This window comes from Maridesulfovibrio zosterae DSM 11974, from assembly GCF_000425265.1.
GTDB classification, from domain to species: Bacteria; Desulfobacterota; Desulfovibrionia; order Desulfovibrionales; family Desulfovibrionaceae; genus Maridesulfovibrio; species Maridesulfovibrio zosterae.
On record NZ_AUDC01000010.1, the window covers coordinates 692,059 to 749,729 of the forward strand.

The following is a 57,671-nucleotide window of genomic DNA, read 5'->3' on the forward strand; positions in this document are numbered from 1 at the left end:
GAAATGCGGCCTGCATCTCATCAAGTCGGCTGTTGAATCCAAGTGAATCGTGCTCATATTTAACTGTGGCTCCGTAGTTGGCTATCTTGCGCACGTTTTCAGCTATGGTATCATCCATTGTAGTTACTGCACCACCGTCACCGAAGGCTCCAAGGTTTTTACCTGGGTAGAAGCTGAAAGCCGCCGCATGTCCGAGTGTGCCGGACATCTTGCCTTTGTACACAGCTCCGTGAGCCTGAGCAGCATCTGTCAGGACAAACAATGAATGTTTTTCAGCGAACTCCATGATTGGGTCCATATCTGCGGGCTGGCCGTAAAGATGGACCGGAATAATCGCTTTAGTCTTTGGAGTCAGGGCTGCTTCAAGTTTATCGGGGTCCATTGTGTAAGTGGACTCAACTGGTTCTACCGGGATAATGTTTGCACCGGTCCGAGTTACCGCAAGCCATGTGGCAATAAAGGTATTTGATGGGACAAGAACATCATCTCCATGACCGACCCCTGCAGCACGTAGTACAAGCTCAAGAGAATCAAGGCCGTTTCCTGTTCCGATGCAGTGCTTTGCCCCTGTGTATAGTGCAAATTCTTTTTCAAAAGCTTCAACTTCTTTACCATGAATAAACCAGCCTGATTCAAGAACGCGTTTAGCTGCTGCGTCCATTTTAGGAGCTAGTGTTTGGTAAGTCCAGCCGACATCAAGAAATCTGATTTGCTTCATTTTCGTTAACCGCCTTCATGAAATCTTCATAGGTATAATAGTAGTCAGTCGGATCGTAGTATTCCGAAGCCAGCACCAGACACACGGAACCGGAGGAGAAATTTTCAAGCTCACGCCAAGTCATAGTAGGAATATAAAGACCGTAATATGAACGGTTTAAAGAGAATTTTGTTCTGGTCTTTCCATCATCTAAAACTACGTCAAAGCTACCTGATGCGGCAATAATATACTGCCTCAAATGTTTATGGGCATGGCCTCCACGGGTCTCTCCGCCGGGAACGTCATATAGATAATACACTCTTTTTATATCAAAAGGAATATGGCGGCTGTTTTCAATAAAAGTAAGGTTGCCGCGATTGTCGTGTATTTTGGGAAGTTCTATCAAATGCGGTTTATCTTCATGCATTATTTTTGTCCTTCATTTCGAGCTCTACCAACCTGATGTATTTTTGAAAGGTGTAGAAAAAGCCATGTACTGCAACAATAAATCCTGCTTTACCGTCGAGGAAACCTGCTTTAATCACGTATTGTTTTAAGAATTTACCTATAGCGTGTCCGATAGCAGACCCAAGTGATCCTCGTTTGCCGCGCGAATAAAGATCAAGAGCAGCATCTTGGGTATATTCATTAATTTTATCCATGTGCTGGAAGAAATTTTCATATGGATAATGAATGATGTCGCCGTCCAGTTCATCTGCTTTATTGACTGGTCGCAGTTCTTCATGAGGTCTGATACCGCCGATAGTAATCCCTCCGTGCCTGAATACACGGAAAAGTTTATCTGGATACCAGCCGCTATGCATAATAAAACGGTCCAGATACCATGATCTTCGGGCGCAGTAATATCCATCAAAATCGTTGCTCGGATTCTCAAGCATTTGAATGATGCTCTTTTTTAATTCCGGTGAAATCAACTCGTCCTGATCAATAGTAATTACCCACGAAGTTTCGATAAGGGACTGGGCAAATTTATGCTGCTCAATAGCTCCGTTCCATGCATTATAAACAACACGGGCGTTATGTTTGCGGGCAATATCAAGGGTTGAATCAGTTGAACCCGAATCAATAATCAGAATTTCTGAACAAAAGGAAAGGCTTTCAAGCGCTTCATCAAGCAGCCTTTCTCCATTATATGTAAGGATCAGCCCTGTAATGCGATTCATTGGGACCTTTTATTTACAATTCAAATGAAAAATATGCACTAAACCAACCTATTGATTGTAGGCAGCCCTCAGGCGGGAGTCAAGAGTGTTCCAAATTGTAAGGTAGGCAAAACTTGGAACGCAACCTCGCTGAGTTTTGTTTCTGGAAACATAAGAAAAAGGGAAAAGGTCGGCTATGTCAGTTTAGGTTCAATAGCCTGAGTGATCTGGAAAGCCCGGTTGGCCTTTACCCTGCCTGGAGTCCCATAATACTTAAGGACACCACCGACTTCACATTCAAGGGTATCTTCTTCATCTGTATTTAGCAGAAGTAGATCACCCTGTTCGAGATTAAGAAGCTGGCGACCGGTGATTTTAGTTTTGCCAAGCCGAACAAGCAGTTCGATAGGAGTTTCAAGGAGCCTTTCCTTAAAACGGCTGACCCAGACATGGTCAATCTCAAGTCTCTCAGACTGGAATGACGCGTGGAGTTTGGAACGTATCGGCTCAAGTGTGGAGTATGGAAGGCATACAATCAGTGAGCCAATAGCATTTTCAAGCTCAACTTCAAAAGTTATAACGACTACGACATCAGAGGGTGGAACAATGGCAGCAAACTGTGGGTTAACTTCAGAACGGACAAGCTCAAGGTGAACTTCATGAACAGGGCGCCATGAATCTTCAAGGTTGGAAAGGGCAATTTTCACGACTCGATCAACAATGGCCTGCTCAATAGGCGTAAAATCACGTCCTTCTACCTTTGGCTGTGAACCTGAACCACCAAAAAAACTCTCTACCAGCGCAAAAACAAGTCTGGAGTCAACCACAAGAATTGCATTTCCGCGCAGAGGGTCCATTTTAAAAATTGAAAGAGAGGTAGGAACGGGCAGAGAGCGCATGAAATCACCGAATTTGGACATGTCTATGGATATAGGGTTGATATCAACCCTTTTGCGCATGGTGTTTGCCAGATTGTTAGTCGCCAGACGTGCGAAACGGTCGTTAACAATTTCAAGAACAGGCATACGACCGCGTATAATGCGGTCCTGATTGGCAAGGTCAAAAGAGACAACTCCGGAATCATCATCCGGTATATCCTGTTCCGCTTCAACCTCTCCACCGGAAAGGCCTCTTAGCAGAGCATCAACCTCATCCTGCTGAAGAATCTTACTCATTCTTTATTCATTCCGTTTTTTTACGTTTTCCCACCTTACCAACAACATCATAGTTATCTATTTTCTACAACAAAGTAAATATTGCCTTTTTATGGGTGCTCATTAGTAGGTAGCTTTCAGCAATTCATGCTGTAATTATGTGCATTCAATATAAGTATATATCTTATCGCATTTTTTTATAAAAAACTTTAGCTATACTTTAATATGCCATGGCTCAAATCTGACGCCAAGCAGGTTGTTTTCAGGATAGCGTAGTTTTAAGTAGCCAAGTTCGCGTAGTCTTTTGCATGTGTTGCTTTCAGCAAATCTGGAACTGAAATTGGCTGCGCCCAGTCCTTTTTCGCCTACATCAAAGTCGCCGACGGCGTGATAAGAATATCCGGGGGGAGCAAGGGATCGTGAAGCCAATGAAAGATTACCATTATTTAATGCGGCCTTGGAAAGGAAAAGTATGAATTGTTTCATTACTCCTCGAACTCCGGATGTGAGGTATACTTCGTCGCCCAGTTCTTTTTTTATAGACAGGTATTTTTTGTATGGCGCACCGCGATACAGATAATTGCCAGTTCGAGGTATTTTAATAAGTTCTTTTCGGGGAATACTTTCGGTCAGCTTGGTCACAGGTTTTTCCCCCATAAAACCGTATTCTGCAGCATTGTGCTGGAATATTTTATCAAGAAATTCTATTTCATCTTTGGTGAACCTGCCAATGGATGAGTATTGTCGGGAAAATTTGATGGCATTATCAAAACTCAAAATACAGTAGTTTCCAAAACCTACTGTCCTTTGAATTTTGCGTAATTTTTTTAAGGTTGTTTTGAGGAGAACAAAATCTTTTTTATCCAGAATAATATCACTTAACTGTGGCTTATCGAAATCGGCCATAATATGCAGATAATCCTTCAAATCCTTCTCACTTACATCTCGCTCTTTTCCAGACGCATAAGATAGGCCGGGAAGAGTTGTAAGTATGGAGGCAGCCGTCATGCTGCATAGGCCAGTCAGGAATTTTCTTCTATCCATAGATGTATTTTTTTGGGTTAGGGATTATGTGCCAATATTATTATCTTATAATTTTAAATGTGAACAGTAGTGGCAGGCTCCTTTGTTACAAAAAAAGGCCGCCTGAGAAGGCGGCCTTGATAAAGCTATGACAGAAATTTACTATTGACCGCGTTTGGTCCAGAGTTTCATTTCTTTCATTTTTTTGCGACGCTCACGCTGCAAGGATTTACAGACCAGAGGTGTTTTCTTTTTGAGATTATGTTTCTCGCGGTATTCATCAGGTGTCAGGCCATGGGAAGCAAGGTGCTTCTTAGTGATAATCTTAAATGATTTTCCGCACTCGCAACATACGATTGTTTTTTCCTTGATGGATTTTTTGGGATCGCATGCAGGTGCCTCCTCTTGAGCAGGGAGTGCATTTTCGGCGATTGCCTGAATACCGGCGGAAAGTTTGCGTACCATGGAAGTCATTTCTTCTTCGTTCATGGTTCTTACACTTGCCTGAGCTTTGACTATTTCCAAAGCTTCTTTCAAATAATCTTCCACGTGATATCTCCTTTAGGGAATTATTTCTATACTAACTTATAGTAGGAAGAGATATGGATAAGGTAGTTTGTTATAGCTGTCAAACACATTAAATATTTTTCAACTTTTTTATCTGTTATTGATATGTACAAACGTAGAAATAATGCTGAAGTTATAAAGTGTTTTTCAGAATACTTTTCAGTAATGCATTTTTTTGATGTCAGATTGTGCAAAATATGAACTTTTTACACAGAAAATGTATTTAATTTGTACTGAAAAGTGTTAAGCACTCAATCTAATTAATTTTAATGTAAATACTAGTGCTCAAGTAGTTGCATTGAAAATAATCATATTTGTTTAAATATTTAATCATAATGCAGGGAGTGAGTGCTTCATGACTGATTTATACCTAATTCAAGGTGTTGAACACCAATAACTCTTTTTTTAATCAATTTTTCTTGTAAAAAATAGTCAAATTTTTCTAGTACTTCAAGAATAACAGCTTAATTATGGATAGTATGATAGCGTGCTAGGATAGAGCATATGGTGTTTTATAAAAAGGGCTTTAACGCCGTTTGCGGTGTTAAGTTTCCGCGTGTATAAATTCGTTTCATGATTTTGGTGTTTTTCAGGGCGATATTTGTTTATTATTATCGTAAGGCAAGGTTTATAAATGATGCATATAATTTATTTTCAGATCTTTTCTATATAGAGCAATACACATGAGATATATTTTTTCAGTTTTGTGTGTTATATTTATAACCTGTTTTTTATCAGGATGTATCTGGGGAACAGTTGCAGTTGTGAGTGTTGCAGTTGTCAGTGCCAATGTTGATGAGTATCAGGAATCATCAAAGGTAAGAAATTCAACAGAAGCCCTTGATGAACATCTTGCTCATGAGAAAAAAGTTGATGAAGCAATGAAGTGTAAGAATGAAGACCAGTTAGAGCCTATTAATTCTGATGAAGTGATTGAGACTTATGGTGGGAAGATTCTTACGGATTAAGTTTAGATTAAAAACTTTTGAATCGTAGGTTTGTCTTATCTATTTTGACTAGATATAAAGATTCTTCGAAAGAATATTATCCGATATTTAACATTTATCGTATCAGCTGATATAAGGAGGGCAATATGTCCGGAGATACAGTTAAAAATACCGTACTTGTAGTTGAGAACAGTAATACTCAGGCCAGAATTATTACTGAGCATATTGAGTCTGTCACGCCATTTGATTCTGTTGTTGTCAACTCTATGGATGAGCTTGAAGAAAAGTTTGCTGATGACGATAATGATTTCTTTATTGCAGTACTGAATTTAAATATCAAAGGAGCCCCGGATGGTGAAGCCGTAGATTATGTGCTTGCCCGCAAAATTCCTTGTATCGTTTTAACTTCAACTTTTGACGAAAATATCCGTAACAGGTTTATTGAAAAGAATGTTTTAGATTATTTTAATAAATCAAGCCATGTTGACCTTGATGAAATGGTTGATTTAATACGGCGTATTTATTCAAACCATGAGGTTAAAGTCGTTGTAGCTGAAGATAGTTCAACTGCCCGCAATATTATGCGTAATCTTCTGGAGCGTCTTAATTTTACGGTTCTGACTGGCAAAGACGGGGCAGAGGCTCTTGAACTTATTAAAGATAATCCAGATGTTAAGATGCTTCTCACTGACTATGAAATGCCTAACCTTGATGGCTTTGAACTGGTTGGAGAAGTCCGCAAAATGTTCAGCCGTGATCAGTTGGCAATTCTTGGAGTTTCATCGCATAACGCCGGAGCCATCACTGCAAAATTTTTGAAGCGCGGAGCTAACGATTTTCTTAAAAAGCCTTTTGAAGTGGAAGAATTTTCGTGGCGTGTCACAAATAACCTTAATGAACTTGAACGTATCAGGTCAATTAAGGATGCATACAGCCGTGATCCGTTGACCGGGGTTGCCAATCTTTCCAGTTTTATTGAGCAAGGCCGCGATCTTTTTAAGGAAATGATCCGTCAGGGTAAGAAACCAGTTCTGGCCGCTTTCAATGTTGATGATGTTTTTCAAATCAACGAACAATATGGCTGGAATGCCGGGTTTGCAAGTATCAAGAAAGCTGCATCCTTACTGGATCAACATTCCATCGGTTGGGATCTGGTTGGCCGTTCAGATTATGGTTTTTTTATACTCTCAGACGATAGTGATATTTTGAAGAAAGATCTTGCTGCCGTCAAAGCTGCGCTTGCAAGTGCACAGATTGTCAGCGGTTCAGATCGATTTATGGTTTCGGCATCATTTACCGTAAGTAAAGACTCTGGAAGCAGCTTTGACTCAGCTTTATCTAAGGTCACTGGATCACTTCATATTAACCAGAGTAAGGGGATTAATTCCGGGGGCTTTGTGTAGGTTGAATTTTGTAAAAATTTCTGGAGGGGGAACTGAACTGTTCCCCACTACATATCAACAATTGTTATGTTTTTATTCTTTAAGTGCGGCTGTGTAGAATAGTAATTAATGATTTTTGCACCTCTATCAATCTTAGTTACAATTTCGCTGACGAGTTTTTTACGGGAGCAAGTTGTTACGGGAGGGGTAAAAACCATGCCGTTCGTACAATGAAGTGTGATGTCAAATTCGAGCTTTGAATTATTTTTGTCTTTTGAGTGCTGGTCTTGAATGGTGTCAGCAACTGTCAGGACAGCTTTTTTAACCACTTTTCTGTGCTGCTTAAACGATTTGTTAAGCTTTCTGATTTCATTGTCACTGAAATTGAGACTGTCAGCAGAAAGGCCTTTATAAAAGTTGAATTCGCCAATGAGATTAGGCCGTGCTGGTTTGCCTAAATCAGCAGCATAAAAGACACCTGTCCCAAACAGAGCAAAAAAAGCAAGTCCGACGATAAGTAAAATAATATTTTTACTACTTTTATTCAAATGTACACCATCTCAAATTATAGGAATATAGTGGTTTAGAAATAGAGGTGTACTTATAATCTGAATAGTTGGTTTGTTCAAGTATAATATATTATAAATTTAACTGCCGCGGTTACACCGGACTATCTTAGCATCAGCCTGCTCTTTTCGTTCATATTCTGCAGAAGCTTCTACAGCATCTGCCCATGAATCGAATTCACCAAATCGGACGCAATACCATTTGCGTTTATTTGCCGAAGCTACTTCAACAACATAGGCTTCGTAACCTTGTCCTGTGAGTTTCTTGCGTACTCTGATAGCTGAATCTTTTTTACGGTTTGAACTTACTTGTACAGAGTAACGGACGGGTTTTATTAACGCTTTAATTTTAGGTGTTTTTTTATTAAATTTTTCGGTGAGCTTTAGTTCTGAATTTCCTTTCTTTTGTACATTAAAAAACTGCCAGGCAAGTGGGCCGTCCAGCGGTCTGGAATATATCAGGTAGCTTCCTTCTCCATCTGCTGAAAAATTGAAAATATCATCTTCCTGTACCTTCATCGACGAAACTCTTTTGCCACTTAAACGGTCAATAATTGTTAACTCTACAGCAGGGTATACTCCCCCTTCTTCCATAGCAAAAGAGATAGTAGAATTAATAGGAAAAACGGCCACTCCATAAGGATTTTTCGGTTTTGTGATAGTTGTTAGCCCGTTATAAGCCGGTGATTCAGTACGGACAGGAAGTGGAAGCGACATAACCGGATCACCGTAAAAAATGGAATCGTATATTGGGGAAATGTCTTCTCCGGTTCTAATATTTGCGGCAAACTGGGCTCTGGCTTCACGAATAGCCTCTGCAATGCGGTGTTTTCCACTGAAATACGCTTTATGGAATTCTATTAGAAGGCGCGCAGTGCCACTTGTATCAACTCTGTAAACTCGACCGCTGTCCAGCTCTGCTGTAATTCTTCCGGAAGAATTGCAGCCAGTCATAACTGCTAGTCCTCCTCCTTTAGAAAGGACAAGGGCCTGTGCAGGAGTCGGTAATGTTGAATTAAAAACCTTCGGTTCGCAAGAAGGATTCAAGACTACGGGGAGTCCCGGTTTGTATTCAAGTTCCAATATTTTTGAAACTCCCAATACTCCTTTTCCTATTGTAAATCCTTCTGGACAAGTATCAAGAGCCAGCCATTGTACGGAAGCATCGTCCTCCGCCAGGCTTTGCAGCAAGCGTCTTGGCTCACAGCCTCCGGCTGCTCCAAGATAGCGGATAGCTTCCGGGCCGGCGATTCCCTCTTGTTGCAGGCTGAAGAAAAGAAGCTCTGGATCGGATATTTGATCTGCAGTAAAACCTTTTCCGCCAATAAATGAAACGGGCCATGCCGGACGGAAACGAAGGTCTTCATACCAGCGCTCATACTTTGCCGCGACAGCTTCTGCCTCTTCTGAACTGATAGCGGGAATTCGGCCTACAGGTAACATGTTTTCTGGAGAGTCTGATGATCCTCCGTAGCAGTAATCAGATGTATGTAGATTGGTGCCGTTTTCTGTACTGAATTCAGCTAAAGGAACAACAGATTTGTCCCCCAGTATGAGAACAGACATTATCGATCCATCTTTGTTTTGAGCTCTTATATGATCTTTAATTTCGGAAATAATTTTTGTCCGTGATTCGGTGGTTCCATTCGTATGAGGTGTTTTAATAATGATAGATTTAACACCTTCATATTCACGGTGTAAAAATGAAAAATATTTTGCAGCACGCATAAAATCAGCCGTACATACAATAATACTTTTCTTTGTCTCAGTTAATGGAGCGGTAGAAACCTTAACTGGTACAGGAGCTGAGGCAGCGGGCTTCTGGATTTCAGTGAAGCTATGCATTTTGCAGCCTGATATGCTCAGGGCAATTAAAAAGGCCCAAAGGAGCAGTATTGTTTTGTTGCATGCACGCATTATAGAATTACCTTTTGTTTTTCCACTTTCTCTATGATCTCTTCCCAAACCATTTCAACCGTAATATTTGTCATGCATTTATGATGTTTTTCAGGGCAGCTTTTACCGCCGTGAAGCCCGCATGGCCTGCAACTGAGATTTTCACTGCTTTCAAGAATTGTTGAATTTTTACCGCGTGGAAAGAATCCGAATTTTTTTACTGTCGGGCCGAACATCGCAACAAGAGGTACATTTTGAATCCATGCAATATGCATTGGCCCGGAATCATTTGTCAGGTAGAGATTCAATTGCCGAATATAGGCTGCGAGTTGTTGAAGATTCAGCTTACCTGCAATGTTGGTGACATCGGTCTTATGTTCTGCCTGCTGTAAAATAACATTACATAAGTCCATTTCATCAGGCCCACCGAATAAGAGTACTTTATATCCAGCTTTCACACATTTGCTTATAATCTGCGCAAAATTATTTTCAGGCCATTTTTTAGTCTGCCACGTTGATCCTGGATGTATGCCGATGACAGGTCTGCCACTGAACTGTGAAAAAAAAGATTTGGATTCTGCAAGAATATCAGACGGTATATTAAGCTCTACCTGCGGAGTCGACTCAGAAATGCCCAGCGGTTTACCTAGAGCTAAAAGACGTTCAACTTCTTCCAGCTCTGTGAATTTTCGGTTAACTGTTTTGGTATAGACCAGACGGTTATACCATGGAGCAGTGTAGCCGATACGGTCAGGAATTTTTGAGGCCATGCTTACAACAGCCGATCTCATGCTGGTATGGGCTGAGATCCAGAGGTCATAGTCCTGCTTTGCTATTTCAGCTCCATACTTGAAGGCTGCTTTCATGCTTTTTTGTGCACCGCGTTTATCAAATCCATAAACTCCGGCAAGCTCTTTCTGTGCAGCAAAAAGAGGTTCTACTCCTTTACGTACAAAAAGATGTATTTCAGCTTCAGGAAATCGTAAAGAAAGTGCTTTTATGAGTGGAAGAGTTAAAACAGAGTCTCCCAGAAAAGCTGTCTGCCATAAGGCTATTTTTTTATAATTATCTTTCATTAATAAATTGTTAGCTGCGTTAATATTTAAAACATCATTTTTCCGGCAAGAGCACTGACAATTAATACCAATGCTACAGCCAGAGTTACCAGAATTTCAGGATAAGGCTTTGCCCATTTAACTTTGGCGCCGACTTTTCTTTCAAAAGAGAAAAAACGGATCGCAGCACCAAGCAGAATTACTACTCCTGAAACCAGTGTAAAAATACTTAGCAGGGTCATTTCATGAATGATTTCACGAGGGGTGTCTTGCAGAAATTTGTCCATGTACCAGCTGATTTTTTCAATTACAAAACCAAAACCCAGCAGTCCAAGAGAGGTCCTGCACCATGCCAGAAATGTTCTCTCATTTGCCAGCAGTGTTCTCATTAAGGCCAGACTGTCATTGTCCAGCAAAATCTGCTCCTTGCTCTCATCCGCCATTTGCCAACTCCGGAATTTCTGTTCTACAATTCTTGATCTGGAATATCTGAGTCTATAATCTGTAATCAGATTGCGGGCAACATGTGCCTTTGTGTATTATCCTGAAACACAATATGAAACAGCAGAAAAATTTAATACAGTCACAAACCAAAACATAAGGAAGAAATAATGAAATATATCATGTTTGAAGACTTCTCCGGTGATCCGCTACCTATACTTTTTCCTAATCGCATTGGATATCTCGAATTCAGAGAGCAAATCCCGTATACTAATGTTCTATCTGCCGGATACGTACAAATGAGACCCAATGGGATTTCCTGTCACGGAGAATGCAAAGAACTTTCAACTCAGCCACGTACAGAAGATGCACAGATTATAGCTGCAAAACTTGAGGCACCGGAATACTAGTTGTAAAAGTACTCAAAAATAAATGCCTTAGTATAAGTTAGCCTTTTCTGATTATATGCTCTGATTGAAGATAGAGTTGAGATGTATCGGGCTGCTTTTTTATAAAGAAAAAGGCTAACCGGAAGTTTCCGGTTAGCCTGCATGAAAGACAATAATCTAACCTATTAGTCGTACTTAACAGCACTAATTTTCATGAGCTTGTCCCAGGTATGTACTGCTTCAATCAGGCGAACTGTTCCTGTCTTTCCGCGCATAACCAAGGATGTCGTTTCTGCGCCGTAGCCGAGGTAGCGTACACCACGCAGGAAAGTTCCGCCGGAAATACCTGTGGCGGAGAAGAAAATATCATCACTTTGAACGAGATCATTAACAGTCATAATATTTCGCAGATCGTAGCCCTGCTCTTCAAGAGCATTTTTTTCATTTTCAGACTGGGGGTCAAATCTGGCATACATTTCACCACCCATGATGCGGATAGCGCAGGCTGAAAGCACTCCTTCCGGTGTGCCTCCTGTACCCATCATTACGTCAACAGGGCAGCGAGGATCAACGACCATAAGTGCTCCGGCAACATCACCGTCAGTATGAAGCTGGATGCGCGCACCGGCATCACGGATTTCTTGAATAAGACCGTGATGTCTGGGTTTTTCAAGAACAAAAACAACAAGGTCATCAATATCTTTATTGAGAGCTTTGGCAATTTTGTTCAGGTTGTCTTTAACCGGGGCATTGATGTCAACCATATTTCTAGCAGCAGTTGGAACGACCAGCTTTTGCATGTAGTAGCTCGGACCCGGATCAAGCATCATGCCTGTGGGGGCAACTCCGACTACTGAGATAGCGTTGGGACGACCGTATGCAAGAAGGTTTGTACCTTCAACAGGGTCAACCGCAACGTCCATTCCTGGGCCTTCACCTACGCCAAGCTTTTCGCCGTTGTATAGCATAGGGGCATGGTCTTTTTCACCTTCACCGATAACAACTGTACCGCTGATGGCAAGGCTGTTAAAACTCAAACGCATGGCATCGACCGCAGCCTGATCACCGGAGTTTTTGTCACCCCGGCCCAGCCATCTGGCAGAAGCCAGAGCAGCCGCTTCGGTTACCCTTACAAGGTCAAGAGCCAAATTTCTCTGGGGAGCTTCCATTATCTGTCTCCAAATGATTGATTTGAATTGTTCAAAATTCTTATAGCAATGCACATGGCAATTACACAAAAAGTGATGTCAGTCCAGTATTCATGAACAGTGACCATGCCACAGAAAATGGGGCTTCTGCAAAAGGAAAAACAAACGCATAATATATCTGAGGTTGATTTTTAGACCATGCAAGCTTATTAAGAGAACATCTAAACTTTCTTTAGATCAAATTTTAGATAGCAGTATATTCGTTTATCCATATTAAAATTAAATAAAAACAAAGACTTAAGTTGTAATAAAATGCGCAAAATTTTTATTCAGAATCTTTTCATGGCCTTTTTGCTAGCCGGATTATTTGTATCGGTTACTCCTGCAAGTGCGTTTGGGGGCAGTGTTAAAGATGATTTTACCATTGCCTGGAAGCAATTTCATGCACTTTCTAAAGATAAAAAGAAGTCTCAATATAGAAGTGAATGGGAAAAGGTTGCTAAAAGATTTCGTAATGTTTTTAAGAAATCAACACGTGGAGCTTATGCTCCGAAGTCCCTTTACTATCTTGGCAGAACATACGAGGAGTTAGGTAATCGGAGTGGATTGAAGAAAGATTTCCGCAGCGCTGTTGATTACTTTGGGCGTATGATCTCAAATTTTCCTTCGCATTCGTGGACAGATGACAGTATCTTTAGACGTGCGGAAATACGGTTGCATAAACTGAATGAAAAAGATTTAGCTTATTCAGATTATTTAACTATTGTTCATCGCTACTCCAAGTCAGACATGTACTCTAAGGCTAGAGGCAGACTTGATAAAATGGACCGCAGTAGTGTTCGCGGTAAAGAAGAAGGCCGCAAGAAACCTTCCGGCACGATTGTCCCCTCATCAACTGGAAAAAATAAATCTGGCAGTAAATCAACAAAGCGGGCAAAATTACTTGCAGTCCGTTATACCAGCAGCGAGTCTTACACTCGTGTTGTCTTTGATCTTGATGGAGAGGTTCGTTATCGGTATCAGATTTTAAATCCTAACCAGAGTGTTAACCGCCCGCATAGACTTTATGTAGATCTTGAGGATACTCTTCTTAGCAAAGGTGTGCATAAGGATACTCAGGTTGCAGACGGTATCTTAAAGGATATTCGTTCAGCGCAGAAAGATCCTAGAACGACTCGTGTTGTTTTGGATTTTAATTCTATGCAGGATTATAAAATTTTCCCGCTAGAAAATCCATTCCGGTTGGTAATTGATGTTCAGGCTCCTGAAGAGGGGAAGGTTGCAGTCAGCAGGAAGCCTACAAAAAAAACTTTCAAAAAATCTAAGCCCCAAAAGTATGTTCCCCCAAAAAACAGCAAGAAAATGGCTGGCGAACTGCTTGAACAGCTTGGATTGACTTTTAAAACTATCATGCTTGATCCCGGTCATGGTGGAAAGGACCCGGGGGCATCAGCTAACGGCATTAAAGAGAAAAATATAAACTTGCGTTTTACTAAAATACTTGCTGCAAAGCTCAAAAAAGCAGGTTTCTCAGTTCTCTACACAAGAAGTACCGATGTATTTATACCGCTTGAAGAGCGCACTGCCATGGCTAATATTAAAAAGGCGGATATGTTTATTTCCGTTCATTGCAACGCTCATCGCAGTTCAAAGATCAACGGTATAGAAACATATACTTTGAACCTTGCACGTAACCGTAATGCTGTGCGAGTTGCCGCTCGTGAGAACGCAATTTCTGCTAAGCGTATCAGTGATTTACAAGTTATTCTTACTGATTTGATGCTTAATTCGAAGATGAAAGAAAGCAAGGATCTTGCTAAAAATATTCACACTAAGTCATTGGCTAATGTGCGCAGGAATTGGTCTGTTAAAGATCAGGGAGTTCGTGAGGCTCCGTTTTACGTTCTCATGGGAGCCAAAATGCCTTCCGTGCTTATCGAACTTGGATATCTGACAAACAGGACTGAAGCGAAAAGGTTGAACTCTGATAAGTATCTTTCTTATATTGCCGATGGTATCGTAAAAGGTGTATTGGAGTACAAGAAGCAGATTGAAAGATATGCAAGTCTTTAATGCATCTGAGTGTTGCAGTATTCTATGAGGATTAAGCTATGATCAGTCTTGATATTCCCGGTTTCGGAAAGCTTGATATTGAGCACCTTGTTCTCGATTATAACGGTACTTTAGCTTTGGACGGTAATCTGTTACCGGGGCTGGGGAAGCTTATCAAAGAGCTGGCGGAAGACGTACAGGTTCATGTTCTTACTGCAGACACCTTAGGGCAGTGCGAAGAAGAACTTGCTGAACTTCCGGTGACAATCCACATAATAGACGGAGACACAGAAGATCAAGCCAAGCTCAACTATGTGAATACGCTTGGAACGGAAATTTGTGCCTGTATTGGAAATGGTCGAAATGATTTGCTTATGCTGCGTGAATCTGCTTTGGGCATAATCATTTCAGGAGCTGAATGTATGTCTATGAAATCGGCGCGTGTTGCCGATATCGGAGCAACAGATATTACGAATGCCCTAGGGCTTTTTACCCATCCTGTAAGGCTGCTCACGACCCTTCGTAACTAATTTTACCCATACTTAAATCAGTTATTGGTTTTTGTTCCCGAGTACGTGAAGGCTTTTTTGTCCATAGTCCAGTAAGAGTTACGATCAATACCGAAGGCTTTTCCGCAGGGACAGTAAACTTTACCGTCCCTTTCCTCTGCATTCCATATTTTCTTGATGCGATCCTTATGGCAACGGTGAACTTCGCCATTTCCTATTTTATAATATTTCCAGAGCTTACGCCTGCAAGCTGAACATTTCAGTACTAACATACTTAAGTTGCTACCATAATTGTCGTTGCACAGGTTATTTTATCAAAGTGACAAGGTCATAATCTGTAACATTGTCAACTTCTGCCTCAACAATCATTCCCGGTCTCAGTTCAATTGAGTCTTCCGGGGCACTTATGTAGGTTATTCCGTCTACTTCCGGTGCTTGAAACCAGACTCTTCCGTTAAAAAGTCCATCCCATTCTTCATTAGGTTCTTCGATGAGTACATCGATGGTTTCACCTATTTTTTCTTCAAGAATTTCGCGGCTTATTACAGACTGTAATTCCATCAGTCTCAGGCGGCGTTCTTCCCTCAGCTCTGCGGGCAGCTGTTCCATTTCTCCGGCAGGAGTTCCTTCTTCAGGCTGATATGAGAATACGCCGAGGTGCTGAAATCTTGTTTCTTTTACAAAATCCATAAGAATATTGAAATGTTCTTCAGTTTCTCCAGGGTATCCTACGATTATGCTGGTACGTAGCACTGCATGTGGAATGTGTTTGCGGACTCTGTCAATAACCCTGCGTGGGTCACGGGCAAAAGGGCGGCCCATGGATGACAGAATTTCAGAGTGTGCGTGCTGAACAGGTATGTCAAAATAAGGCAATAAAGGTCTTCCTGCATTAGCAAGGAATGTTAACATCTCGTCGGTCAGCCCTGCTGGATATAGATACATGAGGCGCAGCCATTCTAGCCCGTCCAGTGGAAGCAGTTTTTCAATTAGATTGCGTAGGTTGGTTGTCTGGTCACTTAAGTCCGAGCCGTAGGCGGTGCTGTCTTGACCTACAATAATGATTTCAGGAACACCCTGATCAAGAATATATTTTGCTTCTTCTACCAAACCGGTCAGCTCGCGGCTTACTTGCGGGCCTCGAATAGATGGTATGGTGCAGAATCTACAGGAATGGGAGCACCCTTCACTTATCTTTAAGTAAGCGTATGCCGGAGCTGTACTTATAGCTCTGGTCTGCTCAGCAACGAATTCTTTAGTGAGAGCTTTTGCTGCCATGTCAGGCCATTTATCCAGATCATGGGTGGAGAGCCAGAGGTCTACTTCAGGGATTTGCTCAGACAGAGCTCCGTAACGGCTGACCAGACATCCTGCTACTGCAAGAATAGGTTTAGGGCTGATCTCTTTGATTATTTCGGAAGTTTCAAGAATTGAGTCAATAGATTCTTCTGTTGCAGGGCCGATAAAGCCACAGGTATTAATCAAGACAAGGTCTGATTCTTCGGGGGTTGGTACGGGGATCATGCTGCTGCCAAATGTACCAAGCATTTTTTCTGTATCGACTCGGTTCTTTGGACAGCCGAGGCTTATAGTATAAATTTTAATTTTTTGATTTGTCATTATTAATAATTCCATTTGCTGTATGATTACTGAAGAAATATTTTATAGGTAAGTATTCCTTGCGCTGCAATGGATATCTCATTCCCTTGCAACTGCAAAGCAGTAAATTAAGCTTAATGATGATTGCCCATTTAAAGGAAAGTAGTTTAGTCTAATGCGTACCTTCTGATGTTCTAAATGAAGTGGAGACAATATGCTGGAAAATTTTGAATATGAAAAACAGAAAGATTGTATCGGAGTTGTTGGATATTCTTATGCTCTTTCATCTCTTTCAAAGCTTCTTAAGGAAAGCAGTCGTGAAGGCGCGGGAATTGATCTCCAAGCCGGTGTTCTGCTTGATGAGGTTGGCAATCCACTTTCTTCTGGGTTTAAATTTCCTCTGTATAAAAATTTAAGCGAAATGCTTACTGCTCATCCCCAAATTAATATGGTTTTTGAGCTTTCAGGACAAAAAGCAATGGTCGCTGAGTTACGTTCATGTCTTCCTGCTGACATAACTTTGGTTGAGCTTCCTGCTGCTCGTTTTTTCTTGCGTCTGCATGCGACTGATCGTTTATGGATTGCTTGTAAAGCTGACCTGATGCAGACGCAGGGACTGTTTAAATCTGTAGTGGATCAAATGCCGGAGGATATAATTGTAATTGGTTCAAGTGGCATGATTGTAGATTGTAATAAGACTTTTTGTATTAAGGCTGGAGAAAATCTTGAGGATTTAAGGGGTCAGAATCCACTTCACTTTTATGATTGCTTAAGTTCGGTTTGTCCCGTTGAAAAGGGTGTGATCCGTTTAGATAAAATGACTGGAGACAAACCTGATGAGTTGATGATGCCTGAAACGGATAGTGATGGTAAAATGAATTTCTTCAGGCTTTATATTTATCCGATTGTTGAGGAAGAGACTGGAAAGGTTGTACAGTTGGTTGTTATTCGCAGAAACATTACCGAGCGAACTTTGATGGAGCATCGTTTTCAGCAATCGGAACGAATGGCAATTGTGGGCGAGCTTTCCGCATACATCGCGCATGAAATTCGTAATCCGCTTATGGCTATGGGTGGTTTTGCTAAGGTTTTGCTCAAAAACAAAACTATTGATGAGTCTGGGCATGAAAAAATAAAGATCATTTATAATGAATCAAAGCGGTTGGACAAACTGTTGAAAAGTATTTTGAGTTTTGTCCGTGCAAAGGATGTTGAAAAGAATAATATTGATGTGAACAGGGTTGCGGCGGATGCAATGCAGCTTCTTTCATTGGGATGTCAGTTACAGGGCATAAAAGTAGAGCTGGACCTTGATAAGAATATACCTTTGGGAGTAGGCGGGGCCGAGCAGGTCAGACAATGCCTTATTAATCTTGTGAAAAATTCTATGGAAGCCATGCCTGATGGTGGCATAATAAAGATTTCTACAGGTGTGTCAGCGGCCTTTGTCTGGCTTGAAGTTCGCGATGACGGACCAGGTATACCGGACGAAATCCGTTCAGAGGTCTTTGAGCCGTTTTATTCCAGCAAGGTAAATGGTAATGGGCTGGGTCTTCCCCTTGTAAAAAAAATAATGGAAGAATTTGGCGGTGATGTTGAACTAGCCAGCAGGGAAGACAGTGGAACTAGTGTGGCTTTGCTCTTGCCTATAGCTAATCCGGTTGCGTAAACAGCATCTACAGCGTAATAGTCTCTCATCATTTTTTTATGGATTTAAAGGCGCAGGTGTGCAGCATCTGTGAATCTTATTATATTTCGAACAGGAGATAGATTTGCAAACCGTAGTTCTTGCCTCTCATAATAAAGGTAAAATTGCTGAATTCAATGAGCTTTTTAAAGATTTTGGATTAAATGTGAAAGGACTTGATCAATTTCCGGAGATTGGGGATATTCCCGAGCCTGGCGAAACATTTCTGGAAAATGCAATAATTAAAGCTCAGACTGTTGCTAACATTACCGGACTTCTTGCTGTTGCGGATGATTCCGGTCTGGTAGTGGATGCTTTGGATGGTGCGCCCGGTGTTTATTCTGCCCGTTATAGCGGAGAAGGGGCTACTCCTGAAAAGAATAACATTAAGTTACTCAAAGAGCTGGACGGGATAGAAGAAGAGAAGCGGACTGCTCGTTTTGTCTGTGTAATGGTTGCTGCAACACCTGATAATATTCGTATTCAGAGTCGCGGAGAATGGGAAGGACAAATTACTTTTGAGCTGTCCGGTGAGCAGGGTTTTGGTTATGATCCATTGTTTTTTGACCCTGAATTAAAATGTGTGGCAGCGAAGATGACCCGCGAAACAAAAAATGCCCGCTCTCACAGGGGGAAGGCATTACGTGCCCTTATGGCACAATGGTCTGACTTTCAGAAAAAAATCAGCAAATAATTTTTTAAAGAATCAGCCGGTCAGTAAAATAATCAGGAGACATGATATATGTGTGGAATTATAGGATATGCCGGATATCGTCCCGCTGTGCCTCTTATTGTAGAGGGGCTTAGGAGACTTGAATACAGAGGTTATGACTCTGCAGGAGTCGCAACCATTCAGAACAAAGAAATTGAGCTTGTGCGTGCTGAGGGGAAACTTGCAGCCCTTGATGAAAAGCTTGCTAAAAAAAATGTAGTCAATTCCACTTTTGGGGTTGGCCATACCCGCTGGGCAACTCATGGGGTGCCTGTTGAGCGCAATGCTCATCCTCATCTGGATTATGAAAAAAAGATCGCAATGATCCATAATGGCATCATTGAGAATTATCAGGAAATTAAGAATGATCTGGTCAAAAAAGGCTATGAATTCCGTTCAGATACTGATTCTGAGGTGCTAGTCAACCTAATAGCCGAGGGCCGTAAGTGTAATGAGTCAATGCTTGAGTCTATTTCCTGGGCTCTTAAACAGGTTGATGGGGCTTATGCTATTGCTGTAGTTTCTGTTGATGAACCGGGAACTGTGTACGCTGCACGTGTAGCCAGCCCTATGGTTATGGGTGTTGGAGTCGGTGAAAATTTTGTAGCTTCTGATATTCCTGCTTTCCTGCCATATACCCGTGAAGTTGTTTTCATTGAAGATGGCGAGCTCGTGAAAATCACTTCATCCTCATGGGAAGTATTCCGGGCAGACTCTCTTGAACCTGTCGAGAAAGAAGTTAAAACCATTAATTGGGATGTTCAGGCTGCTCAGAAGGGCGGTCATAAACATTTTATGATCAAAGAAATTTTTGAGCAGCCCAAGGTTATTTCCGATTGTCTTGCAGGGCGTATCGACCAGACCAAAGGCGAGGTTGTTCTTTCTGAGATTGAGGATATGGAAGTCCCCGAAAGGCTGCATATTATCGCTTGCGGTACATCTTATCATGCTGGGCTTTGGGGTAAATATCTCATTGAACAATGGGCAAAGATTCCGGTTGAAGTCGAAATTGCCTCAGAGTTTCGTTATCGTGACCCTTTGCTTTCAAAAGACGGTGTCGCTCTTGCTATCAGTCAATCCGGTGAGACTGCGGATACACTGGCTGGTATCAAACTCGCAAAAGATAAAGGGCTTTCTATTATTGGCCTTTGTAATGTGGTTGGCTCCAGTGTTGCCCGTGAGGCTGATTATGTTGTTTACACTCAGGCCGGTCCTGAAATCAGCGTGGCATCAACCAAGGCCATGTGCAGCCAGCTTACCGCACTTCTGCTGCTTGCTTTGTACTGGGGTAAGAAGAAAGGTGTGATTGATAATGCTACATACAGCCGTGCAACAGCTGATTTGCGAAATATTCCATCAATTCTTGAAGCAGAACTTCCGGCTATGCGCAGCAGAGCACAGCAACTCAGCCGTATTTTTTCTGAAGCGGACAGCTTTTTCTTTCTCGGCAGAGGGCTTTATTTTCCATTGGCACTAGAGGGAGCACTTAAGCTTAAGGAAATCTCTTACATTCATGCCGAAGGTTATGCTTCCGGAGAGATGAAACATGGTCCAATTGCGCTTATTGATCCCAAGTTCCCTACTTTTGCTATGGCTTTAAATGATGACCTTTTTCCCAAGGTCAAATCGAATCTAGTAGAGGTTCAGGCTCGTGGCGGAGAAATTATTGCCCTGACAAACCCCGGAGTAGAACTGGATGTTGAACATCGCTGGACTATACCAGAAGTCTGGGGTCCTCTTAATACATTCATAGCTCTTCCTGCTTTGCAGTTGTTTGCATATGAAACAGCAGACTACCTCGGTAAGGATGTGGATCAGCCTCGCAATTTGGCAAAATCCGTAACTGTTGAATAAATTAAGGTGGTTATGAGTTTGTTTGTGTAGGTAAACAATAAAGATGTATACCAAACAATAAAGAAGTATACCAGACAATAAAGTTGTATACTAAAGCCGTTCCTGTTAGACTATAACTATGGTCAAAAATAGGAGCGGCTTTCTTATGTCAAAAAGAAATAGTGGCTTAACAGAGGGAAAGATTAAAAGGTGGATCAAAGAAGGACGTGGGGCTGGGCGTGGTCCGGCCTATTCTCCTTGGTTGCGAGTCCGTGATATCCCTTCCAAAGGCAGGTCTCATCGAGTTTTTGGGCATAAATCACGGCGAACACATCATCTATTCTCCGATCTTGAGTTGGCTGTTTTTTTGACTCTTGATTGGTGTTCTAAAACAATTGAAATTCGAGAGCAGTTCCCTTTGCAGCAGGGTGTCACCCTTGAGTTGGCAAAAGAGGCCAGCATCAGACATCCTCAAATTTCAGGAATTCTCCAAGTCATGTCTTCAGACTTTCTGGTCAACTCTTCCGATCCGAATCTCCCGAAATTCGCACTACAGGTAAAATACACTAAAGACTTGAGCGATCCAAGAACTGTTGAAAAGCTTGAGTTGGAACGACGCTACTGGGCATATAAAGATGTTCCATGGTTTCTGGTTACTGAGAAAGACATTTCTAGCACTGCTTTTCAGAATATTGAATGGTTATATCCTGATCAGCAAAGAACTTACGAACTAAGTGAGTTGACTGAACAGTTGAAGTTTTATTCCCATCATTTTACGAAGAATCCTTCTACAACCATAATTAAAATTTCTAAGTCATTGGACGTTAAATACGACCATGAAGCTGGAGAGTCGCTGGCTGAAATCAGAGCTCTTTTAGCCAGTCGGTTGCTATCTTTTGACGTGAACATTCCATTCAGAAAGTTAACCCCTGTGAATATAGGCTACGTGGAGGATATTTCTGCTCTGGAGGTGATAAATGTTTAGAGTCAATGAAGTCCTTAAATACGAAGAAAATTTATTTCGTGTTTTACAGATTTTTCCAGAGCAGTTGGTTTGGATTGATATTGATGATCCTAAAGTTTTCCCTGTAATTATGCTTATTAGAGAATTGCATGCTGCTTTAGAGGAGGGCGTGCTTCTTCGTACCGAAGATCCTTTTGCCCAGTTAGCTTTTGAAAATCCTGAGTCAGGCTCCTCCGCTCAGAAAAGACGAGACAAAAGTTATGACCTGATCAAAGAAATTGTTACTAACTCTAACAGCTATCTCCCTAAAGTACGATCTGAATATATTAATAAAATTGTCGCTGATGGTCGGGCCACAAAGCGCACTATATATTTGAATCTTCGTAAGTATTGGCAGCGCGGGCAAACCCCCAATGCGCTTCTTCCCGATTACAAAAAATCAGGGGGCAAAGGGAAAAAACGTAAGGCGAACGGTAAAAAGCTTGGAAGACCTCGGAAATACGCCCCGGGTATTGGCGTGGTGGTTGATGAACAAGTTGAACGTTTTTTCAGGATGGCGGTTGATAGGTATCTCTTGAAAGATAAGGGGATAAGCCTAGCCTATGCTTACAGAAGATGCTTAAAGTTATATAAAAATTATTTTCCTGATATTCCTGAATCAGAAGTTCCAACAAAGCGGCAGTTACAGCATTTTTACTCTCGCGAATATAGTCAGGTCCAGAAATTAAAAAAACGTACAACTGCCATTGAATACATTAAAGATGTTCGTCCTCTTAAAGGAACAGCCAATAGCAATGTTTTAGGGCCGGGATCTCGTTTTGAGATCGATGCCACAATTGCAGACATCTATCTTGTTTCCGATAGCGATCGGGGAAATATTGTCGGCCGGCCTGTAATTTACATGGTTATTGATGTGTTCAGCAGAATGGTTGCTGGTTTTTATGTCGGTTTCGAATCTCCGTCTTATGCAGCCGCTATGCAGGCTCTTGCTATAGCCATGACTGATAAGGTTGAGTTGTGTAAGCAGTTGGGTTTTGAAGATATTACTTATGAACAATGGCCGGTTGTAGGGCTACCCAATGCAATTCTAGCAGATAGGGGCGAACTGCTCGGTCATCAAATTGAGTCCCTTGAAAGCAGTTTTGCAGTGCGCATTGAAAATGCTCCGCCATACCGTGGTGATGCAAAAGGCATTGTCGAGCGAAGTTTCAAAACTCTTCAGGCTGATTTTAAGCCGTTTGCTCCCGGAGTTGTTGAAAAAACACTTGTTAAAAAGCGTGGGGGAAAAGACTACCGGCTGGATGCCAAGCTGTCAGTGAGTGAATTCAAGAAGATAATTTTATCTTCAGTCCTGTACCATAATAGGTTTCACCTTTTGAGTAAGTATGACCGGGATGTTGATATGCCCGCAGATTTGGAAATGACTCCGTTGTCGCTTTGGAATTGGGGAATTCAGAACAGGACGGGGCGATTGAGAGTTGCTTCTGAAGATGCGCTCAGAATTAGTTTACTGCCCCGAGTGAAAGCTACTGTTTCCGAATTGGGGATTTCAGTTTTTGGGGTATATTATACGTCTTCTGAACTCATGAAGAGTGGATGGATGCATCGGTCAAAAGATGTTCGCAGGCCTGTGGGGTTGTATGCAGCCTATGATCCTGCTTCTGCGGCTCATATCTATCTTTTTCCGTATAAGGGGAAAAGTGATTACTGGGTGTGCACATTGACTGACCGATCCAGAGAATTCCGGGGAAGTTCTTTCTGGGACGTGTGGCAGGTAAAGGATGCACAAAAGCGGACTAAAGCGAAAAGTAAGTTGGAGGCAGAAGAACAGAAGCGGCTACATGAAGAGTTTGTTGCTAAAACGATTAAAGAAGCTGAAAGAAAGGCCCCTGACACAAGTCACATGAGCAATGCCGCACGTATAAGAGGAATTCAAGGTAACAAGGCTCAAGAAAAAGAAGCTGAGAGGAGCGTTCCATTCCATAAGTCGAAAAGGGTACGGAAAGACATTCCGGCAAAAGTCCTTTTGTTTAATGGTGCTCCGCAGGAAAAAGATTATAGTTATCCAGATCTTATAGACGAACTCTTTGACGACGAGGAGAGCTAAATGCCACTACCGAAGAACATAGTAAAAGCTGTTTATACTCCTTCTGATGTTCCAAGCTATAGAGGGAACCCGTGTATCGAGGCTTTGCCAGAGAAAATGTCGCATGCACAGGTGAAGAGTAGTTTGCGCGGTGATGTTAAATTTCATACTGAAGACATCTTTGCAGATAAACGTGTACGAGCACATATGATCCCTTCTTTACTGGATGACTTTTTTCAGCCGTTAGCTGCTCATATTAAGCTTGAAGAAAGATTGTCCATAATGATTAGGCGTGGTTATGTTGGACGAAATTTAGATGACGGTTCTTGGGCGGCTCATATGCAGAATGGTTATGAGCGACTTAAAAGTGGTGAGCTCGACACCTGTAAGTTTAGAAAAGCCCGGTCAACAGCCTTAAGTTTGTTGTTTCTTGGATGTTCTGGGAGCGGTAAGTCAACAACATTAGATTATAGTCTTGCAGCATACCCTCAAGCGATTTTTCACGAAAAATATAATTTTATTCAAGTTGTTTATTTAAAAATTGATTGTCCCCATGATGGGGGTATTAGGAATCTCTGTGTTAATTTTTTCCGCGCATTGGATCAAGTTTTGGAAACCAATTACGAAGAAAGGTATGTCAAAAAGAGATCCACTGCAGAAACATTACTTAATTTGATGCCGCATGTCGCAAATTTACATGGGTTGGGACTATTGGTTATTGATGAAATTCAGCATTTAAGCAGAAAAAGGTCGGGTGGCGTTGATAAAATGCTTAATTTCTTCGTCACAATGGTTAACACAATTGGGCTTCCCGTTGTTTTAGTAGGTACTCCAAAGGCTAGATCTATTTTTGAAAGGGATTTACGCTCTGCACGCAGGGGGGCTGGATTTGGGTCATTACTTTGGGAGCCAATGGCGAATCCGGCACCTGTAATTAATGCAAAAACGGGAAAGATAAAACGAACAGAATGGAGAGCTTTCACTGATGTCTTATGGAAATATCAGTGGCTTGAAAAACGTGATGAAATTCTCAGTGAAGAGATCCGCCAATGCTGGTACGACTTGTCTCAAGGAGTGCATGATATAGTCGTTAAACTGTTTGTTTTATCTCAGCTCAGGGCAATAGTTACCGGAACAGAACGGATTACTTTAAATCTTATAAAGCAAGTTTATGAAGATGAGTTCAAACCGGTACATCCCATGTTGGCCGCCCTTCGGTCAAAGGATCCTGAAAAAATCGCACAATTTTCAGATCTTACGTTGCCAGGAATGGATCAAAAAATGTTGGAGCTGTCGTCCGCAATCAGTGAGGTCGTGGAGTTCGAGGATTCTCCTTACGTCATTTATGGTGGAAATGAACAAGCTCAAAGATTGCATTCTTTGCTTACCGGCATGGGATGTGAGTCCTCCAGAGTAGTTTCGCTTGTTAAGAAAGCCTTGGCTCAATCGCCGGGACTGTCTACGCGTGCTTTGGTTCCGGTTATTTTGGATTGGTATGAATCTTCTGATTTGGTGCCTGAAAAAGTATCTTCCAGTAAGATTAAGTCAGTTCCAAAGAAAAATTGGAATACTCTTGATTCGGATGATTTACGTTTTAAATTTTCTCAGGTCGACGAGGTAAATTTGTATGGTGAGTTGAAAAAATATTCATTGATTTTCGATGTAAACTCATGGTTGCAGTAGGTGTCGCATAATGTTTAATTTTCCCGTGCCATACCCAGATGAGCTTATCTATAGTGTTGTGGCACGGGCTGGTATTCATGCTGGTCTGATGAGCCCTAAACAGCTATTGGACGAAGTTTTTGCTAACCGCAAAGTTATAGCGACGCCTGACTTTCCCTCACATATCAAACAAATTTCAGAATTATATCCTCAATCTCTGAATCTTGATGTCGTGAACATCATATACAAACATACCATTTTCCCTCTTTACGCTCCCTTTGTTCCAGAAGACCGAAGGCTTCAGTGTCTAAAATGGATGACAGGACAATCGAAAGGTGCTGTCCACCTTGCTCTCGGAGCTGCAGCCTCCCGCGTAAAGCAAATTCGTTTTTTCAGATATTGTCCTGAATGTCTTGAGCAACAATTTTCTCAGTTTGGAGAGTTCTATTGGGTGCGCAGTTGGCAGGTTGCCGGTGCTGATGTTTGCCCACAGCATGGATCATTACATAATTCTCGAATTGAATTGCATGGTAGGCATCGACACCAGTTCTTTCCGCTTAGGCCTGATGTTTGTGTTGGGGAAGCTTGTGAATTCGGCGGTGCATATGATTTCCGTGTTGCTGAACTTGTTAATGAATTGCTGAGTGCTTCCCCGGTAGAATCCCCTTCTTTTGAACAGTGGGGACTGTTTTACATACAATTAGCGGGAGACAGCGGCTGCGCCAAGGGCAAGAACGTTTTGCATGATCTGATTTCAGAAAAAGTCACTGCCAAATGGACAACGAAGTGGCTCGAAAAGAATGGTCTCCTTCCATTGGGCAATTCTAATTCATGTTGGTTAAAATCAATTTTTAGAAAGCATAGGAAGTCATTCAGCTACCTTGAGCATATTGTCGTTTTAGAGTCTTTGTTGGATTCAGGATGGAATTTTCAGTCGGTCTTGAATAACGTGTCTAGTTTGAAGTCAAAGAGCGCTGTGAACTGTCCTGTGGACTTCTCAGAAGATAGGCCTAATCAAGACACTCTTGATATCCGTAGCTCGTGGGGAGCATTCCTTAAAGAGTTCGGGGTGAAAAAGGCTCGGTTCTCTGGTGGGGCGGCTATCTATGCATGGTTGTATCGAAATGACCGGGCTTGGTTGATGAAAATTAATGGGCAGTACCGCCGGTCTTCTCGTTCTGAAAATAAGCGGGTTGATTGGAAAAAACGGGATCAAGATGTTTTGGCTACTTTGAAAGATGTACATCAAAGGGAATTAAATGATTTAGAAGGCCCAAGGCGTTCCAGAAATTGGTATTTGGATCAGCTTGGCCCCAAAGCAACCGTTGAAACAAATCTTGGCAAACTTCCATTAACTGTCGAGTTCTTTGAAAAATATTGTGAGTCAGTACCCGACTATCAGATTCGCAGGATTGCTGTTGCTATCCGACAGCTTGAGGTTGACTGCGAGCCTAAGCGGAGATGGAAAATTTTGAGATTGGCCGGTCTGAGTGATGAACGAATTCGTGCTGAGGCTGCGCAGTACTTGAAAGAAGTGAGTGATTAATGCGGGATTATTTGTTTAAAAATTTTAGTTTAGATACGATTCTTAATTATTTTGGGGAGTTCGTAAAAGAAATAGGAAGCGTATACTGGAGAATTAATATTTTTTTGTCTGACAGTAAAAATCCTAACAAGAACAAGACCGTGTCACTTGCCAGTACTCCTGTTTTGTCACAGGGGAAAACTGTAAATCCACGCAGGAATTCGACGTCTCGCGGAAAGATAAGCAGTCTTCGCCTCAAAAATATTGCAAATTGGGAATCCAAGTCTTTTAAACAAAGGATAGCTAAAAATAGTTCTTCTGAGAAGATAATACTGCAAAATTATTTTGTTTTTACAGATGGGGAATACACGTATTTTATCCCTCAATTTGAATTAGCTCGGGCTTTATTTTTTAGAGATAGCTATTTGGCTAGATCAGCTCCTGTGTTCCGTGTGTTGGAAGATGACTTTCAAATTGATTGTTCTAATGATGGTGGTTCTGTTCGTATCAATGTTTTAAAGAATTCCAACTATCCGTTAAATTCGTTTAATGACCTATCAAAAAGGAATCATTTGTGTTGGATTTTGTTAGATAGTCAGGTGCGGGCATCATATGAGAGTATTGCTAAGTATCAATTACAAGAGTCCAGTTATACAGAGGATGGCAAAAAGTGGATCTTTCATTTTGACCCGCCAGACTTAGATGATGTGACTATAAAAATAAGAGCTACTTATGATGAGTCTCGCAAATATTGTTTTGTTCATCAGATTTTAGGATTTGAAGGATTGCAAGCTAATATTCCGGAGAACATTGAAATGTTTCATCCGGAGTTTTCGATTCCCGGCTCAAAAGCCAACGAAGGCAAAAGTCCGGTCGCTCCTGATGCTTCTGAGTCATTTTGTGTAGATGATATTGACGTAGCAAATGCAGATACAATACGTACAGAGATTGATGCTGAAAAAGTTGAATGTGAATTTAAAACCCCATTTGTCGTTAAGCGTGTCTCTGAAAAAGAAAAATCTAATGCTACTTTAAGTGTGACGGATGGCGAAGAGGGAAAAAAAGTAATATCTCAAGATGTCAGTATGAATGAATCTGTGGCTGGACAGGGTAAATCCGCTGCAGAATGGAATACGATTAATGACACAACAGATAACGATCATTTGTTTGAGAGAAAATTTACTTGTTTTTCAAATATGGTCGACAGATTGAAAGCTAATAGATGGTGCGAGTTTATTTCTTTAGATACCAAGAGTTTGCCCCGACGAGGCCGAAGTAAAAAACACCTTCTTTCAACTGACGGAAGTCCAAGGTGTGTGGCTATTGTTCAGTTTAAGATAAGAGATAAACATATAGCCTTTTTAGAAGTAGATACCTCTGATGCAGTGAAACCTATTTCAACACTGGTTATATTTGTACGGGATGCAGGGAAGTTAAAATATCAAATAGGTAAGGTAATGGCCGAATTTGTAAGTGATTCTCTCACATGGCCTACCAAATTACTTTCAGATTATTATGGTAAACGCGGATATGTCAGAATACCGCATCCTGAATCTAAGTCTGGTAACAAAGGAGTCTTACTTCCTAATTCGGTACATGGATGGGCTAATAGGTGCTATCTGGCTGTCAGTAAGTTGCGTTGATTTTAATCTGTTGCAGTTTTTCGTTGCAAAAAATTGTAATAGAGAAGTTGGAGTGCATCCGCAGATTCCGGAAGATCCGCATTTGTCAGCAACTACCTAAATTTTTTTAAGAACTGGTAGTGGGTAGATATAATTTCATTACTGGAAATATTCTTGTTTTTTGCATTTCATCTATAGATCTTCAACCCTGTTTAACCTAGTTTAGCCGGGTTGTGCCCACATGGAGGGAGCCCCGCCCACAAAATCGGACGTCTATGGAAATTCAAAAAAGACGAAGTCGATGAGTGGGGTGCGAAGTAAAAAGTGGTTAAATTACCAAAGTAAACTAACAAAATTAGGATTTTATATATGACAAGTACGCAACAACGTGCAGCTCTACAACGCCAGATCTGGCAAATCGCCAATGATGTACGAGGCGCAGTAGATGGTTGGGATTTTAAACAATATGTGCTCGGCACTCTGTTTTATCGTTTTATCAGTGAAAATTTTGCCAGCTACATTGAAGCCGGTGACGAGAGCATCAATTACGCCGAGTTATCCGACAGGGTAATCACACCTGAAATCAAAGACGATGCCGTTAAAACCAAGGGTTACTTCATCTACCCCAGCCAGATGTTCGCTAATATAGTCAAGGGTGCCAACTCTAATGAAAGTTTAAATACGAATCTCGCCAGCATCTTTGCCGACATCGAAAACTCCGCCAATGGCTACCCGTCGGAAGGCGACATCAAAGGGTTGTTTGCTGATTTTGACACCACCAGCAACCGTCTCGGCAACACCGTTACCGACAAGAATATCCGCTTGTCCGCTGTGCTTAAGGGCGTGGCCGAGTTGAACTTCGGTGATTTTCATGACAATCAGATCGATTTGTTCGGTGATGCTTATGAATATTTAATCTCAAACTATGCAGCCACTGCGGGAAAATCCGGCGGCGAGTTTTTTACTCCGCAGCATGTTTCCAAGCTGATTGCCCAACTTGCCATGCACAAGCAAACCAGCGTTAATAAAATTTATGACCCTGCCTGCGGTTCTGGATCTCTGCTGCTGCAAGCCAAAAAACATTTTGACGCGCACATCATCGAAGACGGTTTTTTTGGTCAGGAGATTAATCACACCACCTACAACTTGGCGCGTATGAACATGTTTTTGCACAGCATCAACTACGACAAGTTTAATATCCAGCTTGGCAACACTCTGAGCGACCCTCATTTTGGTGATGACAAACCCTTTGACGCCATTGTCTCGAACCCGCCATACTCGGTGAAATGGAAAGGCTCAGACGACCCAACTCTGATTAACGACGACCGCTTTGCCCCTGCAGGTGTATTAGCACCCAAATCCAAGGCTGATTTTGCCTTTGTGCTGCATGCGCTCAGTTATCTTTCCAGTAAAGGCCGTGCTGCCGTTGTCTGCTTCCCCGGTATTTTTTATCGTGGCGGTGCCGAGCAGAAAATCAGGAAATATCTGGTGGATAACAACTATGTGGAGACCGTGATCTCACTCGCTCCCAACCTGTTTTTCGGCACCACTATCGCCGTGAATATCCTCGTGCTCTCTAAGCACAAAACCGACACCAACACCCAGTTTATTGATGCCAGCGGCCTGTTCAAAAAAGAAACCAATACCAACATCCTCACCGAGGATCATATTGAACAGATCATGCAGGTCTTCGACAGCAAAAAGAATGTCGATCACTTTTCCCAGTCCGTCGATTGTGACCGGATAGCTTCCAACGACTACAATCTGTCTGTAAGCTCCTATGTGGAAGCCAAAGACACCCGCGAGGTAATTGATATTGCAAAGCTCAATGCCGAGCTGAAAACTACTGTCGCCAAGATAGATCAACTTCGAAAGGATATTGATGCCATTGTTGCGGAGATTGAAGGAGGTGACGAATGATGTTGGAAAATAAACTGGGCATCAGTGATCAGATTGAACTGGGCAAGGTTGAAGAGAAAATAAGCAAGCAAAAAGCCAAGCAGCTGTTTGAGTCGGGTGATATCAAAAAGGTAAACGTCGGAACCTTTGAAGGTCTCGCATTCATTCATTACTATTTGTTTGGTGATATTTATGATTTTGCCGGAAAAATCCGTGAAGTGAATATTGCCAAAGGAAATTTCCGTTTTGCGCCGCTCATGTATCTGGAAGCTGCCCTGAAGCACATAGATTCCATGCCGCAAAGCAACTTTGATGAAATAATTGAAAAATATGTAGAGATGAACATCGCCCACCCTTTTCGAGAAGGCAACGGCCGCGCAACCCGCATTTGGCTGGATCTCATTTTGAAAAAAGAGATTCGAAAGGTCATCGACTGGAATCAAGTCGATAAAGAGGAATATCTTTCCGCCATGGAGCGCAGTCCGGTGAAAGATGTTGAAATCAATGTGCTGTTAAAAAGCGCGTTGACAGATCAGATCGATGACCGCGCTCTGTTTATGAAAGGCATAGACGTAAGCTATTTCTACGAAGGCTATAGCGAATTTAAGACTGAGGAGCTGTAGCATGAGCGAATTGAGTTTTATGGAAAAGCTGTTGGATGTTGCTGAGGTCGAGTGGAGAGCGTTGGATGCGGTTTTTGATGTCTTCGCAGGTGGTGACGTTCCTAAAGATTCGCTTTCCGATGTAGAAACCAAAAAATTTAATATCCCGATTTTGTCTAATGGAATTGGTGTTAAAGCCCTATATGGATGGACTGATAACGCAAAAATTGAAAAACCAAGTTTAACTATTTCGGCCAGAGGTACAATTGGTTGGACTAACTTTGTTGATAAGCCGTTTTTTCCAATAGTTCGATTGATAGTCTTAACACCTAAGATTGGTTTGAATCTAAAGTACGCTTATTACTTTATGAAAACCATTGAAAATGGTTACAAGGTTCCGCCGGCTGGTATCCCCCAGCTCACTAAACCGATGCTCAAAAATGTAAGATTACCCATCCCATGCCCGGAAAACCCAGAGAAATCGCTTGAAATACAGGCCGAAATCGTCCGCATTCTGGATAAATTCACCGAGCTTACCGCCGAGCTTACCGCCGAGCTTACCGCCGAGTTTACTGCTCGCAAAAAACAATACAACTATTATCGTGACCAGTTGTTGAGTTTTGAAGAAGGGGAAGTGGAGTGGAAAACGTTGGGGGAAGTTGCGGAATTTCGGCGTGGCACGGCAATAACAAAAAAGCAGACAACAGACGGAGATATTCCTGTCGTTGCCAATGGACCACTTCCAACATACTTCCATGGAGAAAAAAATAGAGAGGGTGAAACTATAGTTATCGCCAGATCTGGAGCGTATGCAGGCTATGTAAGTTTTTGGACTCAGCCATTATTTTTAACAGATGCTTTCAGTGTTCATCCCGATAGTTCAATACTAACGCCTAAATTTGTTTACAATTTTCTTCAAAACAAACAAGAACAGATTCATGCAATGAAGAAAGGTGCTGGTGTTCCGCATGTCCGTGTTAAGGAACTTGAGCTATACAGTATTCCAGTTCCTTCTCCTGAAGAACAATTCCGCATCGTCGGTATTCTAGATAAATTCGACGCCTTAACCAACTCCCTCACCGACGGCCTGCCCCGAGAAATTGAACTGCGTCAAAAGCAGTACGAGTATTACCGCGATTTGCTGTTGAGTTTCCCCAAGTCTAAGGTAGAGGTGTACGATGAGTAAGACTCTAACGGAAATAGCGCAGGAGCTTAAGGATAACCCTAAAAAGGTACAGCTGATCTACGCCTTTAATGGAGTGGGTAAAACGCGTCTTTCACGAGAGCTTAAAGAACTCATTATGCCAAAAGGTGTAGAGAGTGAAGATACGGATGATCATCGTACAAAGGTTCTTTATTACAATGCCTTCACGGAAGACTTGTTCTATTGGGATAATGACCTTGAGGGGGATTCCGCGAGGAAACTCAAAATCCAGCCTAATGCTTACACCAAATGGGTGCTGCAGGAACAAGGGCAGGATAAGAATGCGATCAGTCATTTTCAGTACTACACAAGTGATAAATTAACTCCGCGTTTTAACGAAGAATACATAATCGAAGACAAGGACGGTAAAAATATAACAGTACCGGCTTTTTCTGAGGTTACCTTTTCGTATGAGCGCGGTAATGATGAACGAACCGAGAACGTTAAGATTTCCAAAGGCGAAGAAAGTAACTTTATCTGGAGTATTTTTTACAGCCTTATTGAACAGGTCGTTGAAGAATTGAATGTCGCCGAGCCTGATGAACGTGAAAATAATCAGTTTGATAAACTTGAATACATCTTTATTGATGACCCCGTCAGTTCACTGGACGAAAATCATTTGATTGAAATGGCAGTGCAACTGGCACAGTTGGTTAAGTCCAGCACATCAGAAGTAAAATTTATCATCACTACGCATAACCCACTTTTTTTTAACGTATTAAGCAACGAATTTAATAATGATGAGAAAAGTACAGGTTATAAAAGGGGAGCTGTCCGGAGATATAGGTTGGAGAAATATGAGGATGGAACTCATAAATTAGCTGATCAGCCCAATGATTCTCCCTTTTCATATCACCTTTATCTTAAGTCAGAGCTTGAAAAAGCAATTCAAGAAGGGCAGATTCAAAAATATCATTTTAATTTTTTAAGAAATATACTGGAAAAAACCTCGACTTTTCTAGGTTACAAAAGATGGGCAGAATTGCTTCCTAAAACCGATGACGGCCGACCTAACCCTTATGAAGAGAGAATGATAAATCTTTTTAGTCACTCTAAACATGCAGGCGATGAAGTGGCCGAGTTAGATGATGATGACAAGCGTGTTTTGGGTTATTTGGTAAAACAAATTCATGAAATGTATCACTTCAAGTCGAACGCGTCTTAAATTTGGAGAGAATTAGTAAATGATTAGTTACACCAAACCCATTGCGGAATCAAAAAAATTCATTGTTTTAGACAAATATACCAAGGAATGGCAGGTCTGCGAAACCTACCAAAGTGAGTACGATTTAGAGTCTGAACTTATCGCTGACCTGAAAAATCAGGGTTATGAATATTTATCCGGCTTAAACTCTTCCGATAAAATGTTGTCCAATGTGCGCGAACAGCTGCAGGCCTTGAACAATATGCAGTTTTCGGAAGAGGAATGGATACGTTTTGTTGAAAATTATCTGGATAAACCCAGCGATACCATTGTCGATAAAACTCGTAAAATCCATGATGACTATATCCATGACTTTGTCTTTGATGACGGACATATTCAGAACATCTATCTCGTGGATAAGAAAAATATTTCTCGCAATAAAGTTCAGGTAATCAAGCAGTTTGAGCAGGCAGGAATCCAAGCCAACCGTTATGATGTGACTATACTCGTTAACGGTTTGCCTTTGGTGCAGATTGAGTTGAAAAAGCGCGGCGTAGCGATTCGTGAAGCCTTTAATCAGGTGCACCGTTACAGCAAGGAGAGCTTTAATAGTGAGCATTCCTTGTATAAATATTTACAGATTTTTGTGATTTCAAACGGAACGGATAGTCGCTATTTTCCTAACACCACGAAGCGAAGTAAAAACAGCTTTGACTTCACCATGAACTGGGCAAAGGCTGATAATAGTCTAATCAAAGATCTGAAAGACTTTACGGCGACTTTTTTTCAGAAAAAAACTCTGCTTAATGTGCTGCTGCATTATTCGGTGTTTGATGTCACTGATACTCTGCTGGTGATGCGCCCGTATCAGATTGCGGCAACCGAGCGTATCTTGTGGAAGGTAAAAAGCTCCTATGAAGCCAAAAAATGGAGCAAACCCGAAAGCGGCGGTTATATATGGCATACCACTGGTTCCGGCAAAACCTTAACCAGTTTTAAGGCGGCGCGTTTGGCGACTGAGGTGGAGTTCATTGATAAGGTTTTTTTTGTCGTCGACCGCAAAGATCTGGATTACCAGACCATGAAAGAATACCAGCGTTTTTCGCCTGATAGCGTAAATGGTTCTGACAGCACGTTAGGTTTAAAGCGCAATCTGGATAAAGACGACAACAAGATCATTGTGACCACTATTCAGAAGCTTAACAACCTGATGAAAGGTGAAAGTGACCTGCCTATATACAGCAAGCAGGTGGTGTTTATTTTTGATGAATGTCATCGCAGTCAGTTTGGTGAAGCACAGAAAAACCTGAAGAGAAAGTTTAAAAAGTTTTATCAGTTCGGTTTTACCGGCACGCCTATCTTTCCGCAAAATGCCCTTGGTGCGGAGACCACGGCAAGTGTCTTTGGCCGCGAGCTGCACTCGTATGTAATTACTGACGCCATTCGTGATGAAAAGGTCTTGAAGTTCAAGGTGGACTATAATGATGTACGTCCGCACTTTAAGGAGATTGAAAGGGAGCTGGATGAGAAAAAACTCAAGGCGGCGGAAACCCCACAGGCTTTGTTGCACCCTGACCGTATCAAGGAAGTCACGCAATATATCCTGAATAATTTTAGGCAGAAAACACATCGTCTAAAATCTGGTACGAAAGGCTTTAATTCCATGTTTGCCGTGAGTAGTGTGGACGCGGCTAAGCTTTATTACGAGTCGTTCAAGCAATTGCAAAAAGACAGGGACAAGCCTCTTAAAGTGGCCACGATTTTCTCGTTTACGGCCAATGAAGAACAGGATGCTATAGGTGATATTGCGGATGAGGGTTTTGAGCTTTCAGCCATGGACAGCAGTGCTAAAGAGTTCTTAAGTGCGGCTATTGCCGACTATAACACCCTGTTTAAAACTAATTTTGGCGTGGACAGCAGAGGTTTCCAAAACTATTACCGCGACCTTGCCAAGCGTGTGAAAAGTCAGGATGTTGATCTACTGATTGTGGTTGGGATGTTTCTGACCGGCTTTGATGCTCATACGCTGAATACTTTGTTCGTTGATAAGAATTTGCGTTACCACGGCCTGATACAAGCCTATTCGCGTACCAATCGCATCTATGATGCCACCAAGACCTTTGGCAACATTGTCACCTTTCGTGATCTGGAGCAGGCCACGATCGATGCCATTACTTTGTTCGGCGATAAAAACACCAAAAACGTGGTTTTGGAGAAAAGTTATAAAGAGTACATGGAAGGCTTTACCGATGTGGTAACCGGTGAAGCACGACGCGGCTATATGGAAGTGGTAACAGAATTGCGGCGGCGTTTTCCCAACCCGGATAAGATTGAAAAAGAGTCAGACAAAAAAGCCTTCGCGAAACTGTTTGGCGAATATTTGCGGGTGGAGAATGTACTGCAAAACTACGATGAATTTGCCAGTCTGAAAGCTTTGCAAAGTGTAGACATGACCGACTCGGAAGCGGTTGAGGCATTTAAGGCCCTGCATTATTTAAACGATGAAGAATTAAAAGCTATGCAGGATATCAAGATGCCTGCTGATCGCAAAATTCAGGATTATCGCTCTACTTACAACGATATTCGTGATTGGCTACGCCGTGAAAAAGCAGGTGTAGAAAAAGCCGAGTCCAAAATCGATTGGGATGATGTGGTTTTTGAAGTGGATCTGCTCAAATCTCAAGAGATTAACCTCGACTATATTCTGGAGCTGATTTTTGAAAACAGTAAGAAGGTTAAAGACAAGGCCGCGCTGGTTGAAGACGTGCGTCGAGTGATTCGTGCCAGCCTAGGCAACCGTGCGAAAGAGGGTTTGGTCGTTGATTTCATAAATCAAACAGACCTTGGCCGAATCGGTGATAAGGCCAGTGTGATTGATGCTTTTTTTACTTTTGCCCAAGCGGAACAAAAACGAGAAGCAGAAGAATTAATTGGCTCTGAAGATTTGAATAAAGATGCTGCAAAACGTTATCTCGTTACCTCATTAAAGAGGGAGTTTGCCAGTGACAATGGAACAGAGCTCAATTCCGTTCTGCCTAAGATGAGCCCACTAAACCCGCAGTATCTTCCCAAAAAACAGAGTGTTTTCCAAAAAATAGCCGTTTTTGTTGAAAAATTTAAGGGCGTGGGTGGAGAGGTCTAATGCATAATGAAGGAAGCTAGAAAGTCACTCTATGCGCAGTCTTCCGGTTTTGATCAGTTAAGAATTGTAGGAAATACCCATGAACTTTGAACCCCGCCGTGTGAGTACGGCGGGGTTTCTGTTGTTATAGACGTATTGCATTCAACTTCAAGCAGCGGTTATTGACAACACAATGTGTGTCTTTCATAAGCTAAGAATGCCCGATGTCATGAAAAAATAGCCAGGAGTGAATCGTGGATATCAGTGCTTGTTTCTCAAATTGTGGATCAGTTGCTTCAATTGTCGGAGTTGGGCTTTGGTCTATCAGTCAGGCTGCTCTTAAAGGAATCAGGGGATATGTTGATCTCAGAAAGATCTCCGAGAAACAGTATCAAAGTCCGCTCAAGAAAGAGTTAGCTGATATTTTATTTTCACTAGCTAACGGGGGTGGTCCAAAAGCTAACCTACTGCGAAATGGACTTTCAAGAGATGTTGAGTTGAAGTTTGAGAGATGGATCGATAGCAATTCGATCTACGGATATCGGCACGGTTAATGTTATTCAGCGGTTGGATCTTCTGGTGATACCGTGCTGTTTTATAAGGGCGTAGAATCTTGCGCGTGATAGACCTGATATATGGCATGATTGCTTGATATCACCGTTGGTTATTTCAATAAGATCTTTTAGATACCTTTTTTCAATCCCAGCTGTTTGTTCGTTGCGATATGTTTTGAGGTCTGGATAGTTTGCGGTATCTGCAATTTTGCTTTTTTGTCTGACTGTTTTGGGAGTGTTGTTTTCAAACTCACGTCTGGCGATTTGCGCTCGCATCGTTCTCGGTAAATGCCGAGGGTATAGAACTGTTTCCGCTTCTGCCCTGGAAATGGCTTGTTCAATGGTGTTTATAAGCTCCCTAATGTTTCCGGGCCATTTATAGAGCATGAGCGCGTTAAGAAAATCTGGCGAAAAGCCTTTGCTATCTATTTTGAGTTGCTGGCAATGGCGGCGGATGAAATGACAGGTGAGATCATTGATGTCTTCGGATATGGTTTGGAGTGGAGGGAGCTGGATGTGAATTCCGCGAAGGCGATAGAAAAGATCCTGTCTGAATTCTCCTGTTGTTACCATGTCCTCAAGATTTCTATTTGTTGCGGCGAGTAGCCTGAAATCACTTGTTATCTCTTTTACCCCTCCTACAGGTCTGAAGCTTCGGCCTTCCAGAACTCTTAGAAAGACTTTTTGCATGACGAGTGGCAGTTCGCCGATTTCATCTAGAAACAGAGTTCCTCCGTCAGCTTGTTTAATGAGGCCGATGGATGAACTGTCCGCACTGGTATATGCTCCGCGTTCATGTCCGAATAGCAAATTTCCGGCAAGAGTCTCCGGCAATGCAGCGCAATCTACAATTATGAAAGGTTTTTTTGCTCTCACGCTGTTTTTGTGAATTGCTTTTGCGAAGAGCTCCTTCCCAGTTCCGGTTTTCCCCGTGATAAGTACAGTTGTATCAGATGCTGAGGCTTGAGCAACTTTGTCAAGGCAGGCTTGTAACGCGTGACTGTTTCCGATTATGCCTTCCCTTCGTAGTGAAACGGGAGCTCTATATGCTTGCCGTTCCGTATGGTATTCTTTTACTCTGTTTATAATTGCAACGATGCGATGTATGCTCAGGGGCTTGGTAATATAGTCCCATGCTCCGTTTTGTATGGTTTGTTCCGCTGCAGTTGGGTCACCGTTCTGAGAAACTACAATCACTTCCGGGTAGGGCGGAATTTCACGTATGGCTGCGATATAATCTAAACATTTTCCCTCTGATAGATCTTCATCAAGCAGTACTGCTTTATAATTGCCTGTGTGTAGTAAACCGATGGCTTTGGTTATTGAGTTACAATATGTGGTGGCTATATCATGTCGTGCCAAATCCTTTGCCATATGCATGGCAAAGGATTTGGCACGATCGATAATGAGAATGTCAGCCATATAATTCTCCTATAAGAATTCCCGTACAAACTGTAGCACAATTTGGCATAAGTTTGTCAATTACGTATTTATATTTAATTTATGGATTAATTCCTTATTGTATCACTTTAGCTCTGATATTGTTTTGTCAGGCAAGACAATGAGTTCTGCTTAAGATTATGTGCAATCAAGACAGGATTAGTTGAATGAGTATATTAAAATAATTACATTTTATGATGTAATTATTTTTTTTTGTCCGTTTTATTGTCTTATAATATGAGACATGTCTTGCATAATAAAATGTTTTTTACTCGTTTCTGGTGATTTTTTATGCCTATTACATCTGCTTTTATCGCTTAATAGTAAGATATTTCTACAAGTAATTAATTCGGTATGCATCTTGTTAAGGAGAGTAAGTGATATGCCTGAGGTGTGGCTGGAAATAAGAGAAAGGATATTTATTATTAAATGACAATATGTTGCTCAGGCGAGGCTTTGCGAACGGAACAGCCTGCGGATGGCAGCAGTCTCATACTCTCCATGTAATCACCCTGAAAATGAAAACAGGGGAAGACTGGTAAGGAGGTCTCGCAGATGAGGCGTAAATGGGATGCAAAGATAAAGGCGAAGATTGTGTTGGAAGGGCTCATGGGGGGGAGTGTTAATGAACTCTGCCGTTCTCATGAACTTCGGCCCGGGCAGTATTATAAATGGCGGGAGCATTTTTTAAAAAATTGTCATCTTCTTTTTGAAAAAGAAACGAGAGCTCCAGATAAATCAGAACTCGCGATCGAAAATGAAAAGCTCAAGCGTTTAGTGGGGGAGCTGACTTTGGAATTGAATAACGACAAAAGCATTCGTTGATCATCTGAAAGAGGGACTAATCATGGCCAAAAAGATCGGTGTGTACGTATGTCACTGTGGGTCAAATATACAGGGAAGAGTCAATTGTAAAGGCGTTGCCGACTATGCAAGGGGACTCAAGGATGTCGTTGTTTCCAGAGATTATCAGTTCATGTGTTCTGACCCCGGTCAAGATATGATTATTAAGGACATTCGGGAATATGGATTGAGTCGCGTAGTTGTTGCCTCATGTTCGCCTCGCTTGCATGAAAAAACATTTCAAAAGGCATGCGCCAGAGCAGGGCTTAATCCTTACCTTATGCAACATGCCTGCATCCGTGAACATTGCTCATGGATTACAACTAAGCCCGCCGAAGCCACAGCTAAAGCCATGCATATAGTAGAGGCTGCGGTGGAACGGGTAGGCGGTCATCAAGAACTTTTTTCCAGAGAAGTAGATGTGTTACCCGATGTAATGGTAGTTGGTGGTGGGATTGCGGGAATACAAGCTTCTCTTGATATCGCTAAGTCCGGACATAAGGTTCATCTTGTGGAAAAAAGTCCTTCCATAGGTGGACATATGGCGCAGTTTGATAAGACTTTCCCTACTCTGGATTGTGCAGCCTGCATTTCTACACCTAAAATGGTCGCTGTTTCTCAAGAACCCAATATCAACCTTATGACCTGGAGTGAGGTTGAGGATGTCTCCGGTTTTGTTGGTAATTATACGGTTACGGTTAAACGTAAGGCCCGGTTTATAAATGAGGATATCTGTACCGGTTGCGGCGCCTGTCTTGAGAAGTGTCCCACTACTGCGCTTAGTGAGTTCAACGAGGGACTCAGCATGCGTAAGGCAATATTCAGAAATTCGCCGCAGGCTGTACCTAATACGCCTGTCATTGACGGTTCCGTATGTAAGAAGATCACCAAGGACAAGTGCGGTCTTTGCCAGAAGATATGTCCTACTGGGGCCATCGATTACCACATGAAGGATACCCGTGAGGTTTTTCATGTGGGTAGCATTGTTTTGGCTACCGGTTATGCCACTATGGACCCGACACCTATGGCTGAATACGGGTTCGGAAAATATGATGAAGTTTATACCGCTCTTCAGTTTGAGCGGTTGAATAATGCTGTAGGACCCACTGGTGGACAGATTGTTATGAAGAATGGTCAGTCGCCGGAGAGTGTAGCGATTATCCATTGTGTGGGAAGTCGAGATCAAAATTATCATGAATATTGTTCACGAACTTGCTGCATGTATGCCCTTAAGTACGATCATCTCATTAAAGATAAAGTGGGTCATGATACAAAAGTCTATAATTTTTATATTGATATGCGCTGTTTCGGAAAAGGCTATGAAGAATTTTTCAAGCGGGTTCAGGAGGAGGGAGTTACCTTCATTCGCGGTCGGCCCTCAGAGATTGTTCAGGAAAACGGCAAGTTAGTAGTAATCGGTGAAGATACACTACTCAGCATGAATGTCAGAGTGCCCGTGGATATGGTCATACTTTGTACCGCAATGCAGGCGCAGGATGATATGCCTGAGGTTGCTCGTATTTTTGGAGTAGCTCAGGGGCAGGATGGTTTCTTTTTGGAAGAGCATCCAAAGCTTGGGCCTGTCTCAACTGCTACGGATGGTGTTTTCTTGGCCGGAGCCTGTCAGGGGCCGAAGGATATTCCTGATGCTGTGGCTCATGCTTCGGGCGGAGCTGCTCAGGCTCTGGCTCTGGCAGCCAGAGGTAAGGTTTCTATTTCTCCTACTACATCGTGGATTAATCCTGATATTTGTGTGGGCTGTAAGGTTTGTACTAAATTGTGTCCTTATTCAGCTATTGAGTTTGATGAACGCAGGCAGATTGCGGTTATTAATGAGGCCATGTGTAAAGGATGCGGCAGTTGTGCCGGGTATTGCCCAAGCGGCGCGGCTCAAATCAAGCATTTCAATGAAAATCAGATATTCAACGAGATAGATGGTCTGCTTGGTATGATCCCAGACATTTTAGTCGAAACTCAAGCGGAAGATCAGGCCTGAGGAGGCAGTCATGAGTAATGAATTTGAACCGACCTTACTGGCATTTGTCTGTAACTGGTGCACTTACACGGCCGCTGATCTGGCAGGAACTTCAAGGATGGTGCAGCAGCCTAACCTGCGATTGGTGCGGATGATGTGTACTGGTATGGTGGACCCTAAGTATGTGATTAAAGCCCTCTTGTCCGGTGCGGATGGAGTGCTAGTCAGTGGATGCCATCCCGGAGATTGTCATTATATCAACGGAAACTTCAAAGCCAGACGCAGGATTAAGCTTTTAAACGAGATCTTACCGCAATTCGGAATTGAGAGAGAACGGGTTAAGTTGACATGGATCGGGGCTAGTGAAGGAAATGAATTCGCAGCAACTGTAAATAATTTTATTAATGAAATTAGAGAGCTTGGACCTATGGAAGCACGTTCCATGGCTGTGATTTAACGCTACGGACCGGGAGGATATAACATGGCTACCACAGTGAAGATTCAGGTCGAAGAAAATAATCCTGTTCTCGCATTACAAGGTTTTCTGAAGGGGCTTTTGAATGATGAATCTCTGAGTGGAATTCTGGTGCCGGTTCATCTGTTCAGCAAAGGCATTCCTATGCCGACTTTAGTAACGAATCAGGATCAATTATCCGGTGCTGATCCTTTGGCTCCAGCATTCCCTATGAACAGTGCAAAGCTTCTGTCCCGTTTGACTCGCGGGCAATCTACAGAGCGAATTGCCGCGGTCCTGCGCCCTTGTGAAATCAGAGCCTTTGTCGAATTGGTTAAGCTGAATCAGGGAAGTTTTGATAAAGTTATTATCGTAGGCATGGATTGCATGGGTGCCTATGACAATGTGAGTTATAAAAAATTTCTAGCCGATTCTGATCCTTTTGAGGCAACGCTTAATTTTCATGGACAGATAGGTGATGGCAATAATTCATCTAAAAACGAGATCAAGATAGCATCTGCCTGTCAATGCTGTGAACATCCTGACGCTAGAAAAGCAGATATCGTCATCGGAATTGCCGGAGCAGACGTGCATGTATGTATTCCGGCTATGGCAGCAAGCGCAAGAGGTGAAGCTTTGCTCAGTGCTTTGGGATTGCCGGATATGGAGTCAATAAATGGTAGGGAAAATGCTCTTAAGTCACTGATGGAGAACAGAATTGTGGCTAGAGATGCTATGTTGGAGCGGACTAAGGCGGCGACTGGAACTTTGAAAGATTTGTCCGAGTACCTTTCGTCCTGTGTCAACTGTTATAATTGTCGTGTGGCCTGTCCTGTCTGTTACTGTAAGGAGTGTGTCTTTAATACCGATGTCTTTGAGCATAAACCTTGGCAGTATATGGAATGGGCTAAGCATAAGGGCAGTTTGAAGCTGCCTACGGACACAGTTTTTTATCATCTGACTCGCATGGCTCATATGAGCACGGCTTGCGTAGGTTGTGGGCAATGTTCCAATGCCTGTCCGAACGATATTCCCGTGATGGAATTGTTCAGAACCGTGGCAGCACGCACTCAGGAAAGTTTTAATTACGAGCCGGGCAGAAGTCTCGACGATCCACCACCTCTGTCAGTGTTCAAAGAAGACGAGTTTCAGGAAACAGTCTCGCACATAGCCTGATTATTTTAGTCTCTGGAGGACGTAATGAGAAAGCAGTATGGAGCGCTGGTTGTCGGAGCTGGCATAGGTGGTATCAGAGCCGCTTTGGATCTGGCCGTCACCGGTCACAAAGTAGCTCTTATTGATAAGCGACCCAATCATGGCGGAATTTTGAGTCAACTGGATTATCAGTTTCCTTCTGATCATTGCGGCATGTGCAAAATGTTGCCGCTGATGGCACGAGATTCGTCCAGTCAGTATTGTCTGCGCAAGGGGCTTTTCCATGACAATATTGACATTATGCTTTCCACAGAATTGACTGAAATTGATGGTGAACCGGGTAAATTCTTAGTTTCGTTAGGACGAAAGTCGACTCTGATTGATCCTACCAAGTGTGTGAGCTGCGGCAAGTGTTCCGAAGTTTGTCCAGTTCGAGTTCCCAGTGAATTCGATGCGGGGCTGTCAGAGCGGACGGCCGTGTATCTGCCGGTCCCTCATGCGATTCCCAACCACTATGTTCTAGACCTCGATAACTGCCAGCGTTGCTGGAAGTGTTATGAAGCGTGTCCGACCGGAGCTATTGATTTCAAATTTGATGAGCGAAAGAATTTTCATATCCTTATTGTGGATAGTGATGCTGAAGTGGCTAACTTCATGAAGGAAAGTCTGAAGGAACAGAACTTTACACTTCATTTTTCGGAAGCAGGACGGGAAGCTGTGGAAATGCTCACCACAGATAATCGAATTCGTCTGGTCCTTTTAGGGACGAACCTTGTAGATATGGATGTCAGCCGTATTTTGACCCGTAGTTTGGAGTTAAGAGCAGATGTGCCGGTTGTTGTCATGGCAACAGAGGGACAGGAAGAGCAGGGTGCTGACCTAGTTATGCAGGGAGCCCGTGAATATTTGGTAAAGTCTTTGGTTGCCAAAACATTCGTGCCTTGGCTGGATAAACTTTATATGCGCATCATGTCCGATACTACCGTGAAGCTGGAAGTAGGTGCCGTTATTCTTGCCGGAGGATTTGAGTGTTATAATCCGAAGATGAATCCAGCGGGCGGGGAAGATGTTTGGAGCTATGATCATCCCGGAGTGCTTACAGCTGTTGAATTTGAACGTCTTATGAGCGGGACCGGACCTACGGGCGGGCAGTTATTAAGGCCCGGAGATAATAAACCTGTCAAGAATATAGCCTGGATTCAATGTGTTGGTTCGCGTGATGTGCAGAAAGGGGCAGATTATTGTTCAGCGATCTGCTGTATGTTTTCCATCAAGGAGTCTTTGCTTGCAAAGAAGGCCACTGGCGGGGCTGTAGATGCCACAATTTTTTACATGGATATGCGGACATCGGGAAAAGATTATCAGCAGTATCGTGACCGTGCAGAGAATGAGAAAGGTGTTCGTTTTGTGCGGAGCAGGCCTCATTCAATCATGCCTACGGATGACGGTCAGGCATTAAAAATTGAGTACATGGCAGAGCAGGGACATCTGGTGACAGAAATTTACGATATGGTAGTCTTAGCTGTCGGAGCTCGTCCTCCAAGCGGTATGAAGCAGTTTGCTCTGACTCTGGGGGTGGATGTTAATGAGTGGGGATTTGCTGAAACGAAGCCTTATGCCCCCGAACGTACCAGTCGTGTCGGCGTGTTTGCAGCCGGAGCTTTCGGTGAGCCTAAGGATATATCTGAATCTGTAATTCAGGCAGGAGCTGCAGCTCAGGCAGCGTCAAGAATTATAAAAATCTATGATGTCCTTGCGGGTATAGAGAGTGAGCCAGAACCTGAGTATCCTGATGTATCCAGAGATCCGGCCCGAACATTTGTAGCCATATGCGCTTCTTGCCCTACTTTGGGGCAGTCGATTGATATGCATGCGTTAAGCGATCATCTTGCGAAGGTTCATTCTGTTCATAAGGTCGTTCCGATCGGTCGGGCCTGTACAGCGGAAGGGTGGGCAGAAATAGGTAAGGGTATTGATGAATTCAAACCAAATCGAGTGCTGATCGGTGCGTGTATGCCGTACGCCTATATTCCTAGGCTTAAAGAGCTTGGAAAAAACATCGGGTTGAATCCGGCTCTTATGGATGTGGTTGATATCTACACGCCTACTTTCAAGCCGCAGACAGAAGGCAAGGCAGAGAAGGAAATTTACGTTTCACTTTCTATGGCTGTGGCTGGATTGCAAGGAGTTGATCCTGTCTTTGCGCCTGTAATGGTCGATATTACTAGGTCCGCGTTGGTCGTGGGCGGAGGGGTAGCCGGAATGACCGCAGCCATGTCCATAGCTGATTATGGATACGGAGTTTGTTTGGTTGAATCTGAGGAGGAACTTGGTGGCTTGGCTATGCGGCTGCACACTCAGCTTGACGGTTCAGATCCCCGTAAATTTATGGAGGAACTCATCGGACAGGTGCAGCGACACCCTAACATTAAGGTCCTCAAGGATTCCCGAGTTGTTCTTTCACGAGGAAGTGCAGGGCACTTTCGATCCGCTATAGCCAGTCCGCAGGGGGTTTTCCCTCTTGAACATGGTGTGTCCATTCTTGCTACTGGCGGGCATGAGGCAAAGGTTTATAAAAGCGGATTTTGTGTGCACAAGTCGGTGATGACTCACCTGACCTTTGAGGAACGGCTTGCTACCGGTGTTATTGATGCCGGTGCGTTATCCGGTGTTGCTATGATCCAGTGTTGGAGGTCGCAGGGAGAAGACCGCAAATATTGCAGCCGGGTCTGTTGTCCGGAAATGCTTAAAAACGTGCTGACCCTCAAGGAACGTAATCCTAATTTGTCTATTTATGTCTTCTACCGTGATATTATGGCTCAGGGCTTTTTGGAAACATATTATACCCGTGCACGCAAGGCCGGAGCTATTTTCATCCGTTACGAGGCTGACAATAAGCCGACAGTCACGTTTGAGGATGACAAGCCTGTCATTACTTTCTTTGATCATATTCTTCGCAGTAAGATTCAGATCCATGCCGATCTTCTATCGTTGTCCAGCGGACTCGAACCTAATGATGTTGAAGATCTTCTGGAGGTTTTCGATGTGGGGGTAAATGAAAACGGATTCTATAAGGAAGCCGACTTCAAGTGGCGGCCTGTGGATTTCCTTAAACAGGGTATTTACATGTGCGGAGTTGCCCATTCACCTCGACGTATGGGGGAAACAGTTGCCTCGGCAAAGGCTGCGGCACAAAGGGCATTACGTATTCTGAATGCTGAAAAGATCCCTAGAGAAACAGTGGTGGCCTCTGTCCGGCATTCTTTGTGTTCTCTTTGTCAGGCGTGCGTGGCCGCTTGTCCTTATGGCGCCCGTGTTGCGGATATGGAAGCTGGAAAAATATTAGTGGATGACATCCTTTGTCAAGGGTGTGGGGCGTGTGCTGCTGTGTGCCCGAATAGTGCAACCGTATTAACAGGATTCCACGATGGATCGATGATGTCTGTCATTGATGCGGCTTTGGAAGAACCTGCATAAGGACGGATAAACGGATATCTCAAGGATGGTGAGCCATGAGCGGTGTGATCAAACAGACTTGGAGTCCTGCTACAGATGAATATCAGTCGACCCTCATCGAACTGAAAGACATGGTGTCGGCATGCATGCAGTGCGGGACCTGCACAGCTTCCTGTCCCAATGGATTTGCTATGGACGTAACCCCGCGCCGCATGTGGCGGATGATTCAGTTCGGTATGCTGGATCAAATTCTTGAAAGCCGGGCATTTTGGTATTGTTCTTCCTGTTATATGTGCACGCTTAGGTGTCCGCGCGGACTTAAGCTTACGTCTGCAATGGGTGCGCTTAAGCGTCTTTCCAGACTGGATGGAAGCTGGGCAGCTAAGAAGAACGGAGCTTTCTACGAAGCCTTTATGGACAATGTGGAAGTTTATGGTCGCGCACAGGAACTGAGCCTTATGAATAGGTATTTTCTTAAGCGCAAGAATCCAGCATTGCCGTTGTCTTTTATTCCGCTGGGAATGAAGCTGATGGGTAAAGGAAAGTTGCATATACCGAATAGAACTCAACGCGGGCGGCTCAAAGCTATGTTCGCGAAGGCCAGAGAAATGGAGATTTCGTCATGAGGTATGCATATTATCCGGGTTGTTCCCTTTTGGAGAGTGCGCAGGAATTTGATGTATCTGTCAGGGCTGTCATGGAGTGTCTAGGCGTAACACTGGAGGAAATACCGAATTGGACGTGTTGTGGGGCGAGTGCTGCTGAACCAGTTAGTAAACTTATGAATTATGCTTTGCCGGCTAGGAATCTTGCCATTGTGGAAAAAGAAATGGGAGGCATAGATGTGCTTGCACCATGCAGCGCCTGTTATCTTAATCTGCTTAAAGTGAATAAAGAAGTTATAGGAAGCAGAGAACTGCATGGCAAAGTTAATGAAGTTTTGAGCGCATCTGGTCAGAGATATGCCGGCAATGTAAAAGTCCTTCATTTGCTTGATGTTCTTCTGAACGATGTGGGCGTCAAATTAGTAGAAGAGAAGGTTACAGACGGACTGAAAGGGATGAAGGTGGCCCCGTATTACGGGTGTCAGATTCTTAGACCTTATGCTGTCTTTGACGATCCGGGCAAGCCGACGTCAATGGAACCTGTTTTGAAAGCTTTAGGTGCAAACGTGTATGAGTGGGATTACGGCAATCGGTGTTGTGGAGCTTCACTTATGGTCGGGCATCGTGATGTAGCAATCAGGTCTGTGGCGGAGATTTTGAACGGAGCCAGTGATGCAGATGTTATAGTGACAGTATGTCCTCTTTGCCAGATGAATCTTGAAGCGTATCAGGCTCAGGCCGTGAAGGCAGGAGGAGTGCGTGTTCCTGTTTTGTATCTATCTCAACTTATGGGGTTGGCTTTCGGGTTTGGAGAGGATGTGATGCAATTGAAGAAAAACCTGACCATGACGGCTGGGGTCAGGGACATGATTAATAACAAGGTCTGGAGTCAGCTGCGCCAGACGGAAAGCGGCGAAGAGTTGACCGGTGTTGAACCGTAAACCCTAACAAGGGAGCGACTTATGTTTAAGGACATTATTGTGGGTATTACCACAACTGGAATTGATGATTTCGCTGTTAAGGCGGCTGCAGAATTTGCCAAGAAGTTTGAAGCAAATCTATATCTGGTGCATGTCGCAGGCATGGCTCAAGGGTGGGGTTCCGTAGAAACCCTTGAACCATCCGGGGAAACTACCAAGCTCAATGATCAGCTTACCGAAATGTATGGTGATATATTGAAGGATATTCCTAATTCCCAGATAATGGTTGTGCCTGGCATTCCTCATAATGAACTTCTCCGTCTGGCACGAAAGAAGAATACTGATCTCATTGTAATGGGACCGCACACTAAGGAATATGAGGAAAAGCGTTCCAAGATGTGGGGTATGGCAGGAAGTACTCTTGAGCGGGTGAGTCAGAAGGCTCGTTGTCCTGTTATGGTTGTACACAAGGACGTTGTTTGTAAGGAACCGTTGTTTGAGAATATTCTTATAGCTACGGATTTTTCCGATCAGGCTGAGTGTGCGGTGAGTTACGGTGGACAGATGGCTCGTCAGTACAAGGCTGGGCTGACGGTTATGCATGTAGCTGATTTCGGAGCAGAAGAGGCTAAACTTAAGAGTCGTCTTGAAAGTGAATACGGGCCACGCTTGAAGGGTGTTGATGGCTGTACTTTCGAGGTCTGTATTGGTCAACCTGCTATGGAGATTTTAAAGAAAACTCAGCAGCTTAATGCTGACTTGGTCATCATGGCACATCACTCTAGAGAACAGGATCCAGAAAAGGCGTTTTTAGGATCTACTGTGGTGCAGGTGGCTCTTAATGGTTCCAGCCCTACAATGAGTGTTAACCGACACTTCGATTTACGTTGCGGCTTGATGTATGATCAGGCTGGAAAGGTAGTAGAAGCTGAAGCGGCCCAATTGTAATCGGTTTCATATTCGGTGGAACAACTGTTGCGAAAAGATAACGGAACTTTTCGGGGGTAGAGTTTCTGCCCCCGAAGAGAATAAATGGTGGATTGTCTTACCATAAGGAGCAGGTCATGGACATGGTTATGCCGAAACCGATGGATGCAGATATTCGGGAGTTTTTGGATAAGTTCGACTTTAGCTCCTGTATGGTTTGTGGAACTTGTTCTAACGGGTGTCCCATAACCGACACTCCAGGTATGGAAGGGTGGGATACTCGTAAAGTTCTGCGCATGTTGGCTTACGGTATGGTAGATGAAGTTGTGGAATCTAATTTTCCATGGTTGTGTACAGGATGCGGACGGTGTTCCTATTCTTGTCCTATGGGGATAGATATACCTGCTGTAATGGGGCATATGAAAAGCTTGCGTGATCGTGACAAGGTGCCTGGTACTCTGCAGCAGGGGATGGTTAATAATGTGGAGACAGGAAATAATCTTGCCATAAAAAAGGAAGATTATTTGGTCGGTATGGCTGAACTTGGAGAAGAATTAGCTGAGGAGTGTCCTGGATTTTATGTCCCGGTTGATAAACAGGATGCTGATATCCTCTTTTTCCCGAACTCAAAGGAAGTCTATGGTGACTTTGAGGATCAATTCTGGTGGTGGAAAATATTTTATACTGCCAGAGAAAACTGGACAGTTCCTTCTGAAGGTTGGGAAGCTGTTGATTGGGCTCTTTTTACGGGTAATTATGAGGCTAACAAGACTCTAGCCAAACGCAAAATAGATTTCATGAAGGAGCATAACATCAGCCGTATGATTATGCCTGACTGTGGTGGTGGTTCGTACGGTTGCCGGAAGGGTATGGATAAGTGTGTTATGGAGGATCCTAATAATGAGGTGGGCTTTACTTATCTTTATGATTATTTGCTTCAGCTAATCAGAGATGGGCGTATTAAGCTGGATAAATCAGTTAATGCAGGTAAGCGATTTACTTGGCATGACTCCTGTAAACATGGTCGTGAACTTGAACGCCATTTCGGTAAGGGCTATTTTGAAGAACCGCGTTGGATTATTAACCAGTGTGTTGATGATTTTGTGGATATGACTCCGAATAGAGGTCTTAATTATTGTTGTGGTGCAGGTGGTGGCATGTGGCCAATGCCTTATGAAGCCGAGTCTGCTTGGCACGCTAGATATAAGTATGATCAGATCAAACGTAGCGGCGCGGATGTGGTCGTCGTCGGTTGTTCCAATTGTCGGGACCAGATAATGAGGCGCATTCCCAAGTTTTATACTGATTATAAATATGAAGTGAAGTACATATGGCAGTTAGTTGCTGAAAGTCTGGTGCTGGAGGAGTGGGATGCTGACATGATCGCAAAGGGTCAGGCCGAAGCTAAAGCTCAGTGGGAGAAACTTGGAATAGATATTACGGATGTTGAGTATTGATTGGAATCTGGAGCCTCTTTGAAAGATTTAAATTGGAATTAATCTGGATCTTATTTTTATAATTTAAAAAGATGAGGAATGTCATGAAAATCGCCATAAGCGCACAAGGAAAAGGACCTGAAGGTTCTCTGGATCTGAGGTTTGGACGAGCTTCGGGATTCGTGATCTATGATACTGACAGTGATACGTATGACTATTTGGATAATGCTATACAGGGAGACTTGCCTCAGGGGTCTGGTATCCAAACCGCCCAGATGGTCGTCGATGCTGGCGCGAAAGCAATTATCACCGGGCGAGTTGGACCTAAAGCAGAAGCCGCCTTGAAAAAAGCCGGAGTTTTAGTCTTTTTTTCCGAACAAGATACAGTACAACATGCTCTTGAAGAGTATAAGAGCATCAATGTCGGTGACCCGCGGCCAACGGATGGAGGGCGTGGAGTGGGCGGCGGACGCGGAATAGGTGGCGGAGGGCGTGGGAAAGGTGGTGGTGGCGGCCGTGGAATGGGTGGTGGAAGGTCGTAATGAAAGCCGTTCCGAGCACTGATATTTATTTTTGTCAGAGAGTTACAAGAGTCATTTTTTAAGTTTTTAGTATACAACTTTATTATTCAAATTAGCCTTGAATTTTTAAGTAGGAGTATGTCCAGTATACAACTTTATTTTTGAAGCGCGAAATATCCTCCACGGAAAATAATGGTTTTTAGTTTGTCCAGTATACAACTTTATTGTTCTCTCACAGTTTGTGTGGACTGAAAATGAGGTTTGTCCAAATTAAAAATAGTTTGTCCAGTTTTTAATTAATCTGTCCTTTCTTGAATTAGTTCATCCTTTTTATAAATAGTTTGTCTTGAATTAGCCTCTCCTGTATGATTGTTGTCATATATGGAGAGGTTTTTCTATGGTGAAAAGCAAATATTCCTTTGATCATAGGAAGTTAGCTCGGTTCCTTAAGGAAGGTCGTGGAAAAGGGACAGGGGCAGATTATATTCCATGGTTGAAAGTTCAGGATCTTTCTTCAAGAGGTAGATGCAGTAGGATCACTGGTTGGACAACTGGCAGGGTTCACCATTTGTTTTCAGACCTTGAGCGGGATTACTTTTATCATTTAGAGTGGGCTGATGATGTTGTCGATATTCGTGAGCAGTTTCCTCTTTTACCTTTGAATGAGACTGTTACCCTTGCTGAAGATTCTGGCATTCGCCATCCGATGGATACGCGCTCAAAAGTTGAAATCCCACTGACGACTGATTTTTTGATTACAGTGAAGCGTGCCGGGGAAATATTGACTGTTGCGCGGACCGTAAAGCCTTGGAGAGAGCTTCAGAAGAAAAGGACTCTTGAGAAATTTGAGTTGGAACGCAGGTACTGGCTGAGCAAAAATGTTGACTGGGGAATTGTGACTGAGAATGAAATATCAACGACTGTTGCGCATAACGTAAAGTCATTACACTCACTTAAGAATCAAGGAATTAGTGAGGACTCTTTGGAAATACAGCGCGCATTGTTAATCCAAGTAGAGTTGCAGAATTTCAGCACCCTCTCCCAGATGTTGGAACATATTGATTCAAAATTCAATAGAGACTCCGGCACTGGTTTAGCCATATTCAAGAATTTGCTCGCTAAAAAAGTTATTTGTTTCGATGTGACGATTAGATTCGACGAATCTTCGCCGTTGATGGCCTTTTCAGTCAGGTCTGAAATTTTAGGGAATGAGTTAGTGATATGAACGTTGTACTCAAAAATGATTTGTTCAGATTCCGTGAGGAGTCAGACAAAATTTATCGTATTCTGTGGACTAGTTCAGATAATAAACAGTTTTTTGCAATTGATGTTAATGCCTCTAATGCTTGGCCAGAATTATTTGAAACTGATTTTATATTTGAGTCAGTAAAGACTGAAGAGATCGTCTATGGGGTGGAAGATGAGTTTGCGTTTATCCATAATGAAACAGACTTATCTGCTGCAAGTAGGGAAAAACGTGAACAACTATGGATAGACATTGAGACGCTCCTTATTGAGCCGGATATTTTTGATAAAAGAAAAAGAAATTCATTACTCAAGGGATGTTCTACAGAGCACGGTAAATGTCGGCGAACATTGCAGCGCAATTTGAGACGATATTGGCAAAGGGGAATGAATAAGAATGCTCTTCTGCCAGATTATAAAAATTCAGGTGTTGCAAAGGATAGGCTTCATACAAGTCATGCGAAACGAGGGCGTCCTCGTCAATATGATATTGTTCAGGGAGTAAATGTCGATGAAGAAATGAAATCAATTTTCAAAAAATCTATTAAGAGATTTTATCATGGGAGTTCAAAGAGTACTTTCAAAGATGCGTACGATGATATGATTCGTGTCTATTTTTCTGATGAAAATCCTAATGGGGAATTAGTCCCAAGGATTAGTGAAATTCCGACAATAGAGCAGTTCCGTTATTGGTACAAAAAGGACCGAGATTTAGAGGCCGAGCTCCGCGCTAGAAAGGGAGACAAAAACTATGAGAAAGATCATCGGCCAATTCTGAGTACATCTACTATTGAAGCCTATGGACCTGGGGCAGTTTTTCAAATTGATTCCACTATCGGCGATATTTATTTGGTTTCAAAGTTAGATCCGAGAAAAATTATTGGGCGGCCAGTTATTTATGAAGTGATAGATGTTTTCAGCAGGATGGTCGTGGGGTTGTACATAGGCATCGAGAATGCGTCATATCTTACAGCTGCAGATGCTTTGGCAAATGCCATGACTGATAAAGTCTCTTTTTGTAAGCTTTATGGAGTTAATATCACTTCGAAGCAGTGGCCAAGTTGTCATATCCCAGATGCGATTATTGCGGATAATGCAGAATTGAAGGGCAAACAGATAGAGAATTTCATCGAGGCCTTTTCTGTCAGAACTGAAAATACGTCCGCATATAGAGGCGACTGTAAAGGGATTGTGGAGAGACATTTCCGTACGATTCAAGCTACTTTCAAAAGACATCTTGGTGGAACAATTGATAAGGATTTTCGTCAAAGAGGTGCAGAAGATTATCGGCTCGGTGCTGCTCTTACATTAGATGATCTAACAACAGCATTTATTCACTGTATTTTATTTCATAACAATGCTCATGAAATATCTAAATACGACAAAGATTTTAAAATGATGGTCGAGGATGTCCCGGCTATCCCGGTCGAGTTATGGAATTGGGGGATTGCCAATAGATCAGGAGCCTTACGTTCTCAGTCAGAAAAAGTGATCAAAGCGTATCTGTTACCACGGGCTTCTGCTCGTGTGACTAGGAAAGGAGTTCTTTTTCAAGGTTGCTATTACCATTGTGATCGGGCCATGGAAGAGGGGTGGTATGTTCGTGCAGGGCAAAAAACTTGGAAGATTGAGATCTCTTTTGATCCCCGAAATATCAGTAATATCTATATCCCAAAGAGGGGTAAGTTAAGTTTTGATATCTGCAGTCTTACACCGGCAAGTCGCGCTTTTGAAAATATGTCATTATGGGATCTACAAGAATTGAAGAAGAAAGTAGCTCAGGGAAGGGCCAAGCGCAGGGGTAATGAGTTAGCAGCACAAGTAAATTTAGATAACCAGCTACAGGGAATTGCAAGACTCTCTCAAGAGAGGCGCATGCAAAGCGGACCTGATTCGCGCAGCAAAACAGAACGGCTTGGGAACATCAGAGAGAATCGGGAAGAAGAAAAGAATATGTCACGAGCTGGCGATGCAATGGTTTTGGCTGACCGGAAATTTACGGGACAGAAAGCTGCGGTAATTCCCATTGCTCAGGAAGAAGTTGAAGAGGATTTTTCATATCCCAACCGTGCGAGACGGGAAAAAATTATTAAGGAGCGGGAAGATGAAAAATGATATTGATATGAACTCATTTAAAATCGCCCGATACCGTCGACAAGTTGTTCTTGAATACAGAGGGAATCCTCTGATTGAGGCGTTGCCACATATTCTTACTGAGAAGCAGGCTCTAAAGGTTATTCCTTCCAAACCTGTTTTCGATAAAAGCGAGCGAAATCATCCAGCATCAATACGAATTCACTACCTTGCTCGGATTAGAAATTTTTTTGAAGCCTTCCCGCATCATTTTGAGTTGCAGGAGCAGATTTCGACTATTATTCGTGCCGGTTATTTAAATCGTAATCCAGCCTCTTCAGCACATGTAAAACAGCTTAACGATGGATATGACCGAGTTCGATTGAAGGATCATACACATACGAATTATTCTCTCCCATCTACAGCGGAATGCATTGCTATTATCGGTAACTCAGGATCAGGAAAGACCGAGGCTTGTTTAAGAGTTCTGTCTCTATATGACAGGGTTATTGTTCACCCTAAGTATGGCTTGTATCAAATTGTATGGTTGAAAATTGATTGTCCAAGTGTTGGGTCTTTAAAGCAGCTTTGTATGAGTTTCTTCTTAGCTGTGGACTCATTGTTGGGCACGCAATATTGCGCTGAATATGCTTCGCGTGGGAAGACTCCGGACGAAATGCTGGCGCATATGGCTTCTGTCTCAAATATTCATTGTATCGGGCTTCTCGTGATAGATGAAATTCAGCATCTTATGTCTTGCAAAGAAAGCGAATCTACCAAGATGATGAATTTTTTTGTGACACTTTCAAACACTGTGAATGTTCCGATTCTTTTGGTCGGAACTCCTAAGGCCCTTCCTTTATTGCAAAACAATTTGAGACAAGCACGTAGAGCCAGTGGTGCTGGTAGTTACAGATTTTCCAGGTTCGCAAAAGATGATCCGGACTGGCAGGAGTTGCTGGAAAATTTATGGGAATACCAGTGGGTAAATAATCCGGGGCCTCTTACGAATGAGATAAAAGAAGTTTTGTATGACGAAAGTCAGGGTATACTGGCTTTAGTCACTACTCTTTTTAGGCTCGCACAGCATCGGGCAATTTCAACTTCACACGAGAAACTTTCGGTAAATTTGATCCGTCGTGTGGCAAGGGAAAAAATGTCTGACGTTCAGCCCATGATTGCAGCTTTACGAAATAATGATGAAGATGCCCTGTTGCGCTATGATGATATTTTGACTGATCTGATTAAATATACAGCCCCCAAAGCTTCTAATGTAAACAAATCTGAACCACAGCAACTGTATATTCCCCCTGAATTAGCAAACGCTTTTTATTTGTTGGCGGAAGAAGGATATAATGCTGAAGATGTCTTGGGTGCACTTAAGAAGGCATCGAAAATTTTACCTGAAGCTTCTCCTTATCAATTGAGTGGAGTGGCTCATGAATTATTGGTCAATGGTCCTTTAACTGAAAGTGAGGTCAAAAAGCAAAGTCTGCTCAAGAAAGTTGATCCACCGGATCTCGACGCCGATGATTTGAGGCTGGCCTACTTTGATGCCGAGGATGAGGGGATTGATGTTTATCAGATTTTAAATGAGTCTGGAATGATAAAGAATCCGGCTGAGGAGTTTGTCATAAATCAATGATCGCTTATTTTCCTCGCCCTTACCCTGATGAAATTTTATACAGCCTTCTTGCAAGGTACAGGCGTCATACGTGCGAGCGAAGTTATAAGCGATCCTGTCGGGCTTTGTTCGCCAAAAAAGATGTAACTGCTTCGGTGTATTTTCAAAGCCATATTAGACAGTTGCATCAGCGCATTAAACATCTGTTCCCGTATTCAGAACAAGAACTTGTTCACAACCATACTTTCCTACCTTTTTTTACGGCCTATACGACTCCTGAAGTTGCTCAGAGAGCCTATGAATCATCCCTGAATAATCGAGGCGGAGCGTTAAATGTCCTCCTTGGTACTGCTGCAAATTCGGTAGAGTTGCCGAGTGTCTTGAAGTTTTGTCCAGCCTGTCTTGAATCTGATTTTGAGAGATATGGTGAAACCTATTGGCGTAGACTGCACCAATTGCCGGGAGTTTTGGGCTGCTATGAGCATCGTCTTCCTTTACAGGAAAGTCTGGTGGCAGTGACGCAACGAAACCGTCATGCGTTTATTGCTGCAACGAGGCGTAATTGCAGATTCGACAAGGACTTCAGGGCGCCTGTCTATGAAAATGATCATAATGTCTTTGATGGTATAGCCCGCGCCTACCAAAGGATTGTTGCTGGCGATATTCGTACCGAGTCTTACGAGCAGCGCACAGCAAGATATTTTGCCCTCCTCAAGAAAAAAGGTTTTGTAAAGGGGCGGGACTCTGTAGCTCAGGAAAAGTTGTTCGAATCTTTTTCGAATTATTATTCAAGTGAGTTGTTGGAAATCCTATTTTCCACTGTTGATATTTCGAATGATTCCTGCTGGCTGAAGGCTATTTCAAGGAAGCACAGAAAGTCTTTTTCTCCAGTGCGGCATTTCTTATTTAGTCAATTTCTAAATGCCCTGCCCGACGCACGGAAAAAGAAATTGCCCAAGATATGTGTGTATCCAAAGTATGTCCCTCCCCGTCAGCAACGGAAAACGAATCGAGAGAAGTGGCTAATGCTGCAGGACGCAAATTCAGGTTTTTCGAAAACTCAGCTAAGAAAGATGAATCCCAAACTTTATACGGGGCTGTACCGACACGACAAACAATGGCTTAGTGAGAATTCTCCTGCCCTGCTTCAAAGCCAAGGCAGTCCCGGACATGTGAATTGGGAGCGGCGTGACACGGAAATGCTTAAAGCTGTTCGACAAGCTGTAATTGATATTCATATGGAGATTCCCCTTCTTAGAGTTACCTTGTCACGAGTCGGAATCAGACTTGGATGCTTGGCAAATTTGGAGCATAAGTTGGATTATTATCCTCGGACCAAGGCGTTTTTAAAGGAACGGTTGGAATCTGTTGAGAATTTTCAAGTACGGCGCATTTTTCATATTACGCGCACAGAGTGTTGCGCTGGACGCAGGCCTAGGTCTTGGGAAATCGTTCGTCTTGCCGGTTTGAAAACTCCGGTCAAGCCTGATTTGGAGAAGGCTGTTGCATTGGCACTCAAAACCTATTCGGATGGATTTATATGCAGAAAACGACCTTCAACTATCTAAAGGATCGTGGGGAAGTTCGAGTCTACTGGTATGGTGATACCTTCATCCACAATAGTGGTGGATTATTGAATGTTGGATTTCTTGATGTTGTTGCGGACAAAATATTCATTGAGAAAGTTCCTTACGCCGATGTCCTTTTTCATCGAACTGGTCAGACTTATCTCAACGGAAAGGTGGCACCGGCTTCCGATCAAGTTAATTTTGAGCGAAGAAGTATTACTATTCC

The 57,671-nt window shown here is 42.8% G+C and carries 48 protein-coding genes (2 of these 48 only partly in view); 34 read left to right on the plus strand and 14 right to left on the minus strand.

Features of this window, described 5'->3' with window-relative positions; all coding sequences use genetic code 11:
- The 6 genes from H589_RS0103825 to H589_RS0103850 all read right to left on the minus strand — a co-directional run.
- A protein-coding gene (locus H589_RS0103825) for a DegT/DnrJ/EryC1/StrS family aminotransferase (RefSeq protein ID WP_027720807.1) crosses the window boundary here: on the minus strand, positions 1-718 show its 5' portion. It extends 377 nt beyond the left edge of the window; the window shows 718 of its 1,095 coding nt (coding positions 1-718); its start codon is at positions 716-718; its stop codon lies beyond the left edge, outside the window.
- On the minus strand, positions 696-1,124 hold the full coding sequence (locus H589_RS0103830; RefSeq protein WP_035074784.1) for a sugar 3,4-ketoisomerase: 429 nt from the start codon (positions 1,122-1,124) through the stop codon (positions 696-698). Before H589_RS0103830 ends, H589_RS0103825 begins: the two co-directional genes overlap by 23 nt.
- A complete protein-coding gene (locus tag H589_RS0103835) occupies positions 1,117-1,881 on the minus strand; it encodes a glycosyltransferase family 2 protein (protein WP_027720809.1) in 765 nt (254 codons plus the stop codon). The genes H589_RS0103830 and H589_RS0103835 overlap by 8 nt, the downstream gene beginning before the upstream one ends.
- Before the next feature lie 173 nt (positions 1,882-2,054).
- Positions 2,055-3,035, minus strand: a complete 981-nt coding sequence (gene fliM / locus H589_RS0103840; protein WP_027720810.1) for a flagellar motor switch protein FliM — start codon at positions 3,033-3,035, stop codon at positions 2,055-2,057.
- 192 nt (positions 3,036-3,227) lie between these two features.
- Positions 3,228-4,058, minus strand: a complete 831-nt coding sequence (locus H589_RS0103845; protein ID WP_027720811.1) for a M15 family metallopeptidase — start codon at positions 4,056-4,058, stop codon at positions 3,228-3,230.
- Between the two features lie 141 nt (positions 4,059-4,199).
- Positions 4,200-4,586 (minus strand): Ros/MucR family transcriptional regulator, encoded by a 387-nt coding sequence (locus tag H589_RS0103850; RefSeq protein WP_027720812.1) that lies wholly within the window; start codon positions 4,584-4,586, stop codon positions 4,200-4,202.
- A 701-nt stretch (positions 4,587-5,287) separates the two neighbouring features.
- Here H589_RS0103850 and H589_RS0103855 point away from each other — a divergent pair.
- Both H589_RS0103855 and H589_RS19095 read left to right on the plus strand, forming a co-directional pair.
- Positions 5,288-5,572 (plus strand): hypothetical protein, encoded by a 285-nt coding sequence (locus H589_RS0103855; RefSeq protein WP_027720813.1) that lies wholly within the window; start codon positions 5,288-5,290, stop codon positions 5,570-5,572.
- Positions 5,573-5,697: 125 nt separating this feature from the next.
- Positions 5,698-6,954 carry a response regulator gene (locus H589_RS19095; RefSeq protein WP_035074788.1) on the plus strand — a complete coding sequence of 419 codons (1,257 nt, stop codon included), beginning with the start codon at positions 5,698-5,700 and terminating at the stop codon, positions 6,952-6,954.
- A gap of 47 nt (positions 6,955-7,001) precedes the next feature.
- Here the strand turns inward: H589_RS19095 and H589_RS0103865 are convergent, their stop codons facing one another.
- From H589_RS0103865 to H589_RS0103880, 4 genes are all read right to left on the minus strand, one after another.
- Positions 7,002-7,481: a hypothetical protein gene (locus H589_RS0103865; RefSeq protein WP_027720814.1), complete on the minus strand. Its 480-nt coding sequence runs from the start codon at positions 7,479-7,481 to the stop codon at positions 7,002-7,004.
- 99 nt (positions 7,482-7,580) lie between these two features.
- Positions 7,581-9,344 carry a C25 family cysteine peptidase gene (locus H589_RS0103870; RefSeq protein WP_245577034.1) on the minus strand — a complete coding sequence of 588 codons (1,764 nt, stop codon included), beginning with the start codon at positions 9,342-9,344 and terminating at the stop codon, positions 7,581-7,583.
- 71 nt (positions 9,345-9,415) lie between these two features.
- Positions 9,416-10,471 carry a lipopolysaccharide heptosyltransferase II gene (gene waaF, locus H589_RS0103875; RefSeq protein WP_027720816.1) on the minus strand — a complete coding sequence of 352 codons (1,056 nt, stop codon included), beginning with the start codon at positions 10,469-10,471 and terminating at the stop codon, positions 9,416-9,418.
- Between the two features lie 26 nt (positions 10,472-10,497).
- Positions 10,498-10,893, minus strand: a complete 396-nt coding sequence (locus H589_RS0103880; RefSeq protein ID WP_027720817.1) for a YidH family protein — start codon at positions 10,891-10,893, stop codon at positions 10,498-10,500.
- Between the two features lie 168 nt (positions 10,894-11,061).
- On the opposite strand from H589_RS0103880, the gene H589_RS0103885 reads away from it, so the two are divergent.
- On the plus strand, positions 11,062-11,301 hold the full coding sequence (locus H589_RS0103885; protein WP_027720818.1) for a hypothetical protein: 240 nt from the start codon (positions 11,062-11,064) through the stop codon (positions 11,299-11,301).
- Between the two features lie 164 nt (positions 11,302-11,465).
- On the opposite strand, the gene glpX is transcribed toward H589_RS0103885, so the two are convergent.
- Positions 11,466-12,449, minus strand: coding sequence for a class II fructose-bisphosphatase (glpX, locus tag H589_RS0103890; RefSeq protein ID WP_027720819.1), 984 nt, complete (start codon positions 12,447-12,449; stop codon positions 11,466-11,468).
- A gap of 291 nt (positions 12,450-12,740) precedes the next feature.
- Between glpX and H589_RS0103895 the strand changes: the two genes are divergently transcribed.
- Together H589_RS0103895 and H589_RS0103900 are read left to right on the plus strand one after the other, a co-directional pair.
- A complete protein-coding gene (locus H589_RS0103895; RefSeq protein ID WP_027720820.1) occupies positions 12,741-14,501 on the plus strand; it encodes an N-acetylmuramoyl-L-alanine amidase in 1,761 nt (586 codons plus the stop codon).
- A gap of 38 nt (positions 14,502-14,539) precedes the next feature.
- Positions 14,540-15,010 (plus strand): HAD family hydrolase, encoded by a 471-nt coding sequence (locus tag H589_RS0103900; protein ID WP_027720821.1) that lies wholly within the window; start codon positions 14,540-14,542, stop codon positions 15,008-15,010.
- Between the two features lie 17 nt (positions 15,011-15,027).
- Here H589_RS0103900 and H589_RS0103905 read toward each other — a convergent pair whose 3' ends face one another.
- Both H589_RS0103905 and rimO read right to left on the minus strand, forming a co-directional pair.
- Positions 15,028-15,261 (minus strand): hypothetical protein, encoded by a 234-nt coding sequence (locus tag H589_RS0103905; RefSeq protein ID WP_027720822.1) that lies wholly within the window; start codon positions 15,259-15,261, stop codon positions 15,028-15,030.
- A gap of 34 nt (positions 15,262-15,295) precedes the next feature.
- On the minus strand, positions 15,296-16,609 hold the full coding sequence (gene rimO, locus H589_RS0103910; protein WP_027720823.1) for a 30S ribosomal protein S12 methylthiotransferase RimO: 1,314 nt from the start codon (positions 16,607-16,609) through the stop codon (positions 15,296-15,298).
- A gap of 193 nt (positions 16,610-16,802) precedes the next feature.
- On the opposite strand from rimO, the gene H589_RS0103915 reads away from it, so the two are divergent.
- The 14 genes from H589_RS0103915 (at position 16,803) to H589_RS0103980 (ending at position 37,203) form a co-directional block, all read left to right on the plus strand.
- Entirely contained in the window at positions 16,803-18,257 is a 1,455-nt protein-coding gene (locus H589_RS0103915; protein ID WP_027720824.1) for a two-component system sensor histidine kinase NtrB, read from the plus strand.
- Between the two features lie 103 nt (positions 18,258-18,360).
- The gene (locus H589_RS0103920; protein WP_027720825.1) at positions 18,361-18,969 is read left to right on the plus strand and encodes an XTP/dITP diphosphatase; all 609 of its coding nucleotides are present in this window, start codon (positions 18,361-18,363) and stop codon (positions 18,967-18,969) included.
- 48 nt (positions 18,970-19,017) lie between these two features.
- Positions 19,018-20,841, plus strand: coding sequence for a glutamine--fructose-6-phosphate transaminase (isomerizing) (glmS, locus tag H589_RS0103925; protein ID WP_027720826.1), 1,824 nt, complete (start codon positions 19,018-19,020; stop codon positions 20,839-20,841).
- A 145-nt stretch (positions 20,842-20,986) separates the two neighbouring features.
- The gene (locus H589_RS19100; protein ID WP_035074794.1) at positions 20,987-21,805 is read left to right on the plus strand and encodes a heteromeric transposase endonuclease subunit TnsA; all 819 of its coding nucleotides are present in this window, start codon (positions 20,987-20,989) and stop codon (positions 21,803-21,805) included.
- Positions 21,798-23,891, plus strand: a complete 2,094-nt coding sequence (locus H589_RS0103935) for a Mu transposase C-terminal domain-containing protein (RefSeq protein WP_027720827.1) — start codon at positions 21,798-21,800, stop codon at positions 23,889-23,891. The genes H589_RS19100 and H589_RS0103935 overlap by 8 nt, the downstream gene beginning before the upstream one ends.
- Positions 23,892-25,553, plus strand: coding sequence for an AAA family ATPase (locus H589_RS0103940; protein ID WP_027720828.1), 1,662 nt, complete (start codon positions 23,892-23,894; stop codon positions 25,551-25,553).
- Positions 25,554-25,563: 10 nt separating this feature from the next.
- Entirely contained in the window at positions 25,564-27,078 is a 1,515-nt protein-coding gene (locus tag H589_RS0103945) for a TnsD family Tn7-like transposition protein (protein ID WP_027720829.1), read from the plus strand.
- Entirely contained in the window at positions 27,078-28,700 is a 1,623-nt protein-coding gene (locus tag H589_RS0103950) for a Tn7-like element transposition protein TnsE (protein ID WP_027720830.1), read from the plus strand. Before H589_RS0103945 ends, H589_RS0103950 begins: the two co-directional genes overlap by 1 nt.
- Before the next feature lie 348 nt (positions 28,701-29,048).
- The gene (locus H589_RS0103955) at positions 29,049-30,599 is read left to right on the plus strand and encodes a type I restriction-modification system subunit M (RefSeq protein ID WP_027720831.1); all 1,551 of its coding nucleotides are present in this window, start codon (positions 29,049-29,051) and stop codon (positions 30,597-30,599) included.
- Positions 30,596-31,201, plus strand: a complete 606-nt coding sequence (gene fic, locus H589_RS0103960; protein ID WP_035074798.1) for a protein adenylyltransferase Fic — start codon at positions 30,596-30,598, stop codon at positions 31,199-31,201. The genes H589_RS0103955 and fic overlap by 4 nt, the downstream gene beginning before the upstream one ends.
- A 1-nt stretch (position 31,202) precedes the next feature.
- A complete protein-coding gene (locus H589_RS0103965) occupies positions 31,203-32,366 on the plus strand; it encodes a restriction endonuclease subunit S (protein WP_027720833.1) in 1,164 nt (387 codons plus the stop codon).
- Complete coding sequence (locus H589_RS0103970; protein WP_027720834.1) at positions 32,359-33,549, plus strand: AAA family ATPase; 1,191 nt, start codon at positions 32,359-32,361, stop codon at positions 33,547-33,549. The genes H589_RS0103965 and H589_RS0103970 overlap by 8 nt, the downstream gene beginning before the upstream one ends.
- Before the next feature lie 19 nt (positions 33,550-33,568).
- Positions 33,569-36,670, plus strand: a complete 3,102-nt coding sequence (locus H589_RS0103975; RefSeq protein WP_027720835.1) for an HsdR family type I site-specific deoxyribonuclease — start codon at positions 33,569-33,571, stop codon at positions 36,668-36,670.
- A gap of 233 nt (positions 36,671-36,903) precedes the next feature.
- Positions 36,904-37,203 carry a hypothetical protein gene (locus H589_RS0103980; RefSeq protein WP_027720836.1) on the plus strand — a complete coding sequence of 100 codons (300 nt, stop codon included), beginning with the start codon at positions 36,904-36,906 and terminating at the stop codon, positions 37,201-37,203.
- Positions 37,204-37,209: 6 nt separating this feature from the next.
- Here H589_RS0103980 and H589_RS0103985 read toward each other — a convergent pair whose 3' ends face one another.
- Positions 37,210-38,625, minus strand: coding sequence for a sigma-54-dependent transcriptional regulator (locus H589_RS0103985; RefSeq protein WP_027720837.1), 1,416 nt, complete (start codon positions 38,623-38,625; stop codon positions 37,210-37,212).
- Positions 38,626-39,198: 573 nt separating this feature from the next.
- On the opposite strand from H589_RS0103985, the gene H589_RS0103990 reads away from it, so the two are divergent.
- The 15 genes from H589_RS0103990 to H589_RS0104060 all read left to right on the plus strand — a co-directional run.
- The gene (locus H589_RS0103990; RefSeq protein WP_027720838.1) at positions 39,199-39,468 is read left to right on the plus strand and encodes a transposase; all 270 of its coding nucleotides are present in this window, start codon (positions 39,199-39,201) and stop codon (positions 39,466-39,468) included.
- Between the two features lie 22 nt (positions 39,469-39,490).
- The gene (locus H589_RS0103995; protein ID WP_027720839.1) at positions 39,491-41,482 is read left to right on the plus strand and encodes a CoB--CoM heterodisulfide reductase iron-sulfur subunit A family protein; all 1,992 of its coding nucleotides are present in this window, start codon (positions 39,491-39,493) and stop codon (positions 41,480-41,482) included.
- A gap of 10 nt (positions 41,483-41,492) precedes the next feature.
- Positions 41,493-41,918: a hydrogenase iron-sulfur subunit gene (locus H589_RS0104000; protein WP_027720840.1), complete on the plus strand. Its 426-nt coding sequence runs from the start codon at positions 41,493-41,495 to the stop codon at positions 41,916-41,918.
- Positions 41,919-41,942: 24 nt separating this feature from the next.
- Positions 41,943-43,091 (plus strand): 4Fe-4S dicluster domain-containing protein, encoded by a 1,149-nt coding sequence (locus H589_RS0104005; RefSeq protein WP_027720841.1) that lies wholly within the window; start codon positions 41,943-41,945, stop codon positions 43,089-43,091.
- Between the two features lie 24 nt (positions 43,092-43,115).
- Positions 43,116-46,547, plus strand: coding sequence for an FAD-dependent oxidoreductase (locus tag H589_RS0104010; protein WP_027720842.1), 3,432 nt, complete (start codon positions 43,116-43,118; stop codon positions 46,545-46,547).
- A gap of 35 nt (positions 46,548-46,582) precedes the next feature.
- Complete coding sequence (locus H589_RS0104015; protein ID WP_027720843.1) at positions 46,583-47,152, plus strand: 4Fe-4S dicluster domain-containing protein; 570 nt, start codon at positions 46,583-46,585, stop codon at positions 47,150-47,152.
- Positions 47,149-48,072: a CoB--CoM heterodisulfide reductase iron-sulfur subunit B family protein gene (locus H589_RS19105; protein ID WP_035074801.1), complete on the plus strand. Its 924-nt coding sequence runs from the start codon at positions 47,149-47,151 to the stop codon at positions 48,070-48,072. The genes H589_RS0104015 and H589_RS19105 overlap by 4 nt, the downstream gene beginning before the upstream one ends.
- A gap of 21 nt (positions 48,073-48,093) precedes the next feature.
- Positions 48,094-48,999, plus strand: coding sequence for a universal stress protein (locus H589_RS0104025; protein WP_027720844.1), 906 nt, complete (start codon positions 48,094-48,096; stop codon positions 48,997-48,999).
- Between the two features lie 116 nt (positions 49,000-49,115).
- Positions 49,116-50,435, plus strand: a complete 1,320-nt coding sequence (locus tag H589_RS0104030) for a (Fe-S)-binding protein (protein ID WP_027720845.1) — start codon at positions 49,116-49,118, stop codon at positions 50,433-50,435.
- 83 nt (positions 50,436-50,518) lie between these two features.
- On the plus strand, positions 50,519-50,956 hold the full coding sequence (locus tag H589_RS0104035) for a NifB/NifX family molybdenum-iron cluster-binding protein (protein WP_027720846.1): 438 nt from the start codon (positions 50,519-50,521) through the stop codon (positions 50,954-50,956).
- A 376-nt stretch (positions 50,957-51,332) separates the two neighbouring features.
- Positions 51,333-52,160 carry a heteromeric transposase endonuclease subunit TnsA gene (locus H589_RS0104040; protein WP_027720847.1) on the plus strand — a complete coding sequence of 276 codons (828 nt, stop codon included), beginning with the start codon at positions 51,333-51,335 and terminating at the stop codon, positions 52,158-52,160.
- Positions 52,157-54,295, plus strand: coding sequence for a Mu transposase C-terminal domain-containing protein (locus tag H589_RS19110; protein ID WP_051249612.1), 2,139 nt, complete (start codon positions 52,157-52,159; stop codon positions 54,293-54,295). Before H589_RS0104040 ends, H589_RS19110 begins: the two co-directional genes overlap by 4 nt.
- Positions 54,285-55,898: an ATP-binding protein gene (locus H589_RS19115; RefSeq protein ID WP_051249613.1), complete on the plus strand. Its 1,614-nt coding sequence runs from the start codon at positions 54,285-54,287 to the stop codon at positions 55,896-55,898. Before H589_RS19110 ends, H589_RS19115 begins: the two co-directional genes overlap by 11 nt.
- On the plus strand, positions 55,895-57,445 hold the full coding sequence (locus tag H589_RS0104055; protein WP_027720848.1) for a TnsD family Tn7-like transposition protein: 1,551 nt from the start codon (positions 55,895-55,897) through the stop codon (positions 57,443-57,445). Before H589_RS19115 ends, H589_RS0104055 begins: the two co-directional genes overlap by 4 nt.
- Positions 57,418-57,671 carry the start of a hypothetical protein gene (locus H589_RS0104060; RefSeq protein WP_156891626.1) on the plus strand. 1,414 nt of this gene lie beyond the right edge of the window, so 254 of the gene's 1,668 nt are visible here — the first part of the coding sequence; the start codon lies at positions 57,418-57,420; its stop codon lies off the right edge, out of view. The genes H589_RS0104055 and H589_RS0104060 overlap by 28 nt, the downstream gene beginning before the upstream one ends.

Bases quoted from the DNA above. Each gene is read 5' to 3' on its own strand.
- fic (WP_035074798.1), top strand. From the start codon at position 30,596: ATGATGTTGGAAAATAAACTGGGCATCAGTGATCAGATTGAACTGGGC.
- H589_RS0103935 (WP_027720827.1), top strand. From the start codon at position 21,798: ATGTTTAGAGTCAATGAAGTCCTTAAATACGAAGAAAATTTATTTCGT.
- H589_RS0104030 (WP_027720845.1), top strand. From the start codon at position 49,116: ATGGACATGGTTATGCCGAAACCGATGGATGCAGATATTCGGGAGTTT.
- H589_RS0104035 (WP_027720846.1), top strand. From the start codon at position 50,519: ATGAAAATCGCCATAAGCGCACAAGGAAAAGGACCTGAAGGTTCTCTG.
- H589_RS0103870 (WP_245577034.1), bottom strand. From the start codon at position 9,344: ATGCATAGCTTCACTGAAATCCAGAAGCCCGCTGCCTCAGCTCCTGTA.
- H589_RS0103985 (WP_027720837.1), bottom strand. From the start codon at position 38,625: ATGGCTGACATTCTCATTATCGATCGTGCCAAATCCTTTGCCATGCAT.
- H589_RS0104055 (WP_027720848.1), top strand. From the start codon at position 55,895: ATGATCGCTTATTTTCCTCGCCCTTACCCTGATGAAATTTTATACAGC.
- H589_RS0103845 (WP_027720811.1), bottom strand. From the start codon at position 4,058: ATGGATAGAAGAAAATTCCTGACTGGCCTATGCAGCATGACGGCTGCC.
- H589_RS0103970 (WP_027720834.1), top strand. From the start codon at position 32,359: ATGAGTAAGACTCTAACGGAAATAGCGCAGGAGCTTAAGGATAACCCT.
- H589_RS0103855 (WP_027720813.1), top strand. From the start codon at position 5,288: ATGAGATATATTTTTTCAGTTTTGTGTGTTATATTTATAACCTGTTTT.
- H589_RS0103895 (WP_027720820.1), top strand. From the start codon at position 12,741: ATGCGCAAAATTTTTATTCAGAATCTTTTCATGGCCTTTTTGCTAGCC.
- H589_RS19105 (WP_035074801.1), top strand. From the start codon at position 47,149: ATGAGGTATGCATATTATCCGGGTTGTTCCCTTTTGGAGAGTGCGCAG.
- H589_RS0103830 (WP_035074784.1), bottom strand. From the start codon at position 1,124: ATGCATGAAGATAAACCGCATTTGATAGAACTTCCCAAAATACACGAC.
- waaF (WP_027720816.1), bottom strand. From the start codon at position 10,471: ATGAAAGATAATTATAAAAAAATAGCCTTATGGCAGACAGCTTTTCTG.
- H589_RS0104015 (WP_027720843.1), top strand. From the start codon at position 46,583: ATGAGCGGTGTGATCAAACAGACTTGGAGTCCTGCTACAGATGAATAT.
- H589_RS0103880 (WP_027720817.1), bottom strand. From the start codon at position 10,893: ATGGCGGATGAGAGCAAGGAGCAGATTTTGCTGGACAATGACAGTCTG.
- H589_RS0103905 (WP_027720822.1), bottom strand. From the start codon at position 15,261: ATGTTAGTACTGAAATGTTCAGCTTGCAGGCGTAAGCTCTGGAAATAT.
- H589_RS0103965 (WP_027720833.1), top strand. From the start codon at position 31,203: ATGAGCGAATTGAGTTTTATGGAAAAGCTGTTGGATGTTGCTGAGGTC.
- H589_RS0103995 (WP_027720839.1), top strand. From the start codon at position 39,491: ATGGCCAAAAAGATCGGTGTGTACGTATGTCACTGTGGGTCAAATATA.
- H589_RS0104040 (WP_027720847.1), top strand. From the start codon at position 51,333: ATGGTGAAAAGCAAATATTCCTTTGATCATAGGAAGTTAGCTCGGTTC.
- H589_RS19115 (WP_051249613.1), top strand. From the start codon at position 54,285: ATGAAAAATGATATTGATATGAACTCATTTAAAATCGCCCGATACCGT.
- fliM (WP_027720810.1), bottom strand. From the start codon at position 3,035: ATGAGTAAGATTCTTCAGCAGGATGAGGTTGATGCTCTGCTAAGAGGC.
- H589_RS0104025 (WP_027720844.1), top strand. From the start codon at position 48,094: ATGTTTAAGGACATTATTGTGGGTATTACCACAACTGGAATTGATGAT.
- H589_RS0103955 (WP_027720831.1), top strand. From the start codon at position 29,049: ATGACAAGTACGCAACAACGTGCAGCTCTACAACGCCAGATCTGGCAA.
- H589_RS0104000 (WP_027720840.1), top strand. From the start codon at position 41,493: ATGAGTAATGAATTTGAACCGACCTTACTGGCATTTGTCTGTAACTGG.
- H589_RS19100 (WP_035074794.1), top strand. From the start codon at position 20,987: ATGTCAAAAAGAAATAGTGGCTTAACAGAGGGAAAGATTAAAAGGTGG.
- H589_RS19110 (WP_051249612.1), top strand. From the start codon at position 52,157: ATGAACGTTGTACTCAAAAATGATTTGTTCAGATTCCGTGAGGAGTCA.
- H589_RS0103975 (WP_027720835.1), top strand. From the start codon at position 33,569: ATGATTAGTTACACCAAACCCATTGCGGAATCAAAAAAATTCATTGTT.
- H589_RS0104010 (WP_027720842.1), top strand. From the start codon at position 43,116: ATGAGAAAGCAGTATGGAGCGCTGGTTGTCGGAGCTGGCATAGGTGGT.
- H589_RS0103950 (WP_027720830.1), top strand. From the start codon at position 27,078: ATGCGGGATTATTTGTTTAAAAATTTTAGTTTAGATACGATTCTTAAT.
- H589_RS0103835 (WP_027720809.1), bottom strand. From the start codon at position 1,881: ATGAATCGCATTACAGGGCTGATCCTTACATATAATGGAGAAAGGCTG.
- H589_RS19095 (WP_035074788.1), top strand. From the start codon at position 5,698: ATGTCCGGAGATACAGTTAAAAATACCGTACTTGTAGTTGAGAACAGT.
- H589_RS0103990 (WP_027720838.1), top strand. From the start codon at position 39,199: ATGAGGCGTAAATGGGATGCAAAGATAAAGGCGAAGATTGTGTTGGAA.
- H589_RS0103940 (WP_027720828.1), top strand. From the start codon at position 23,892: ATGCCACTACCGAAGAACATAGTAAAAGCTGTTTATACTCCTTCTGAT.
- H589_RS0104005 (WP_027720841.1), top strand. From the start codon at position 41,943: ATGGCTACCACAGTGAAGATTCAGGTCGAAGAAAATAATCCTGTTCTC.
- H589_RS0103915 (WP_027720824.1), top strand. From the start codon at position 16,803: ATGCTGGAAAATTTTGAATATGAAAAACAGAAAGATTGTATCGGAGTT.
- glmS (WP_027720826.1), top strand. From the start codon at position 19,018: ATGTGTGGAATTATAGGATATGCCGGATATCGTCCCGCTGTGCCTCTT.
- H589_RS0103885 (WP_027720818.1), top strand. From the start codon at position 11,062: ATGAAATATATCATGTTTGAAGACTTCTCCGGTGATCCGCTACCTATA.
- rimO (WP_027720823.1), bottom strand. From the start codon at position 16,609: ATGACAAATCAAAAAATTAAAATTTATACTATAAGCCTCGGCTGTCCA.
- H589_RS0103945 (WP_027720829.1), top strand. From the start codon at position 25,564: ATGTTTAATTTTCCCGTGCCATACCCAGATGAGCTTATCTATAGTGTT.
- H589_RS0103900 (WP_027720821.1), top strand. From the start codon at position 14,540: ATGATCAGTCTTGATATTCCCGGTTTCGGAAAGCTTGATATTGAGCAC.
- glpX (WP_027720819.1), bottom strand. From the start codon at position 12,449: ATGGAAGCTCCCCAGAGAAATTTGGCTCTTGACCTTGTAAGGGTAACC.